We start from the raw sequence: 46828 nt of genomic DNA, 5'->3' as shown, positions 1-46828 counted from the left end.
ATAAAGCCATTTTGATTTATACAGATAGCTTTTTTAGATAAACACATGGCAGCTAATCCATAATCCTGGGTGATAACTATATCACCTTTTTCTATTCTATTTATTATATAAAAATCAGCACTATCACGTGAAATATCTACAGAAACAACAGTTGCGTAAAGGTCGGCAATTTCATGGGCATAGTTTTTTACAACTATTATTTCTAATTTATACTCTTTAGCAACTCCTACCGCTATATCAACTACGGGACATCCATCTGCATCAACATATATTTTCATATTCTCACCTCAATTCATTATATCATGAAAGAAATAAATATATACTAAGAATCTATATCAGGATTATAGAACTATAATAATATATTATCTGACAGAGTAATGTTTGGATATGTTAAAATAATTCTTAGGTATATGGAATATTCATTAGAATTAAATTGTTATATTAGCGATGGAAATATAGAAAAAATATATTGCTTATAGATATGGTGGTGAAAAAATGTCAAGATTAACAGACGAAATATTAATAGATAGAGTAGAACTTTATGACACATATGAAAAAGGAAAACAATATTATGAGTCTGGGAAAGTAAGAGAAGTAAAGACAACTCCAAACCATAATTATTATGTTGCCAGTGTAGTTGGAAGTTCTGTGTATAAATCGATTGTTGAGTTTAATAGCTATGATAATATTGTTGCTACATCTTGTACATGTGGAGCCTATAAAAAATATCATGGAGATTGTAAACATATAGTTGCTTTGTTGATGTTAATTATGGACTACGAGAAAACAAGTCTTACAAGATGTAAGAAATCTGAAGGAGATATAAAAAACATACTTCATTATTATAGCCAAGAATCAAGTGATATAAAAACTCCTGTAAACCTAGAAATAAATTTTAAACTTACAGATGAAGGAGCTTTTCTTGATTTTAGAATTGGAGTAGATAAACTATATGTGGTTAGAGGGGCAGAGAAGTTTATATCAGATTTACAAGAAAATAGGGAAATAGAATTTGGCAAGAAATTTAGATTTAGTCCAGAGATTCATTGTTTTAACTCTAATGATAAGAAATTGATAGATTTTATTAGCTTATTATATGAAAATTATGAAATAAATTTTTATAATTCTTATGGTAATAAATATAGTAGTACATTTAAAGGAAATTCTATATACTTAGGTCCAGAATCTCTTAAGAGGTTTTTTGAATTAATGAAAGATAGAAAATTTAATGCAAATATATATCATAGTTATGTTGAAGACATAATAGTAACTGATGAAGATATGGAATTAAACCTGAAAATAGAGGAGAGTAAAGAAGACCTTCTGTTAAGAGTTGTTGATGGATCACAGTTAATATCCTTGACACCAAATGGAGAATACTTTTTTTATAAGGATAAGATTTATCAATTATCTCAGGAGAAAATAAATAATATAATGCCAATATATAATGAAATAATAAAAAAAGAAACAACGGCAATAAGGATAGAAAAAGATTTAAAAGAGACCTTTATTTCAGAAGTACTTCCTGTTATTAGAAGGCATTCAAAATTAATTATAGATAAAAATGTAGAAGAGTCGATCTATAGTGAGCCATTACATTCTATAATGTATTTTGATAAACAAGATGAGTTAATTCTTGGAAAGGTAATATTTAATTATGGAAATATAAGTATAAATCCTTTTTCTTCACAAAAGACAAATGATTTAAATACAGAAAAAATATTATTAAGGGATATAGAAACTGAGAGGACTATAATGATGCTCCTAGAACAAGGAGATTTTAAGGTGGAAGATGGAGGATTCTATCTAGAGGAAGAAGAGCAAATTTATGATTTTATAACTGATATTATACCTGAATTACAGAAACATTGTGAAGTATATTATTCTGAGAGCTTTAAGAAAGTGGGCCTTATAAGCCCTAAGAGCTTTAAAGGTGGACTCAAGCTTGATGACAAATCAGATATTTTGGAATTTAATTTTGATATAGAAGGTGTAGATGATTTTGAATTTGAAAATATCTTAGGAAGCTTAAGAGAAAAGAAGAAATATTACAAATTGAAAAATGGTTCTTTTTTGTCTCTTGATAATAAGGCCTTTGACCATATAGTAGATATGTTGAATTATTTAGATATTGAAGGAAAAGATTTTCATGATGGAAATGTTAAAATTCCTAAATTTAGGACATTGTATCTTGACAAGTTTATAAGAGATAGAGGAATTGAGTATATCAAGAAAAATGTAAATTTCAAGAGATTAGTACAAGATATAAATGATCCAGATGATATAGAATATGAATTACCTAAAGGATTGATAGCTGATTTGAGGGATTATCAAAAATTTGGTTTCAGATGGCTTAAAACATTATCGAATTATGGATTTGGTGGAGTTCTAGCTGATGAAATGGGTTTAGGAAAGACGATTCAAATGATAAGCTTCTTACTATCTGAAAAAGAGGAAAAAGGTTCCGAAGCAAGTATAGTCATAGTGCCTACATCTCTTGTATATAATTGGGAAGAAGAAGTAAAGAGATTTTCTCCAAGTCTAAAAACCTTAGTAGTAGTTGGAAATAAGGATGAGAGAAATAAACTTATTGGTACTATAAAAGACTATGATTTAATAATCACTTCATATCCGTTAATTAGAAGAGATATAGGAGAGTATAGAGATATATTTTTTAGATACTGTATATTAGATGAAGCACAGTATATTAAAAATCAAGAATCCCTTAGTGCAAAATCTGTAAAAAATATTAAGGCAAAGAATTATTTTGCTTTGACTGGAACACCTATGGAAAATTCATTATCTGAACTTTGGTCAATATTTGATTTCTTAATGCCAGGGTATCTTTTGACAAGTAAGAAATTTATTAAGAAGTATGAATGGCCAATAGTTAAAAAAGAAGATAACGAAAAATTAAAAGAATTAAGTAATCAGATTAAGCCCTTTATATTAAGGCGATCTAAGAAAGAAGTATTAAAGGAATTACCAGATAAGATAGAACAAAAGATAGTAGTAGATATGTTAAAAGATCAGAAAAAATTGTATAAGGCATATTTACAGGCTATAAAAGGTGAAATAGATGATGAGATAAATGCAAAGGGATATAGTAGGTCACATATAAAAATTCTTGCTGGGCTAACAAGATTGAGACAAATATGCTGCCATCCTGGAATATTTGTAGAAGGCTATAATGGTGGAAGCGGTAAACTAGATTCCTTAGAGGAAATAGTAGCTGAAGCTGTTGCTTCTGGACATAGAATATTGATATTCTCACAGTTTACAACTATGCTAGAAAAAATAAAAAAACTTTTAGAATATAATAAGATAAAGACTTTATACCTTGATGGAGGAACCCCTATTATGGAAAGGAGCAATCTGGTAATGGACTTCAACAAAGGAATAGGAGATGTATTTTTAATATCTCTTAAAGCAGGAGGTACTGGATTAAATTTACCTTCTGCAGATATGGTAATCCATTTCGATCCATGGTGGAATCCAGCAGTAGAAGATCAAGCTACAGATAGGGCCCACAGGATAGGACAGGAAAAAACTGTTCAAGTTATAAAACTAGTTGCAAAGGGAACCATAGAGGAAAAAATATTTAAACTGCAAGAAAAGAAAAAAGAAATGATTGATAAAGTGATTACTGATGGAGAAACATTAATATCAAAATTATCAGAAGAAGAAATAATGTCATTATTTGATATGGAGTGAGGAAAATAAATAATATAGTAATAAAATCCGCCTATATCTAGAAATTAACTATAATATTTATCAATTATACAATAAATAACCTATATACTATAATTTATTTAACTAAATTATAGTAGGAGGTCATTTCATGAATCAAAGAAACAGGACTTATGCATTGATTTTTTCAGCTTTGGCTATTGCAGTAAATATTGTACTTGGAACAGTAGTTGACATGTTAAGCATACCCCTATTATTTCTAGATACTGTAGGGACTATATTTACTGCTGCTGTATTTGGACCTTGGTATGGAGCTTTAGCAGGAGGATTAACAAATTTGCTTCAAGGAGTTATTACAAATCCGAAGGTCATACCCTTTGCATTAGTTAATATCGCAATAGGAATTACAGTTGGTTTTATAGCTAAAAAGTGGAAGTTTAATTTTGTAACAGCAGCTATAACTGGAATAATACTTGCAGTGGTGGCACCTTTAATTGGTACACCTATAGCTACTTATGTATATGGAGGCATTACAGGAGACTTTAATGACGTATTATTTACTTGGCTAGCTCAGTCAGGGCAAAAGATTTTTACTGCAGCCTTTATTCCTAGGATTACAAGTAATTTTGTCGATAAAATAGCGAGTTGTTTAATAGTCTCTCTATTAATTCAAAGGCTTCCAAAGAGATATATTGAAGGAGCGAAATAAATGAAATTCATCAGCTCCCCTGTCAAGAGTATAGACATTTAGGATTGAAGCGAAAGCCTATGGATAAACTTGAGTATGATACTGCGGAGTTTAGAACTCTCTGCAAAAACATATCTCAAGATGCTATAAATATTATGAAAGAATACTTAGATAATGAATATGAGATTGTTGGACTTTTGGGCATCAACGAAAGTCCAAGCTGTAGCATAAGAGGTGTAAAGGGAATATTTATGGAAGAGTTAATAACTTTAGCTACAAAAGAACAAATAATATTGAACACTATAGATGTGCCAGGAGAATATTTTGATGGGGGAGATAATGAAGAGTTCATTAAAGAGCTAAGAGAATTTATAAAAAACTAGGTGATATCACCTAGTTTTTTAATTGACTAATATGCAGTCCAACCAGCATCGGCTACAATGGTTGCACCATTGACTAGGCTGGATTCATCTGAAGCTAAGAATAATGCTATATTTGCAATCTCTTCTGGGGAACCAGATCTTATATTATTTCCAGTACCAGACATTATTCGTTCAACTCCAAAAGCATTAGGTTTCTGATTTGAAGTTATTTCTGTATCTACTCCACCGGGACATATAACATTACATCTAATTCCTTTATTGGCATATATGAATCCAATGTTTTTAGTTAGACCTACTAAACCAAATTTAGATGCAGTGTATGCAGCACCACCCCTAGCACCATTTAGCCCACCAATCGATGCAACATTTATTATATTGCCCTTTCCAGATTCAACCATAAAAGGTAAAACCTTTCTAGTTAATTTCATAGGTGCTGTAAGGTTTATATTCAATATATTTTCCCACAGTTCGTCAGACAAATCATGGGCAGGTGTGAAATTATCAAGGTTTCCTGCATTATTGATTAAAATATCAATTTTACCTAAATTCTTTACTGTATAGTCCACTAATTTGTCTATATCTTCTTGTTTAGATACATCTCCTTCAAAGGGGATAATAATCCCTTTATACTCTATAGAAGAATTTACAAGTTCTTCTAACTTATTCATTCTTCTAGCCACAGCAACCACCCTCGCACCTTCCTTGGCAAAGAGTAAAGCCATCTCCTTACCTATACCAGAACTAGCTCCTGTAACTAGAACAATTTTTTCATCTAATTTCATTTTTCACCTCCAAAAGTATTCTATATTTATTTTCTACTATTTAATATAAGAAAGTCAAGAAAAATTTAACCTATATATTATAGGGTATTTTTAATAAATAAAGAAATATTAAATTTAGTGTAACTTTTTGTTTACTCAGACGAATAATATATGAAAGACAATGGAGGCCTCCAATGATAGATGATAAAATTCTTTACAAAAAATTTCTTAAAGGCGATATAACTGCCTTCGAAGACATTGTATTTACTCACAAGGACAACTTAATATACTTTATTTCTCGATATACTGGAGATATTTTTATTGCTGAAGATATTGCTCAGGATGTATTTGCCTATGTCTATGTTTACAAGGAAAAATATAATTTTGACTATTCCTTTAAAACTTATATATATACATTAGGACGAAATAAGGCCATAGATTATGTAAGAAAGCAATCAAAGTTAAAGGTAATTCCCTTTGAAAGAGATAATGAGATATTATTAGATGAAGATAGTCTAGAAGAAAAAGTAATAAAAGATGAAGAAAAAAAACTCCTTCTTGATAGTTTAAAAAAGTTAAAACCTGATTATGAAAAAGCTATTTATTTAGCTAACTTTGAAGAATTATCTTATGAAGAGATATCAAAAATTCTAGGAAAAACCTTAGGACAGACAAGAGTATTGATTCATAGAGCTAGGAAAGCTCTTAGAGATGTATTGGAGAAAGGAGCTGGAGATGATGAAAGATAATAGGGAATTCCTAGAAGGGGTATATAAGAAGGCGGAAATGTTGGAAAGAGAAAGAGTTGAAAAAAGTAGAATATATAAAAGATATGTAAAGATTTCATCTATGGCAGCGGCTATAGTTATAATAGTTCCTTTACTATTATTTAAGGGACAAAATTCAGTTCCAAAAGGCTATACCGAAATTCCGCAAATAGCTAGGATGTTTACCATAGATGATCCTATGATTAGCTTCCATGAAGCAGATTATATAGTTGTAGGAGAAACTAAGAAAATTGATAAAAGTCAATATGTAAAAGAAAATAATTATATATATACAGATATTACTATAGGCATTGAGAAGGTCTTTTTAGGAGATATTCATAAGGATGAAATTATTCTTAGGGTAAGGGGAGGAAAGGTAGAAAAGGAAAAGGTTTTCTCCCAAATGGAAGGTGAATTTAAGAAAGGAAGTAAATCTTTATTATTTCTTCAGAAAGAGGAAGGAGTATATTATTTAGTAAATGATGGTGAAGGTCAATTTTTAGAGGTAGAAAAGGATGTTTTTATAGATAAGCAGGGAAATAAATATAATATAGATGATATAAAAGATAATATAGATAGGAGATAAGTAAAATGAAAAAAATATTTGGATTATTCTTAGCAATGATAATGATGACTTCGTTTTTAGGAGGATGTGTTCCCAAAAAAGAAGTAAAGATAGTGGATTTGAAGGAAGTACATGCTGCAGTTAAGGAAGCACTTGGTGAGGATTATTATGCAAATAGAGAATTAACTGTAGAAGAAATAAAGGATTTGACAGGTATAAAGGAAGAAGATATAGAAGTCTTTATAGCAGAGGTGCCGATGATAAGTGTTAACGTAGATACTTTTATTGCAATCAAGGCAAAAGAAGGTAAAGGAGCTGTGATAGAAGACAGTTTAGAAAAACACAGAAAATTCCTTGTAGAGGAATCTTTACAGTATCCTATGAATATGCCTAAGGTAAACTCTGCTAAGGTAGTTAGACACGGGGATTATGTTTTCTTTTTAATGCTTGGTAAATACGATGATAGACAAGAGGCTACAGAGGAAGAAAGACTTGAGTTTGCAAAGGCAGAAGTAAAGAAGGTAGAAGATATTATCAATAAGTTCTTTGAATAAATTGCAATCTAGTCTGGTTTTTTCATCAGACTAGATATTTTTTAATGGGGGATTATTATGGTTTTTAGTAGCGTATTATTTTTATTTTATTTTTTACCATTTGTTTTAACGATATATTTTATAGCACCTAAAAAATATAGGAATTTCATATTATTAATAGCAAGCCTTTTATTCTATAGCTGGGGAGAACCTAAATATATATGGATTATGATATTTTCAACAGTCCTTGATTATACCTGTGGAAGATTAGTTCATTATTATAAATGTAATGAAAACATAAATAAAGCAAAGCTATGGTTAGGAGTATCTATATTTGTTAATTTAGGATTATTAGGTTTTTTCAAATACTCTGACTTTCTTATATCCAATATAAATAATATATTAGGTTCTAGTATTCCGCTATTAAATCTTACCTTACCTATAGGCATATCCTTTTATACTTTTCAAACTATGTCCTATACAATAGATGTCTACAGAGGGGATACAAAAGTACAAAATAATATTATTTCCTTTGGCACCTATGTAACTCTTTTCCCTCAGCTTATAGCAGGGCCTATAGTTAGATATCAAACTGTAGCAGAAGAAATGGATAATAGAGTGGAATCCTATGATTTATTTAGTGAAGGTATAAAGAGATTTACTTTAGGTCTAGGAAAGAAAGTTTTGTTGGCAAATAATATAGGCATACTCTGGGACAATATATCCCATCTAAATATGTCAAATATTCCAGTGTTAACTGCTTGGCTAGGTATATTGGCCTTTAGCTTTCAAATATACTTTGACTTCTCTGGATATTCAGACATGGCTATTGGTCTTGGAAAGATATTTGGATTTAATTTCTTAGAGAATTTTAATTATCCCTATATGTCTAAAAGCATTACCGAGTTCTGGAGAAGATGGCATATATCTCTAGGTACATGGTTCAAGGAATATCTATATATTCCCTTAGGGGGCAATAGGAAAGGGAGATTTAATCATATTAGAAATATATTAATAGTTTGGATTTTAACTGGAATATGGCATGGTGCCAGCTGGAATTTTGCCCTGTGGGGATTATTCTTTGGAATTATATTGATTGCAGAAAAGCTATTTCTTCTTGATATATTGAAGAAATTACCTCAGTGGCTTACAAGAATTTATACCCTATTTCTAGTCCTTGTATCATGGGCCATATTCGCTTTTGATTCCATAAAGGATGGGCTAAGTTATATTAAAATCTTATTTGGATTTGGAAGTAATGATATTTTTAACCATACATCTTTATATCTATTATATACCAATATATTATTATTTTTAATTCTTATAATAGGGTCAACAGATATACCTAAGAGGTTGTGGAAGCATATGAATAATAGATTTAGCAAGATATCATGGATTGCAGAAAATGTATTTTTATTCTTAGTAGTAGTATTATCAATAGCATATCTAGTAGATCAATCTTATAATCCATTTTTATATTTTCGTTTTTAGGAGGATAGATATGAAAGAAAAAGCAAGAGTTATAATATGTACTGGATTATTATTATCATTATCCATAGGTAATATAGTATCACCCAAAAGGGTGTTTTCCAACAAAGAAAATAGATATCTGCAAGGACTTCCAAAGCTTAATTTGGATACTATAATATCTGGAAAGTTTAGTAAAGATTTTGAAACCTATACAACGGACCAATTTATCTCTAGAGATAATTGGATAGGATTAAAGACAATTGCAGATTTATCTTTATTAAAAAAGGATAATGGCAGAGTTTACTTTGGAAAAGAAGATTATTTATTTGATATAGATAAGGAAATAGATGAAGAACAATTAAAGAAAAATATAGAGAGTATCAGTATATTTTTAGATAAAATGAATAAGCATAATATTCCTGTTACCTCTCTATTGGTACCTAGTAAGTCTACAGTTCTAAATCATAAATTACCCTTATATGCTCCTATAGTTGATGAAAGTTATATTATAGATAAATTGGAATCTTCTTTTAATGGAAAAATGAAACTAATAAACTTAGTAAAAGCCCTAAGTGAAAAATCTAATGAAGATATATACTATAGAACTGACCATCATTGGACTACTAAAGGAGCTTTTTATGCTTATAAATATTATATGGAAGCAATAGGAGAAAATCCATTAAAGGAAGAGGAGTTTATAGTAAAAAAGATATCTCAAGAGTTTTGGGGAACTAATTATAGAAAGGCTAATTTTTATTTAGGAAAACCAGATGATATATATATTTATGAACCAAAGGAGAATGTGAAGTATAATATTAAAATTAATAATAAAGAAGAAGTTTATAGCCTTTATGATGAAACTTATTTAAATAAAACTGATAAGTACTCTTATTTCTTAGGAGGAGATAAATCACTAATGGAAATAGAAACATCAGTGAAAAATAAAAAATCTTTATTGGTAATCAAAGATTCTTTTGCTAATAGCTTTATTCCATTTCTAACAAATCATTATGAAAAAATCATAGTTATAGATCCTAGACATTTTAATATGAGTATAGAAGAGCTTGTTAAAGAGAAGGGAATTGATGAGATATTGCTTTTGTTTAATGTACAAAACTTTGCTAAAGAAAAGGCTTTGTTTGTTTTAGGGAGATAAAATAAATTTCAGACATAAGTGAATTCAAAGAGAAAAGTAGCTATCTTTTTAATGATTATTTTTATCATTATAGGATAGCCACTTTAATTTAGGCTTGTATTTTAGTTGTTAATAATTGTTTCTCAAAAAACCTTCATCTGCCTAATCTGTAAATGAATCGGACGATTAAACCGGTTCTTTACTTTCATCTTCTTTAAATATTGCAAATCCAGTGAAAGCATATATAGCTGCTATTATAGGACATAGAATGCAGAAGAATGCATACGGTGCATATGCGGTGACTTCTATACCCAGAACCCCTGCTATATATACTCCAGATGTAGACCATGGGATCAAATAACAGAATATTGTTCCTCCATCTTCAAGAGTCCGTGATAAAACAGTCTTCTTAACTTTGTACTCAGTATATGAGTTTTTCATTAATTGACCAGTAAGAATAATTGAAATATACTGGCTCGCACACAAAATTGTTACAATCAAACTCGTTAAAAGAGTGAATATAACTAGAGTGCCTTCAGAACGGATAATTTTATTCATTTTATTCAATGCTACATCTAATACTCCTATACTTTGAAGTATTTCACCGAGTCCAACAGCTAAGAATGCTAGTGCTGTTGCTCCCATCATACTTAACATTCCGCCTCGGTTAAGTAGTTTATTAATTTCAGGTATATCTGTATTGATGCTGAATCCGTTGCCAAGAGAATTTATTATTGTCTTTAATTCATAATGGGAGCCTTGGAATAAAAATGCTGCAAAGATTCCCATAAGTGAGCTAATAATTAATGCAACAAGAGGTGGAATCTTTTTTACAGCCAAAAATATCGTGAATATTGGAACTATTAGAAGTATAGGAGTAATGTTAAAATTAGTATCTAAAACTCCCTTTATATTGTTAATCAAAGTCATATCAAGTTCAAGTCCTTGATATTTTAAACTTATTAAGAAATACAATATTGCCGATATAATTACAGCAGGTATTGTTGTAAATAACATAGACCTAACGTGTTCAAAGACATTGCAATCAGATACTGCTGCTGCTAAGTTAGTTGAGTCTGAAAAAGGAGAGAGTTTATCTCCAAAAACAGAACCTGAAACTACCATGCCTGCTGTAATGGCAGAATTAATATTTAGCCCAATTCCAATACCCATAAATGCTACGCCTAGAGTTGAAATAGCAGTATATGAACTTCCTGTAAAAAATGATATTATGCAACATATTAAAAAACCTGCAATAATAAATGTAGCGGGAGTTAATATGCTGAGCCCGTAATATATTATAGTAGGCACTATACCCGATACTATCCATGAACCAATGACAGCACCAACTGCCATTAGTATCATTGCAGCTAATATTACATCTTTACATCCTTTTAGGAAAAAGCTTTCTATATCTTGAAGACTAAAACCATTAATAATACCTATTATTGAACACACAATAATAGCAATCAAAAATACAACTTGTGTAGATATTTTTAGTAGTGCAAATCCACCCACGAATATTAAAGCTAAAGAGACCATGCATAAAAAAGCCATACCGAAACTAACCTGCTTTTTATCTTTATTCAGGATGTTTTTTACATTTTCACTCATGAAAATTCTCCTTTCATAATTTAATTCTAGTATTTAATATTTCTTAAGTGGCTTGATTTTGTGGTCTATTTGATATTTCTTAGACGGTTTGATTCTTCATAATTTATTTCATGTGTTATAGGATTAATTATAACTCCATATTTCAACTTTGCATTTTCTATAGAAACTAAGCCCATTTCAACATCCTCTTTAACTTTTTCCATATCTCTCTCTAATGGATTTCCATATCCTCCACCGCTTGCTGTAATACATGTTATTGTATCACCGTAATTAAGAAAAATCACATCACCCATAGCATAGTCCAATATTTTTTCATCTTCTTTTCCCTCATTTATTATCCATTTACTCGTGTTTCCATGTTTTCCTCCGTGCATCCCTTGTGGGGGTATTTTTGATTTTTGTGATACGTGTGAGAATATGCCATCATGCCCTACTAATTTCCATTTTCTTCTTTGTGCGAATCCACTTCTGAATTTTCCGGCACCCTCAGAATCTGGCAGAATAGATCTCTCAATAAACAGCATAGGGGCTTCTATTTCTTGAGCTTCTAATGGAGGAATAGGACAATTTGTGACGTGACATGACATTATTGTTATACCATCTTTGTCAGATCTCGCACCTAGACCACCAGGTACTATTTCACCCCAATATTGTCGGTGAGTTATTTCACCGCCACGAGGATGAGTTTCCAAATTGGTTCCTGAACAAAAATCATAATTTGTTCCGCAAGAATCAGCCATTACTTTATTTGGTATAGCATTAGCCATTGCACCCATTATCAGATCAACTAATATGTGATCTGTAACCATTCTTTGGAAGCATCCTATTGGCATTTGACAGTTTACAAGAGTTCCCTCTGGAGCGATTACTTTTATTGGCCGTTGACACCCTTGATTTGATGGAATATCTGCATTTGTTATACACCTCATGGCATAATATGTTGCTGAAATAGTTGCTGAAAGAGGTGAATTTATAGGACCTCTTATTTGTTTATCAGTGCCGGTATAATCAAAGGTTATATTATCTCCCTCAACTATTACTGTTAATTTTAAATTATATGGACCTCCTTCAAATCCGTCATCAAGAATCTTTTCCTCATGTGTGTAACTACCGTCTTTTATAAGTCTTATTTCATTTCTTGTCAATCTTTCGGAGTAATTCAAAAGATCCTCCGTAACTTCTTTTACAAGCTCTAAACCATATTTTTTGACAATTTGTTTAAAACCTTTTATTCCAATATTGCATGCAGAAATTTGAGCCATCAAGTCACCTTTCATATCTCTTGGAGTTCTTGTGTTATTTAGAATTACATTCCAAAGTGCTTCATTTCTTATTCCTTTATCATATAATTTTATTGGCTCCAATAAGAACCCTTCTTGCCATATTTCAACAGTCCACGAATCGCCTGTCCAAACTCCGCCAACATCTTTGTGATGTAACATTGTCATAGAAAATGCAATAAGCTCATTATTATCATGAAATACAGGTGCTATCATAATTAAATCCTTAGTATGGTGACTGCCCAAAGATTCTCCACCGGCATATGGATGGTTGGTTAGTATTAAATCTCCGGGATTTAAATCTTCCTTTGAAAAATATTTTGTAAGTACAGTATTTAAACATGGTCCAAGGCAATTTAAATGTATCGGAATATTAGCTCCTTCAGCCAATAATCTCCCGTTGCCATCAAAAATAGCAGAAGAACAGTCCATCATTTCTTTTACAATAGTTGAGTAGCTGCTTCTGACCATAGTAGCTGACATTTGCTCAGCTACAGAACGTAAAGCATTATTGATAACCTCAAGCAAAATAACATTAGCCATTTAATTCACCATCCTTATACATTAATATTTGTGTGCATAATAATGTTTTTCATGTCATCAACCGTAGCCGTATGATTAGGGTATATAACTACGGTGGCACCCATTTCAGCTACTATAGCAGGACCTTCAATGGTCTCGCCGGCGCTTAATGAATCTCTATTTATAATTGGTACATTGTGCTCTTTGCCGTCAAAAATAGCTGTCCCTAATCTTTTTTCTATTTTATTTACCTGTGAACTTTTCTTAATATCAGGTTTTACAATAGTTCCAATTGCACTGACTCTATAATTCACGAATTCAATAGGGTCTTCTTTCATGCAATGGCCATATGCGTGTTCGTGTAGATTATGGAAGTTTTCAATCATATCGTCGATATCTTTTTCAGTTAAAGCTTTGGGTGGAAGTGGAACACTTATTTCAAAAGCTTGACCAAAATATCTCATATCACAAGTTCTTATTAGTAGCTTATTTTCTTCGGATACATTTTGTTTTTCAAGTCCGTCATTCCCCTGCTTGTCCAGTTCTATATATATATCATTTAATATCTCTGGACTTATTTGCTCTTTTGTCATCAACTTAGAATGAACGTAATCGCATTTTATATCAGATAATACTAATCCTACTGCACTGAAAGTTCCTGGTGAATAAGGAACAATAACTTTCGGAATTTCAAGCTCTTCAGCAAGTTTTCCTGCATGAAGCCCACCTGCACCACCGAAGGCTACTAGTGTAAATTCTCTTGGGTCGTATCCCTTTTGAACAGAAACAAATTTTATAGCCCTTATCATGTTAGAATTTACCACATCAATGATACCTTCCGCTGCTTTTATTGTGTCAATGCCCAAAGGAGCTGCAATATATCTGGAAATTGCATTTTCAGTTTTTTCCATTGCATTATCCAAATTTTCTTCAAATATTTCAGGTCTAATTCTTCCAGTAACGAGGTTTGCATCAGTTACGGTGGGTTTTTCTCCGCCCTTTCCATAACATACAGGTCCAGGTTCTGCTCCTGCACTCAAAGGACCAACCTTTAATGCGCCGCCCCCATCAACCCATGCAATGCTTCCTCCTCCGGCTCCAATAAAATTAAGATCAACTGTAGGAATGCTTATGGGATACCCTTCAATATGACTATCTGTAGTAAATTTCATTACATTGTCTTGAATCAATGCAACATCAGTACTCGTTCCACCCATATCAAAAGTGATAATGTTTTTTTCGTTTATCAATTTACTTATATAGTTTGCTGCTATGATACCTGCAATAGGTCCTGAATCTGATACTGAGACAGGTTTTGTCAATGCTGTATCAAATGTCATTATTCCTGCATTACCTTGCATCATATAATACTTTGCATCTATTTGGCTATTATCCATTTGATTTTTAAAATCGACTAAATGTGAAGCCATACTTGGCATCATAAATGCATTTATTACGGTAGTAGATGTTCTTTCGTATTCCCTGAATTGAGGATTGATATCAGCTGAAATCGAAACATAAGCTTCCGGCCATTCTCTATTTATTATTTCTTTTATTTTTATTTCATGAGCAGGGTTTGCGTATGAGTGCATCAAACATACAGCTACAGCACGAATTTTCTTTTCTTTTAATTTACTAATAATCTCTATTACTTCATTTTCATTTAAAGGCTCAAGTTCCTGACCTAAAAAGTTTATTCTTTCAGAAACTTCGAATCTTAAATTTCTTTTTATTAGAGGTTCTGGCTTGTCCATGTTAATATCATAAATATTTTCACTTCTATATGCTCTTCCAATTTCCAGAACATCTCTGAATCCTCTAGTTGTTATTAATGCAGTCGCCTCATTAAGTTTCTGTGCAATCATATTTACGACTATTGTTGTACCATAAATCAATTCTTCGATTTCCTGGGGTTTAACTCCATATTCATCAATGATTTTATTTATGCCTGTGTTGATGCCTTTAAGCAATTCTTTTGGAGTAGAGGGAGTTTTTGTATAGTATATTTTTCCTGTCTCAACATTTGTCAAAACAACGTCTGTATTTGTTCCCCCAGTATCTATTCCTATTCTGAACATTTAATCACCTCATTTTAATTGTTTTTGTTGTTTAAATAATAATCTAATGAAGATCTATAGAGAGATCTTTCATAAATATTTTTACTTTTCTCATTAAGGTTAAGAGGACCTTTGCTTAAGATTACATCCAAGAATGGTGTTATCAATCTGCCATATAGTTTCATACAATCTTTTGCATCGACACCAGGCCAAGCATTGCAGCTTACTACTAATCTTCTGTTTTTACTATTAACTGTTTTGGGTAAATTATTATATAAATCATCGTCAATTTCTATGACGAATTTATCCAATGTCCCTGTTGGAATTCCTTCTATTGCCTTAACTTGTGCAGGCGAAACACTATCATTATATGGGTCAGCAGTCAGATCAAGTATTACAGCATAATCAGGTAAATAATTAATCAGCTCATTTCGTATTATTATTTTGGTAGGATCAGGTCTTTTACTTGCATCTACGAGTATATCAGATTTTTCTATAATTATTTTTAAATTTTCATAATTTTGAGTTATATTTCTTGGAATCATATGGACTATAAGACCTCTACCATTATTTTTCGAAAGGAATTCCTCATCACTAAATTCCTCGAAGGCTTTGGCGCAATTGGCAGAAACAGCACCCATACCTATAATAGTAACATTGATTATTTTGTCTTTTGTATTCTGAAAATTATTGGTTTGTTTTTTTAATTGTTCGAAAGCTATACGAGAGCCAGCTCTTGATGTTCCTCGGTAATTTACCATAATTCTCTGATTTTCGTCATCAAGCATCGAGTCCATCGAATAACAATTTATTTTCTTTTGTCGAAGAATATTATTCCTTGTTTCTCTAGTTTCATAATGAAGCATAGAAATTAGTGTTGAATCTTCATTGATAAGATTAAGCTCATCTATTTCAGGAGCTCGTAAAACGACTATTAAATCTTTTTTATACACCTCATTACGAGGAGTGAATATAATATTTTTGTTCTTTTGGATATAATCTTGTGGAGTATACCCCAAATCTTTTCCATAATCCTCTTCGAGAAAAATTTGAACATCATATTCGTTTAAATTTTCAAATAATTCTGGTAAAAAATCTCTCTTTTCACCTTCTTCCTTATGCATTTTTGGGAAACCAATTGATTTTATAAATTCCATTTACATCACCCCTATTTATAAAATTTAGCTTTCTGCAGTATTATAAGTAGCAAAAATCATGCCAAGTCAATTCAATGTGGTTTATATCAGAATTTCAACATTTATCAGGAATTGTAATTTCAATATTCAGATAATTACTGTTGCTATATTCGAACATGTTGTTATTATGCAACACTAGATTGTCAATTTATACAATAAATACTAATTTATAAATGGTTTCTATATATTATCTCATAATACTAAAAAACAAATGCATCTAATTCAATATTATTGTTGCTTAATTGCAACACTTTTTTGAATTGGTATTGAGAATATATATCTATATGATACAATGAGGACAAGAAAATGTTATTAAAACGGATAGAAAGGATGGATTTATATGGAAAATATTAACTTTTTTGATAGATTGACAGACAGTTCCCTTACATTGAATAAATATGAAACAAGATTAGCTGAATATATAAAAGAAAATTATAAGAAAATATCATTCTTAGATATGATGGACATTTCCAAAATTACATCTGTAGATTTAGAACATATAACATCATATATTAATAAAGTAGGATTTAGTGATTATGAGAGTTTTAGAAATTTTATCAGAGAATTTGCTATGCTAGAATTGAAATCTACAGACAGATTTGAATTTTCTTTGGTCAATGTAAATCCCAAAATTAATAATATAAAAAATTTAATAATTAATAAGGAAATATCAAATCTAAATAAAATGATGGAAAATTTTGATGAATCCGTATTTTATTCAATAATAGAAGAAATTTATAAAGCTCCGGAAATTATTATTATTGGAACTAGAAGTTCGAGTGTGATTGCAATATATGCCGAGCAAATGTTTAATAAATTAGGTAAAAAAGCTACGAAAATAATATCGGACGGAACTGATAGTTTTAATAAATTTTCTTTATTCGACCATGATTCAATTGTCATTTCAATTGCATTTGCCAGATATCCAAAAGAAACTATAAGAGTAACAAATTTCTTTAAAAAGAATAATTTTAAAATTGTATCTATAACTGACAATATAATGTCCCCTCTGACACCTTTGTCCGATATCACTTTTACTATACCTTGCGAATCAATATCAATAACAGATTTTTATGCGACTCCTTTCAGCGTAATAAATATTATTATCGTTCTTTTAAGTCAGTTGGATAAGGAAGGTTCAATTAGTTATCTTAATAAGTTTGAAACAACTGCAAAAGACTATGGATTTTATTTTTAGTATTACTATTTAATAAAAAGCATAGGAGGGAACAATCATGGAAAAATATGACGGTTATGTATTGTATGACGAAGACAATTGTGCAATAATACCCAAGGATTTTAATAAATATAAAACTGAAAATATTATTAGTATAAACGATAAAATGAAAGACATTATAAGTCTATGTTTGAGAGTAGCAAAGTCAGATGCTCCTGTTTTAATTACAGGAGATTCAGGTGTGGGGAAGGAACTGCTGACGGAATTAATACATAATAACAGCAATAGAAAAGAAGAATCATTCATTAAAATAAATTGTGCATCAATAGTGGATGGCTTAAAAGAGTCAGAATTTTTTGGATATGAAGCAGGCTCTTTTACGGGAGCATCAAGATTTGGAAAAAAAGGAATTATTGAACAATCCCAAAAAGGAACTTTATTTTTGGATGAAATTGGGGAAATGTCTTTGAATTTACAATCAGCACTTTTAAGAGTAATTCAAGACGGCAAGTTTTTACGGGTAGGTGGCTATAAGGAAATTAAATCTGATATACGCATTATATGTGCAACAAACAGAGATCTTAAAGATTTAGTCGAGCAAGGGTTGTTTAGAAACGATTTGTATTTTAGGCTTAATGTTATACCAGCTTTTATACCTCCTCTATCAGAGAGAAGAGATGATATACCAATTTTATCTCTATATTATACCGATTATTTTAATAAGAAATACAACACCACAAAAAAATTATCACGTAATGTAATAGAAGCATTGATAGATAAAGAGTGGACCGGAAATGTCAGAGAATTAAAAAACAAAATTGAGAGATTAATTCTAATCACTATTAACGGTATAATAACTATTGAGGATTTGAGGTATGTTGAATCAATTAACCAAAAAGAAGGCTCTGTTTACTATGTAAATCAAGATATAGATTATTTTGAAACAAATCGGTCATTAAAGGAGATTATGGATGAATTTGAATATAATATTCTTACAAAGGCAGTTAAAGAACATGGAAGTATCAGGAAAGCGGCAAAAGCCTTAAGCGTAAATCCATCTACAATATCGAGAAAGCTGAAAAAGTAATGCTTTATACTATTAAAATTCATATGCATATAAAACTATTTAAAATGCAGTAAAATCAGCCTAAAAAAACCTAATTCTATAAATATTCAGGTCATTAGATTAAGCTATACTAGCATTCAGGTATATAAAAATAATCAATTTGATTCATATATAAAGTAATTGTACAATAACTATGGATTTGATATATTAAAAAATTAACAATATATTAGGAGGACTGAAATGAGAAACAAGAAATGGTTAGTACTATTACTTTCACTAGTTATGCTGGTATCAACGGCTTGTGGCAATAAGACAGTAACAGAAGACCCAGCACCAACTGATACACCTACGGATATAGGACAAGAGCCAACAGCTCCACAGAAGGTAGACGGTGGGATTTTCATATTTGCAATTGCCAGTGACCCAAATGTAATGAACCCATTATACGCTGGAGATAGAGTTACTATGACTATTAACAATGCAATATTTGCGCCGCTTTATGTCATTGATGAAGAAGGAACAGAATTCTTCTTGGCTGAAAGTATTACTCCTTCAGAAGATTATCTAACTTATACCTTAAAGCTAAAATCAGGACTTAAATGGCATGATGGAGAGGATTTAAATGCAGATGATGTAATCTTTACGTTAAATTCAATCACAGATGAAAAGCAAAAAGCTAATTCCAGAGGCTCATTTATAATTGCTGGAAAACCAGTAGAAGCTAAAAAGATAGATGATTTAACAGTAGAATTCATATTACCAGAAGTTTCAGTACCATTTATGGGAAGTTTAGGTGGTATCCGTCCAATTCCGCAACATATATTTGAGGGCGAAGAAGATTTAGCAAAGAGTACAAAAAATCTAGAGCCAATAGGTTCAGGGCCATTTAAATTCAAAGAGATGAAGAGTGGTGAAAAGGTAGAATTAGTTAGATTTGATGAATATTTTGACGGAAAACCAAATCTTGAATCAGTAGTATTTAGAGTAATAGCCGATCCAAATGCAGCAAATACAGCATTATTAAATGGTGAATTGTCTGCTAGATATATAACTACTGCAGATGTGGATAAATTTAATACAGATGAAAATTTCAATGTAGTTCTTTACAAAGAGGGTATGTTGAATAATATGGTATTTAGATTAACTAACAAGGGCTTACAAAATAAGGATGTAAGAAAAGCAATAGCCTATGGAATAAATAAAGATGAGATAATAACAGGAGTTTATAAATCATCAGAATATGCGGAGAAAGCATATTCCGTATTTGTACCAAGTACACAATTCCATACTTCAGATGTAGAAAAATACGAATATAATGTGGAAAAAGCAAAAGAACTTCTTAAAAATGCAGGAGTTGAAAACCTAAAGTTAAGATTAGCATATATCAACTCAAGTAAAGAAAATGAAGGCTTTGGGCTTATTATGCAGCAACAATTAAAGGCAATTGGCATTGAATTAGAACTTCTACCAATGGAAAGAGGAGCATTTTATGATAAATTACTTGATGCTTCAAATACAGATTTTGATTTGGCGTTCAATGGTTATGTAATGGGTGTAGAGCCAAACGGATATAAACCATTGTTCAGAACGGGGGATTTTAACAACTTTATGGGATATGCAAACGAAGAATTAGATGCAGCATGGGAAGATGGAGTAGTTGAAACAGATGAAGCTAAAAGAGGGGAAATCTATCAAACTATTCAAAAACAATTAATGGAGGATATGGTAGTATATCCAATAGCTTATCCAAATTCAATAGTTGCAGTAAATAAAAAATATGGTGGAATAGAAGAAGCTAAGCCGGTTCCAATCTTTATGTTTAGAGATTTATCTAAGCTTTATATTATGGAATAATTTAAATAAAGACCACAAAAGTAAACTAAATTTTAGTTTACTTTTGTGATTATATTAGGAGGAATTTATGTGGTAAGAATGATTATAAAGAGAATGATTCAAGCAATACCAATGATGATTGCCATATCTATAGTTTCATTTCTTCTTATAAAATTAGCACCAGGAGATCCGGTACAGGCCTATATCACTCCAGAGATGGGGCCAGCAGAGATAGAAAGTATAAGAGAAAGCATGGGTCTCAATAGTCCCATACATATACAATATATAAGATGGTTAAAGTCTGCACTAAAGGGTGATTTAGGATATTCACTAGTAAATCATAGACCTGTAGCAATGCAAATAATTGAAAGACTTCCAGCAACTTTAGGTCTTATGGGGGCTTCTCTAGTGATTTCTATGATTTTGGGAATTATAATAGGTCTTATTTCAGCTGCAAATCAAAATAAATTCTTTGATAATATAGCTACTTTTACTTCCTATCTTGGCATTTCCATACCAAGTTTTTGGTTTGCAATGATGCTAGTATATGTATTATCTTTAAAATTAAAACTCTTACCAAGTATTGGAATGAGAACCATAGGAGTACATACTACTTGGGATTTAATAAAGCATGGAATAATGCCTACAATTGTTTTAAGTTTACAAAATATAGCTACAGTTACCAGATATATTAGGTCAAGCACCATATCTCAATTAAGAGAAGATTATGTAATGGTTGAATATGCATCAGGAGCTAGCAAGAGAGAAGTGTTGTATAAGTACGTATTAAAGAATGCAATTTTACCTGTAATTACAATACTAGGCATGTCTTTACCGGGACTAGTATCCGGAGCATTTATTACAGAGAGTATTTTTGGATGGCCAGGTATGGGACAACTAGGTATTAAGTCCATATTTAGTTATGATTATCCACTTATTATGGCAATTACCATGTTTTCATCCTTTATATTGATTATAGGAAATTTATTGTCAGATATATTATACGGTATTGCGGATCCAAGGATTAAGGAGTTGAAATAACAATGAATGATAGATTAAAAACAAATCTTAAATATCAGCTAAGACAAAATAAATTAGGGATTATAGCTCTAACGATAATCTTCATATTAGTAATTGCATCTATCTTAGCCTTTCTATCTCCCCATGATCCAAATAAGATTGATGTAATGAATAGTTTGAGTTCCCCTAGCAAAGACCATATATTTGGTACAGATGAGATGGGGAGAGATTATTTCGCTCGTGCACTGTATGGAGGAAGGGTATCTCTGACAGTTGGTTTTCTTTCTATGATAATATCAACGGTAATAGGGACTATAGTAGGAACTATCAGCGGATATTTTGGAGGGAGAGTTGATAGCTTAATTATGAGGACAATAGATATACTTATGAGTATACCTACTTTTTTTCTAATACTTATATTAAATGCTTATTTAAAACCAGGGATTCAAAATATCATCATTATAATAGGATTATTCAGCTGGATGGGGATAGCAAGAATTGTTAGAGCTGAGACACTTTCAGTTAAGGAAAGGGAGTATGTACTATATTCAAAAGTTATAGGAGAAAGGTCTAATATTATTATGCTTAAACATATTATACCAAATATTTTTCCTACAGTTATAGTAGCATCAACCTTAAATATTGCAGGAGCAATTCTAACAGAATCATCTCTATCTTTCTTAGGATTAGGAGTACGTCAACCCGATTCATCTTGGGGCAGTATGCTTAAATATGCCCAAGGATATATTGGAGATGCACCATACTTAGCCTTATTTCCCGGGATATTAATATTGCTTACAGTACTTAGCTTTAATATTTTAGGAGATGTATTTAGAGTTGCATTTGAGCCTAAGGCAAATAATGATTAGGCAAGGAAAAGGAGAGATTTAACATGAAAGAGCCCTTATTAAGTTTGAAGGATTTAAAGGTTTCTTTTTTTAATAATAGTGGTGAGGTTAAAGTAATTCGTGGAGTTTCATTTAACTTAGAAAAAGGAGAAGTCCTTGGGGTAGTTGGAGAATCTGGAAGCGGAAAATCAGTTACTTCCATGTCTATAATTAAATTACTTAAGGGAACAGGAAAGATTACAAATGGCGAGATTGTTTATAAGGGAGAAAACCTAGTAGGTAAAACTGAAAAGGAAATGATGAAAATTCGTGGCAATGATATAGCTATGATATTTCAAGATCCCATGACTTCACTTAATCCAGTATTTACAGTGGGAACACAAATATCTGATGTAATAAGAAGGCATCAGGGATTAAGTAAAATTGAAGCTAAAAATAAAGCCATAGAAATGCTAAGAATGGTAGGTATTCCTTCTCCAGAGGAAAGATATAATAACTATCCTCATGAATTCAGCGGTGGTATGAGGCAAAGGGCTATTATTGCCATGGCATTAAGCTGTGAACCTGAGCTGCTTATAGCAGATGAACCTACTACAGCTCTAGATGTCACAATTCAAGCTCAGATACTTGAATTGCTGATGGAGTTGAAGGAAAAGATGGATACATCAATTATTTTGATAACCCATGATTTAGGAGTAGTAGCCAATACATGCAATAGAGTAATAGTTATGTATGGAGGACTTATTATGGAGGAAGGAACTGTAGATGATATATTCTATAATCCAATGCATCCATATACAAAAGGATTACTTCAATCCTTACCAAAGAAAGATACTAAGGAAAGACAAAGACTTGTGCCAATAAGAGGAAATCCACCAGATTTATCTAAGGCAATAGAAGGATGTCCTTTTGCAGAACGTTGTCCTTATGTAATGGATATCTGCAAAAAACAACAGCCTAAATATTATGGAGAAAATGCTCATAGAGCTATGTGCTGGCTCTTAGATAAGGGAGATGATAATAATGGAAAATAGGAAAAAAGAAAGGTTAATAGAAGTTAATAATCTAAAAAAATATTTTCCAGTGAAAAAATCATCTTTCATGGGTAAATCACAATATTTAAAAGCTGTAGACGATGTGAGTTTTTATATAAATGAAGGAGAAACCCTAGGGTTAGTAGGTGAATCTGGTTGTGGCAAATCTACTACAGGTAGAAGTATTATTAGACTTTTTGATATAACTGGTGGTCAGATTCTCTATAGAGGAAAAGATATAGCTAAATTAAAGGAGTCAGATTTAAGACCTTATAGAAGAAAAATGCAGGTAATATTTCAAGACCCCTATGCATCACTTAATCCAACATTAACTGTAAAAGATCTAATCTCAGAGCCTTTAGATGTTTACCATATAGGCAGTAAAAAGGAACGACAGGAGAGGACTTTGGAATTATTGGAAAAAGTAGGACTAGGAAAGAACCATCTGGATAGATATCCCCATGAGTTCAGCGGGGGACAAAGGCAGAGAATAGGCATAGCAAGGGCATTATCTATTAATCCAGAATTTATACTATGTGATGAACCTATATCAGCCCTTGATGTATCTATTCAAGCACAGGTAGTAAATATGCTGGAGGATCTGCAAAATGAAATGGGATTGACATATTTATTTATAGCCCATGATTTATCTATGGTAAGACATATATCCCATAGAATAGGAGTAATGTATCTAGGAAAATTAATAGAAATAGGGAAGAGTGATGAAATCTATAACAATCCTCTTCACCCTTATACTCAAGCCCTTTTATCATCAGTTCTTGAGCCTGATCCAAGAATGGCTATAGAGAATCCTATTAAGGTATTAGAAGGAGATGTACCTAGCCCTCTTAATCCACCGTCAGGCTGCAAATTTGTTACTAGATGTAAATATGCCATGAATCAATGTCATGAAATAGAGCCAAAGTTAATAGAGAGAGAATCAGGCCATATGGTAGCTTGTCATTTATCCTAAAGGGATAATAAAATAGCGAATAATATCATAAAGTTTAGTAATATAAGAGTATATATTAATAAAAGAAAATATTATAATAATATTTGTAATAAAGAATATTAATTAACTATCATCATAAGTTGGAATAATTTCACAAATTGTTCCAACTTTTTTATTATATAAAATTTTGGTAATAAAACAAAGTTAGGGGTAATAATGGGATTGGCAATATAAAGTACAGTATTTTATATTCACGGCAATCAAAAAGGGTGAGGATATGGCAAAACATAAAAAGCTAGAAATTCAACATATTATTTCTATAACTATTTCAATCATAATTGTTCTCATAGTTATCAGCAATCTTCTAATAATTAATTTTCCAAATCAAGAGAGCAAGTATATAGCAAAAAAAGGAGTTTTGGATATTCGGGATTGGAAAATAGATAGAGAAGGAAATATTAAATTAGATGGAGAATGGGAGTTTTATCCAGGGGTACTGCTTAAGCCCGAAGAAACAAAGTCTGATGGATTTAAAAAATATGAGAAAATTAGAAAATATGTAAAGGTTCCTGGTCCATGGAAGGACTATTTAAATGAGGAGGGCTCTTCTGATGGATCAGGTACATATAGGATTATTGTTAGAGTGCCAGAGGATGAAATATATGGTATCAAAACTAGGACTATACGTACAGCCAGTCGAATTTATTTGAATGGGCAGGAGTTTGCTAGTGTAGGGAACTTATCTATAAATAAGGAGGACTTTCGCAGGGGAAGCAAATATAGGGTAGTAGCAAGTAATAGCTTAAATAAGGAAATTGAATTAATAATTAATGTTTCAAACTATGATTATGCAACAGGAGGCATCATCAAATCCGTTGAATTTGGAACTTTTGAATCGATTATGGAGAGCAACAATAAGAGCCGTGCCTTAGATGCACTGACGATTTCAGTTTGTCTAACCTTATGTATATATTTTCTTATAATATACTCTCAGCGGAGGAAAGAACATTATTTAATATATTTTAGCGGAATGAATTTCTTTATGGCAATATATTTATCAACTATGAATGAACAGCTTTTAGATTTAGTATATAACTACAGTTATGTAACTAGAACTGCAATCCAGGTTCTGACAATGATGATGGTAATCCTTTGTTTTTCACAATTTACCCATTGTTTCTTCAGTAATCATGGCAGCAATAAGATTATAAATAGAATATCTATAATAATTTTTGCTACGCTGGCAATTTTCTTTTATAATCCAAATACCCCTTTATTTATCTATCTGGGTTATTTACATGCGGCTATCTTGGGGCTTCTGATGATGAGATATAGCTACATATTTTATATTTTATTAAAGGAAATATATAATAAAGCAGATTCCTTAGAATATATTTTGATAATTACAACCTCTATGTTTTCCTATTGGTTCATAATGACATTGAAGATATTATTTGAAATTGATTTAGGGAATATTCCTATTTTGTTGATTTTATTATTGATGCTTAGTATAGCTGCATTAATGAGCCGTCGACTTCAATTAGATTATCAAAGGGCAAGCTCTCTCTCAGAGAAGCTTATAAGGTACGATAAGCTAAAGGATGAATTTCTAGCTAAGGCATCCCATGAATTAAGGACACCTTTACATGTAATACTCAATTTAACAAAAAATTTATTAGAGGGGCAAAAGGGGGCACTGAATTCTCAACAACAGGAAGATTTGTTCTTTATAAATCAGGAAGGTCAAAGATTAACTCGTTTAGTAGAAGATTTATTAGATGCTTCTCAAATAAAAAACGGCGAGATAAAGTTGAGATTAAGCTCAATTGAACCATATAAAATTGTAGAAGATATTTTAAAGGAAATGAAAATTTTAATTCCTGAAAATAAGTCCATTGTATTAAAAAATCAAATTCCTAGAGTATTTCCAGCATTAAGGGCAGATTCAGATAAATTTAGGCAGATTATCTATAATCTAGTCCATAATGCTATTAAATATACAAAAGATGGAGAAATAGTAGTTTCTGCGTCTATAGTTGCTGGACAAGTTGAAATCAGGGTATCAGATACTGGAATTGGAATCGAAGAAAAATATTTTAAAGAAGTTTTTGATATTTTTTATCAAAAGAATGAAGAGGGACAGGTGGAACAAGGATTAGGATTGGGATTATCCATAGTAAAATATTTAGTAGAGAGTCAAGGTGGTAGAATAGACGTCGAGTCGATCTATGGAAAAGGTTCTAATTTTAAGTTTACATTACCAGTATATGATGGGGGGATGAAAGAGCAAGATGAAATAGCTTTTATTCAAGAAAAAGTTTTTCAATCTAATATGTCTTTGGAACTATCTCCTAAATTAGAAAAAGAAAAAAGAAGCAATATAGGTAAACCAATGATTTTAATAGTGGATGATGAACCATTGAATCAAAAAATTCTATGGGATATTATGGAACAACTAGAGTTCAATATTATTTTAGCAGATAATGGGAAAGAAGCTTTAGATATTCTTAAAAGAAATAAAATAGATTTAATAATACTAGATTTTATGCTACCAGATATGTCTGGAGATAGAGTATGTAAAGAGGTTCGTAAAGAATACTCTATGGTAGAGCTTCCTATTTTGATTTTGACTGCGTCAGGAAGAACTATTGATTTAATGAGTGCATTTGATTATGGTGCTAATGATTTTCAAAGGAAGCCGGTAGATTCTGAGGAATTAAAATCTAGAATTCAATCTCTATTGCTAATGAAAAAATCAGTAGAGGAAGGGCTAGAAAAAGAATTTCAATATTTTTATTCTCAAATATCTCCACATTTTCTATACAATACAATAAATACTATTATCGGTCTGAGTTACAAGGATCGTGAAAAAGCAAGAAGAGCTCTAAACAATTTGTCTATTTATTTTAGGGGAAAACTAGATCTCCATAGAAAGAAGGGTTTTATTACTTTAGAGTCAGAATTGGAATTGATAATTGCATACCTTGAAATAGAGCAAATGAGGTATGGAGAAAGATTGGAGATTGAATGTGATATTGAAGAGGGAATAAGAGCCATGATTCCTCCTTTAACATTACAGCCTATAGTAGAGAATTCCGTACGACATGGTATTGTAGCTAAAAATAATAGTGGAATAGTAAAGATAGTTGTAAAAAGAAAAACCGAAGGATTTGTAAGTATAAAAATCGAAGACAATGGAATGGGAATGACATTTGAGAAACAACAAGAGATCCTAAAAGGAAATAGCCAAAGAGTAGGATTTACAAATGTGGTGAAGAAAATAAAGATATTAAAAGGAGCAACTTTGACATTAGAAAGTAAACTAGGAGAAGGCACAATAGTAGAGATTGTTATTCCGGAGGTGAAATATAATGAGAATCATTTTAATTGATGATGAACCTATTGCATTAGACTTGTTAAAACTTATGCTTTCCTCATATGAGGATGTGGATGTAGTTGGTAGTTATACAAAACCTCTTGATGCATTAAAGGGTATTAAGAAAATACAACCTGATGTTATATTTTTAGATATTGAAATGGGCGAGATAAATGGGCTAGAGCTTGCTGAGCTTTTTATGAAAGAGCTTGATGCTGTGGAAATAGTGTTTATTACAGCTTACTCAGAATATGCAGTAGATGCCTTTGAAATAAATGCTATTGATTATTTATTAAAGCCCATTCAGGAAAAACGTCTTAATAAAACCATTGAAAGGTTAAAAGATAAATCTATGGAACACTATGGAATAAACATCTTGGATAATAGATTGAAAGTAAATAGTTTTGGTTCCTTTGAGGTGTTGGATAGTATGGAGAATCCTCTAATCTGGCGTACTCAAAAATCCAAGGAGTTATTTGCTTATCTATGGAGCAAAAAGGAAAGAGCTGTTTCCAAAATGTTGATTATGGAAACCATTTTTCCCGATAAAGATTTGGATAAAGCCACTACTCTTTTACACACAACTATTTATCAATTGAGAAAGAATTTAGAGAGATTAGGATATTCAAATGGAATCATTTACTTCAATGACTGTTATCAATTAGATATACCAATTAAATCTGATGTCCAAGAATTAAATAAAATTCTAGGTTCAAAGAAACATAACGATAAGGAGATAGAAGAAATATTAAGAATTTACAAAGGAGATTTTCTAGAAGAAGGATATCATTGGGCCATGGAAACTCAACAAATATATAAAGACGTAGTATTTAATACACTAGAAAAATATGCAAGGACTCAATTAGAATATGAAAAACTAACTCCAATTTTAAAGACTTGTTTGGATAAGATTCACAAAATGGATTCTTTTAATGAAAAGGTGGCAGAAATGATGATTCATTATTATGGTAAACAAAGTAAGAGATCTAGCTTAGAAGCTTTCTTTAATAATTATGTAGAAAATCTTTGGGAAGAAATGAGTCTTAAACCAATGGAAATTACAATAGATCTGTATAGAAAATATATGGAAAATTTTTAGTGGATTTAAAAATAGTAAAAGTATATTACTTCTTTGTTCAGAGTTTGTTCAGAGCTTATATATATAATTAAATATATAAAAAATTGATTATTTTGTACTTAAAGACGTTTTAACAAACTAACAAAATTTATTGAAAAAGATTCGTTCTATAGTCGTGAAAAGTTATAAGAGAGGATGGCTGTAAAAAATGCAAAAAAGGTCGAATACCAATTTGAAATACTTAAGTTTAAATATAAAAATATTATTATCTGTTCTGATGATATTCTTGCTGTTTGTATCGATTTTAGCCTTTATTGGTCTAAAGGGTTATGTCAATATAGCAGTTAGTACAGAGCAAAGAAATTTACAAAATATAAATAATGTTGCAATAGATGCATTAGCTTCCGCTAGCCGTGCAAGTCAATATGTAAAAACCAATATTCTAGGAAAGGACGATATAGATGCCTTGGCTTCTGCCAGTGAAATCCAATATGTAGAATCCACTGCTCAAGGAGTGGATGACGAATTAAATAAAATATTGTCTGCCCAAAATTATATAGAAAGCTTAAATATCGGGAAGGAAGGATTTTTTGTAGCATTTAATGAAAAAGGAGAAATAAAATTACACTCAGATATAGGGCATATGCAAAAATATGGATTCGAAATCAAAGGTGACTATTCTTTAATATACGAAGATATACTCAATTATTCCTTAAAAAATACACCTAAGGAAGTTTCAGATAATAATGAGGATTTCCATCGAATGTTCATAGGAGAAGAACGTTTTATATTAGATGGAAAAGATTATTATGCGAGAATTGAGAGGTGGGAAAGTCTCTATATAGCAAGTATATTAGATGAATATTCAATTGTGGCAGAGGCTAAACAGGAAATAATAAAAATACTTATTTTCTTATCCTTTGGAATTATAATTGCTTCAATGATTTTTGTTTATTTAATTAAGAAGCTAGTAGGAGATAAGATGAAAATCATAAGAGATAATGCACAAAAATTTGGCCAAGGTGATTTTGAAAATTTAAGGGAGCTGCAAGTTAGAGTTAGAGATGAAATCTCTGAGACTAATAAAGTTTTAATAGATTCTTCTAAAAATATGATGGATATAATAAAGACCTTAAGTCAGAATAGTGAAGAATTGTTACTAAAAGGAGAAACTTTACAAGATTTAAGTAGAAGCTATAGTATTGGAAGCAAAGAAATTGTAATTGCAGTAGATGAGATTGCAAGTGGAAGTGAGAAACAAGCACATGAAACTATGAAAGGTTTAGAAGAGTTGAGTTTATTGAAAGAAATAATTGATGAAGAACAGGAAAAGTTAAAAATATTAAATTTAAGAATTGAAGATATAGACAAGCTCAAGGAAGAAGGAAATGAAATAATAGAAACCTTAGTAGAATATACAAATAGAAGCAATGAAGCAGCTATACAAGTGAAACATGTTATAGATCAATCTAATTTTAATGCTAATAAGATAGAAGAGGCAAGTGCAAAAATAAAAGGAATAGCTAATCAAACCAATCTTTTAGCACTTAATGCAAGCATAGAGGCCGCTAGGGTAGGGGAATATGGAAAAGGTTTTGCAGTTGTGGCAGATGAAATAAGGAAATTGTCAGAAGAATCTAGTGTATTTGCTTTAGAGATTGAAGATATTATAAAAGATCTATTGTTGGGATCTGAAAAGGCAGTAGATCTAATGAATGGAGTTAGGGAAGAAGCAGAATATCAAACCAATAGTGTAGAAAGAACAGGAGAAAAATTCCATAGAATAAGAGAAAAAATAGAAGAAATAAAGAATGTAATAGATGAACTTAATGAAAGTGGTAGTATCCTTGAAGCAAGGAAAGAGGAAATAGCAGAAGTAATAGAGCATTTAAGTGCTATTGCACAGGAAAACAATGCGAATACAGAAGAAGTCAGCGCAAAGGTAGAAGAACAAAATAACAGTACTTTGAAATTAGAAGACTTGAGTAATAACTTAAGAATGGTGTCTGAAAGCTTAATGAGTAAGCTAGAGATACTGTATAGCACTAAGTGAGTATGATTATTTTAATAAATATTCACAGTGATATTTTATTTTTTTAAATAAATTAACTATAATATATCTTTCAAAAAAGATTTAGCTTCACAAAGTAAGAGGAGTTGTTGATATGGATGTTTTCAGAGTATATGATTTAAATGGCTATTTAGAAGGGCTTAACAGATTATTTGATGTTGTTAGGATAGTAAATCCTATATCGAAGAAAGTTATTTATCAAAATGGAGAGGGAGAGACCATAATTCATGGAGATGATTGCTATGAATTTTGGGAGAAAGGAAAGGTGTGTGATAATTGTATATCTGCCAGAGCATTTACAGAAAGAAAGAGTTTTACAAAAATTGAATACAAAGGTGATGGAGTATATATGGTTATGGCATCTCCAATTATATTTGGAGATGATATGTATATATTAGAGATACTGAAAGATCTTACTGAAACAGGGATCGTGACAGGGTTAAGTGGATTAAGTCTCAAAGAATCTACAGATATTATAGCTAAGCTCAATGAAAAAGTTATGAAAGATGATTTAACGGGAGCATATAATAGGCGATATATAAATGAAAAGTTGCCATCTGATATTTTTTATGCAGCAAGAAGCAATGAAAAAATTTCTGTTATTATGCTAGATATCGATTATTTCAAGGAAATAAATGATATCTATGGACATCTTGCTGGAGACTTAGTGCTAAAAGAAGTAACTAGTATAATAAAATCTAAAATTAGAAGAAATTATGACTGGGTTGCAAGATATGGAGGAGATGAATTTCTTATAGTTTTAAAAAATTCCGATAAAAAGGCATCTGATATGATTATAAAAGAAATTCAAATGGCATTAAGGAATAAGGTGATTAAATTTGATAATTATACAATTGGTTTAACCCTTAGCTTTGGGACTTATATAGTAGAACCAGGAACTAAGGATTTTGATGAAGTTCTCTATATAGTTGATAATAATTTAAATATGGCAAAAGAGTATGGGAAGGACAAAGTGATATCATCTTAGTACTGGGTGTAATGGAAGGTGGATTGAATATGGAATATTCATATGAATTGGTGAGATCTAAAAAAGGAGTGCCATTTAAAATATTTATTCATAGTGTAAATAGACTGAAAATGCACTGGCATAGCCAAATGGAAATTATACTAGTATTAAAGGGTTCTATTAATATCAGAATTGGGAGTGAATCTTATCTACTTAAAGAAAATGATTTAATTCTAGTAAATAGTAATGAAATTCATAATACGAGTAAAACTGCGGAGGATAATATTTTAATAGTGCTTCAAGTTAATTTAGATCATAATGTCCATTATTATCCTAAATTTAATGAAATGATATTTGACTGTAAATCCTTTACCTGTAATGAAGAGGAACAAGTAAAATTCGATGTAATTAGAAGACATTTGGCTAAGATATTCTGGGAGATTAATAAAAAGAGAGAAGGATATCAGTTTATAGTAGGCAGTGAAATGAATTTATTGGGCTCCCATTTAATAAATAACTTCGAATACTCCTTTCTGGAAGATGAAAAGGTAGAGGCTATTCACAAAAATATAGATAGACTCAGCAGTATTATAAAATATATAGATGAAAATTTTGAAGAGGGAGTAACACTTCAAGAAGTAGCTGATAATGAGAATCTCAATGTTTATTATGTTTCTCATTTTATTAAGAAAAACTTAGGAATATCATTTCAAGAGTATATAAATAATAAAAGGTTGGATAAAGCTGTAGAATTACTAGTAAATACGAATAAGACAGTAACTGAGATAGCCTTTGAAAGTGGATTTTCTAGCACAAAATCCCTGAATACTCTTTTCAACAAGACATATAATTCTTCACCTTCAGCATATAGAAAAGAAAAAACTAATTTAGATGATATAAGTCATACTGATATAGAAGGAGAAAAGATAAAAAGTAAAACCTATCTAGATGTTGATAGGACTGCAGCTTTTACAAAACTATTTAAATATTTAGAAATGGACTTAGAAATGAAAGAAAAGAAAACTCTAACACTAAAGGATTTCATCAGCATAGACACAAATCAGGATGGAATATACCATAATTTCTATTGGAAGAAACTTACGACATTTGGCAGGGCTGCAGAAGGATTAAGAAAAAATTGGCAAGACCAATTAAAGGAGCTTCAATCTGAAATAGGATTTGAATATATTAGATTTCACGGTATTTTCTCAGATGAAATGATGGTATACAACATAAATGATGATGGAAGTATAGCATATAATTGGTCCTATATAGATGAACTATTTGACTTTTTTAAGGATGTCAATATCAAACCTTTTATTGAATTAGGTTTTATGCCTTCTGAAATAGCAAAATCTGATGAAACTATGTTTTGGTGGAGAGCAAATATATCTGGACCAAGGGACATAAAGCTATGGACGGATTTAATTAGAGAATTCATCAGACATTGTATAAATAGATATGGTTTAAAGGAAGTTGAAACTTGGTATTTTGAGGTCTGGAATGAGCCGGACTTGGAACATGTTTTTTGGATTGGAGGAGAAGAAGAATATTTTAAGTTCTATAAAGAAACTGTATTAGCTATTAAATCTATTTCTAGGGAAATGAAGGTAGGAGGACCTTCTGTTACTTATCAAGTTATAAAGGATGGCAGATGGTTTGAAGACTTCTTAACATATTGTGATAGAAATAAAGTACCTCTGGATTTTGTTTCCTTGCATATTTATCCTGAAGATTTTTCATCTAAGCAAATGGTACAGGATATAATGGTTAGAGCTAAGGCAGGAGAAGATATATTAAAATTAACATCATCATGGAAAGATATGAAAAGAATTTATTTTGATGAAAATCACACCTATGATACATTGAAATCTGTTCATAGCAAAATAAATCAATATTTGCCCTATAAACCTGAGATTCATATAACTGAGTGGAATTCTTCATCCTATGGAAGAAATTTTATTCATGACACATGCTTCGAATCTGTTTTTATTATTAGAAATATTTTGAAATCTATAGACGAAGTAAATTCAATTGGATATTGGACGTTTACAGATATTATGGAGGAAACAAAAGCTGGTATTTCCCAGTTTCATGGCGGTTTTGGCTTGATAAACAAAGATGGACTGAAAAAACCATCCTATTTTGCTTATTATCTATTATCTAAATTAGGAGAAAAGATTATAGGGCAGGGTGAAGAATATATCGTAACTAAAAATGATGATGATGTTCAGATTTTAGCCTATAATTTTGCATATTTTGATGAACTTTTTATGAATGGAGATACATCGGCACTAACTAATACTGAAAGATATCTGGTATATGAGGATAAGCCACCCAAGGAGGTAGGTTTCAATATTATAGGGGTCTCAGGACATTATAAGGTTACGAGATATAAGTTAAATAGAGAACATGGATCTCCATTTGACGAATGGGTAAAGATGGGAGCTCCTGAAAATCTGACAAAAGAAGAAATACAATATCTTAAGGGGAGAGCTAATCCCAAAATATCTGTAGAGTATATGGAGATAGGGGGAGAATACTCTGATAATTTATATATTCCAGTACATGGAGTGGAGCTTATAATACTAGAGAAGCAAACATAGTTGGAGGTGAACATTACTGTTATGGATGTGTTCTTAGCTCGACAACCTATTTTTGATTCTGAACAAAAGGTTAGTGCTTATGAAATTTTATATAGAAGTGGACTCGTAAACAATTTTGATGGAATTGACGGAGATGAGGCTTCTAGGGAAGTAATCTTTAATACATTTCAGACCTTTGGTATTGAAAACTTAACAAATGCAAAGCCAGTATTTATCAATTTTACAGAGAGTTTAATAAATGACGAAACAGCCACACTTTTTTCTAAGGACCTTCTTGTGGTAGAAATACTAGAGGATGTACTACCCAGTGAGCAGGTCATAGAAAATAGTAAATCCCTAAAAGAAATGGGATATAAAATTGCATTAGATGATTTTATATATAAACCAGAATATGAAGAGTTAATAGAATTAGCAGATATAGTAAAAATTGATTTTTTGCTATCAGATAAAGAAGAAATCAAGAGACTTAGTAGAGATTTAAAGAAGCGAAATATAGAACTATTAGCAGAAAAGGTTGAAACCCGAGAAGATTTTGAATATGCAAAAAAACTTGGATTCTCTTTATTCCAAGGATTTTTCTTTAGTAAACCAGAAATAGTGATATCAAAAAAGATACAGCCAATTAAAGCTACTTGCTTGCAATTGGTTAGCAAAGTAAATGAAAAAGAAATAGATTTTGGTAAAATTGCCAATATAGTATCCATGGATTTGTCATTGACCTACAATCTACTAAAATTAGTGAATTCTGCAGCATTTGGATTTAGATATAGGATTAAATCAGTTAAACATGCTGTAGTAGCACTTGGAGAAAGAGAAATAAAAAAGTGGATATATCTTGTCGTAGTAAATACTATAGGAGAAGATGAGCCAGACGAACTAACTAGATTATCACTCATCAGAGCTAGATTTGCTGAATTAATAGCAATCAATACTAGATACAAGAAACAATCAGAGGAGATGTTCTTACTAGGATTATTCTCGTTGCTAGATGTTATTTTAAGAAGACCTATTAGTGAAGTGCTAGATGAAGTAAAAGCATCAAATGTGATAAAAGCGGCTTTAATAGATGGAAATGGGGAAATTGGGATCATATATAAAATGATAATAGCTTATGAAAAAGCAGAATGGGATGAGGTTCTTTTATATGCAGAAAGTTTAGATATTGACTGCTATTTAATTGTTAAGGCATATATGGATGCATTGCTATGGTACAACAAATTGGTAGGATAAAGTATTTATATTTTAGAACAGCAAAAAAAGGTATAAATTTCAACAAAATTGACATATATATGAAATTTATAATGACATATCATAAGAATGATATGTTGAAAAATAAAGAAAGGGGGAAGATATATGAAGAAAAGTAAAACAAGAGTGGTACTCATGGTTGCGTTAGCTATGTTGTTACAGATAATCGGGCCTGCAGCACAATCAGTCTATGCTGAGATAGCAAAAGGACCTTTTTCAATGACAGAGAGACCAATAGGTGAAGATGGCATAGCAAGATTAGACTGGGAATTTGCTCTGGATTCTAATAATAGAGTAGTAGAATATACCTATATTGGTAGCTTTACTTTGGAAAACAAAGTGCCAGAAACTGACTTAATAGCAGAAGATGATGAAGAAACAGTAATAGGAAGTTACAGTATATCTACAGATGGAGAAGTGACTGTAAAAATCAACCGAGATCTATATGAAGGTTTAGAAGATAAGGAAGAAGAAACATCTACAGTTCCAGAAGATGAAACAGAAGAAACAGATGATACAGAAGTAGAAGATACACTTACAGAGAAAGAGAATGAAGAATTACAAGAAGAAAAAGTAGAAGGTGAAGAAGCCTCAGATGGAGAAGAAACACCTAGTGAGGGACGAGAGCCTACTATATTAGAAAATGAAGAAATTAGCTTCATAGGAAAGACATCCGCTATGCTAGCATCTGCAACAGATAATCTAGGAGATTTATTTGTAGGGGATGAAGAAGCAAAGGTAGTAAAATTTACTGGAACTATGGAAGTTGGAGGTGCTAGTGAGAAGGTTAAACCTACTATAATGGCTAGACTTGGGGTGACTAGTGAGGGTAATGATCTAGGAGAGATATTTGAGTTTGAATTCTTCAGACTTGGTGGAAAAGATGGTACTAATATTAATGAGGGTGAAATAATAGAGATAGGGCCTGATACCATAGTAACACTTGGATACAAATGGGATACACAAGGACTTGATGCAAAAAATGGAGATACGGCAACTATACAGTTACCAGATGTGTTTAAAGCCATGGATATAACAACTCCTCAAAATATAATAGTTGAGGGAACTATTGTTGGAACGTATACTATCATTGGTAGTGAACTAAGGTTTATATTCAACGAAAACATTGAAATAGCAGAGACTAAAAATGGTTTCGTAAACCTTGGATTAGAGTTTAACCTAGAAAAATTTGAAGAAAATATAGAGCAAGAGATTGAATTCAATGATAAGAAAAATACAACTCTAAAGGTAATAGCAAAACCAAGCGGAGATATAAGGGGCATAGATAAAGAAGGTCATCCAGATAAAAAACATGATGCAAAGGAGATCACATGGACTATAGATATTATCAATACTAGTGATAAGGAGATAACAAATGCAACGGTAAAAGACATAATTCCAGATGGATTAGGTTCACCAAGAGATTTCAAAGTAAATGAACTAATTATAGGGCTTGAAGGAGATAAATCTCTTGGCAGTTCAGTCACAGTAGCACCAAATATGATTGATAATGAATTTAGTATTGGATTTAACAATATAGCACCATATAAAGGCTATAGGATTGTGTATACCACTACAATTGAAGATTATTCCAAAGACACCTTTACAAATGATGCAACTTTTAGTTATGATGATAAAGAACTATCAGCAGATGCTACAGTGGGTGGATTTACAAGAAGTAATCCTATAGAAAAAGATGGCTGGCGAGTTGGCAATACTGATGAAATTGAATGGCGTATATATGTAAATAAATCTGGCAATGAAATAAAAGATGCTAAAGTTGAGGATAATTTGCCAGAAGGATTGAAGATTGTAGAAGGTACTATAGAAGTTTATAGAAATGGTACTAAAATAAATGATGGAAGTATTGAGACAACAGGATTTCCAATAGAATTAGGGGATTTAGCATCAACTGATGAGTATGAAATAAGATTTAAAACAAGTATTGATTATTCAGATGTAAATGGTGGAGATTATCAAAAAAATAATGAATTTACTAATAAAACTGAACTATATAGTGGAGAAGCCAAAGTAGGAAATGCAGAGAAACAGGTTGATATAGTAAGAGATCCTATTCTTAAAAAAGTAGGTAAATCCAATGTAGATTATGATAATAAAACTCTTACTTGGACTGTTCATGTAAATGAAGCTGGACACCCACTAAGTAATGTAGTCTTAACAGACTATATACCAAAAGGATTGAGTATCAAAGCAGAGGATATCACTATCGCTGGTATGACTGCCGAAAATATAACAATAACTCCTATCACTGATGGAGTGCACAAGGATAAAACAGAGGTTAAGATAGAATTAGGTGATATAGGTACAGAAAAGATTACAGTAACCTATACAACCAAAATTGAAGATTTTACAATAAATGGGTTTAGCAATATTGCAGGATTGACAGGGATTGGTGTTGGGGAAGGTGGAACGATAAATCCTGTACCAATCAATCCACCGGCTAATAGCTTTGGTAAAAGCTTTAAATCTGTAGACTATAATGCTAAGACCATGAATTGGGAACTTAGGGTTAATCCAATAAGAGAAGCGATAAATGAACTAGAAATAGAGGATACCTTCCCAAGTAGAGGGTTAATATTGTTGCCTGATTCGGTAATAGTTAAAGTTGAGGGAACAGGAGGAAGAACTTTTGCTAAAGGTACAGATTATACTCTTGAACCTCGAGAAGATGGCTATCACAAGGGCTTTATTATTAAGCTTAAGGAATCCGCATTACCATTAAATAATATTTTGTCGATAACTTATACAACTTCCTATGACCCAGAAGCAGAAATTGAAGGTAATACACCAGAGCCTAATGATAACATCGATGAAACTTATAGAAACAAAGCTAAATTCACATGGGAAACAATAAATGGTAATTCCGGCTCAATAGAAAGGGATGCATCTCATAAGGTTAGACAAGATTCTTGGAATAGTGGTAAGAAGGAAGGTCAATTAATACATTTTGATAGTGGAGTAAAGAAAAATGGCTGGATTAGTGGTACTGAGAGAAAGACAGCTTGGCAGCTATATATTAACTATCAAAAACAAAATCTTGGAACCGGTGTTAAAGTTATCGATACTTTAGCTTATGATGGAACCATTGATGAGGATAGTATAGAAGTATTCGTTTATGACGTAAATTCTGGTGGAACCACTACGAACACAGGAACAAAGTTGGATGCTAGTAATTATACAGTTGTCGTTGATGATAAGACATTTATCTTAACCTTCAATAATGATTTCGAAGTAAAAGAAAGATATGTAATAGAATTTACAACCACAGTACCTGATGTATCAGAAGCGAAATATATTAACAACGCTACAGTCAAAGTTGGAGGAAAGGACTATGATTATTCTGCAACAATTGACTATAGTAAGCACAACGATTTCCTAGAAAAAGGAGCAGTTGGTGTAAAGGATAAGAAGGTGTTTACAGGAGATGAAGTTAACTGGGAAGTTAATGTTAATGAAAGTCTATCAATAATCAAAGATGCAAAGATAGTTGACACCATGAGTCCAGGACTTGTATATGTAGGAGATAGCCTTGAAATCTTTAGATTAGAAGGTTCAACTGAGGTTAAATTAATCAAGGGTACAGATTATAACCTTGATGTAAATACAGATGCTGACGAAACAGTTCTAACCATAGACTTTGTCAAAGACGTTGAAAATATCTTGATACTAAGATACAAAACTATTGTAACAAAAACAGATGGAGAAGTATTCAATAATGTAGAATTTGCTGGAACAGGTATTGAGAAAAAGACCATACCAGTTGAAAAACTAAAAGTAAGACAATTCTCTGATGCAGGTGGAGAGTGGGATCCAAATAGAGGAGCATTAAGGATCACTAAAGTAGATTCAGAGGAAAACGAAGTTATAACTAGCAGTGAAGCTACATTTACACTATGGTACGATTTAAATGGCAAAAGAATTCAATTTGGTGATGCAGAGTATACTACTGAAAGTGGTATATTAACTATAGGAAACCTACCTTTTAGAACCTACTATTTAAGAGAAGAAGTAGCACCAAATGGATATGTTAGATCAGAAGAAGAAATGGAAATAGTAGTAAATAAGGCATATGATAAAAACGAAGAGAATATTGCAGTAGGAAGCTTTGAAAATACCAAAGAAAAAATAGAAGTAAAAGGAACCAAAGTATGGAACGGCGGAGCAGATCCAAGACCAACAACATGGTTTAAACTATACAGACAAATAGGTACTGAAGAAGCAGTAGAAGTACTAGGTGCAGGAATCAAAGAACTTTCAAATGGTATAACAGAGGTGACTTGGGAAAACTTAGACAAAACCAATATTGACGGTACACAATATATTTACTCTGTTAAAGAAGTGAATGAACAAGGTGAAGATTCTTCCCCTGAAAACTATGTAAAAGCAGAGAATGGTCTAGAGGTAACCAATCATTATGTTAGTCCTACAGATGCAAGTGCTAGAGCAATTAAGAAATGGGACGGCGGAGAAAACCCAAGACCAACAATATGGTTCAAGCTATATAGACAAATAGGTAGTGAAGAAGCTGCAGAAGTGCCAGGTTCTGAAATCAAAGAATTGCTAGATGGCACAACAGAAGTAGTTTGGACTGGTCTTACAAAGACGGATGAAAAGGGAAATAAATATATCTTTAGTGTAAAAGAAGTAGATAAAGATGGTAATGACTTTGAACCAGAAGATTATAAAAAGGCAGAATCTGGTCTGAAGGTAATGAACATCTATACTAAGACTTCAGTTACAGGCAAAAAGGTGTGGATTGGCGGACCAAGGATAAAGCCGACTATAGAATTGCAGCTATACAAAGATGGTGAACCGTTTGGTGTACCAGTGAAATTAGAAGACGGAAAAACAGAATATACTTGGGATGAATTAGACAGGATGGATATTGATGGAAATGAATACGAGTATACCATAGACGAGGTTAAAGTACCAAGTGGATATAGAAAATCAATATCAGAAGATGGTCTAACAATAACTAACAGATATATACCACCAGTAGACCCAGACCCAGAAAAACCAATAGATCCAAAACCGCCGGTGGATCCGGACCCAGAAAAACCAACAGATCCAGAACCACCAACAAAACCACCAGTGGATCCAGAGAAACCTGTTGAACCTGAGAAACCAGTAGATCCAGAAAAACCAACAGAACCAACAGAACCTACTGAACCAACAGAGCCTACAGATCCAACGGAGCCAACAGAACCAGAGGAGCCTGAAATACCAATAGTTATTACACCTCCTAAAGGTGGAATTGTTGAGTTTGATAAAGATGGCAAATGGAAATATACTCCAAATCCAGGTTTTACGGGTAAAGATAGCTTTGTCATAAAACATCCAGATGGAACAGAGGAATTGATAGAAATAGACGTAGAAGCTCCATTAGGTGGGATAGAAAAAGAAACCTTACCAAAGACAGGGCAAGCTAATTCAATATTAATGTATCTTGCAGGATTATTCTTCATAGTAGTAGGAATAATTCTAAGAAAAAAGATAGCATAACAAACTAAGGCAGAGAATATTCATATTCTCTGCTTTTTGTACGTAATAAACATTAGTTTTAAACAATGGAATTTGGGTATATAATGGATATAAAATTATATAAAAATTTCAAATAAGTAGGACAAAATTCCTATTCACTTAAATAAAATAATATGGTAAACTATAGAAAATAAATATAATTTATTGGTGCTTTCCACCGATAAAGGCAAATCTAGTGAAAGCTAGAGACGCAAAGCTAAAGGGCCTTCCTTAGAAATAAGATGGCAGCCAGTTACCGAAAGGAGAGTTTTTTATGTTCAAAAAACATAGGATTATACTCTTACTAGTTATCACTTTATTACTATTCTCAGCAGTAGCTCAAGCAGCTGATGATTATATTGATAAATCCCAAATAAATAGTGGAGTAATAAAAATCAACAATAATAATGGCAAGGTTGGAGCAGTAAGAGTTAGCAAAGGCAGTACAAGCTATGATTATATATTAAAAGGAAACGATACTATACCTTTACAACTTGGAAATGGTGAATACACTATATTGGTATTAGAAAGTGTAGGGGGAAATAAGTTCAAGCAAATTGCAAAGGAAACTATTGCACTAAAATCAGTAGATTCAAATGAAATATATTTACAATCTATTCAAATGATCAATTGGAATAACGATATGGATGCCATAAAAAAGGCAAAGGAACTAACTAAAAACGCTAAAAATGATAAGGAAAAGGTAGAAGTTATTTACAACTATATCATAACTAATATAAGCTATGATAATGATAAGGCAAGTAATTTAAGTTCCAATTATATACCAAAAATAGATGAAACATTGAAATCACAAACAGGAATATGTTATGATTATGCATCTTTATTGGCAGGAATGCTTAGATCTGTAGGAGTGCCTACTAAATTAGTTATGGGACGTAAGAATGATATTAAAGAATATCATGCATGGAACCAAGTATATTTGGCAGATAACAATGAATGGGTTAATATAGATACAACGTATGATGCTGGACTTAAAAAAGGGAATGCAGCTACTACTATGATAAAAGATGAAAAAGATTATAAAATAGAAAAAGAATATTAAAATAAAAAGGGAACTTATCATTGATAAGATCCCTTTTTTAGATATTATATTATTTATCCTTTAACATCTTAATAGCCTTTGTAATTTTTATAGGATTACCGTATATTAAAGTACCCAATCTATATATCTTAGCCCCAAATATTCCAGTAATGATAGTTGATACAGCTAATATCAATAGAGAAGTTACTATTTGTAAACTTGATACATTTCCCATAGATACCCTTACAAACATTGCCATAAAGGATGTAAATGGAATAAATGAAGCTACTTTTAATGCATACATATCTGGGTTTGTAAGACCCATCATAGAGATAAAGAAAGCAACAATAAATACTATAGTAAGCGGTGTTGAGCTTGTACCTACATCTTCAGTTCTAGATACTAAGGCACCAATGACACCATAGATAAATAGATAGAAAAGATATCCTAATATTCCAAAGATAGAAAATGTAGCCAATACATTTCCGGGAATGTTAAAGATAAAGTCTAAATTATTATCCCAAGCTTGGATATTTAATTTATAAGTTATACTAGCTACCAAAATCAAAGCACCGAACTGTATTATTCCAGCCAAAGCGCCAGCTATTACCTTACCGAATATAAGATTTTTTGTACTGGTGCTAGTTACTAAGATTTCCATAGTACGATTGCTCTTTTCACTAGCTACTGAAGTAGCTGTCAACTGACCATAGAATAGTACAACAAAATATAATCCAAAGATTAATATATAAGTATATAAATAATTTTTCATACCATCCTTACCTAAGACAGTAGTTTCATATTCCATAGGTATATTATAAACTTCCATGACTTCATTATAATCTATACCTTTTTCTGAAAAAGTTTTATTTCTAAATAGATTTAATAAAGCGCTTTCAAATGTAAACCTATTCCCATCATCCATACTAGTATTTTTTACTAGATATTCATAATTTGTAGGGCTGTTAACTATAAATCCTGCAGTTATATTATCTGATATAACTAAATTACTTAACTCATCTTCATTTTTTACGTTGATTAATTCATTATCTGGCAATTGAGATTGTAACTCATCTAATTTAATTGTATCTTTCTTAATTAAAACCCCATATTTAATTTTAGAATCAGTATAAGATATTTCTTCTTTCTTTTTATCACCGAAAATTGGTTTACCAAAAGCATCCATTATAGTTGGTATAGTAAGCCCGATTATTACTAATAAACATAGGATAATAGTAGAAACCTTAAATACCTTATTTTTTAGGAAATTAAATAATTCAAATTTAAGCACTGTCAAAAGACCTCTCATTACTTATCACCTACCTTTTGTACAAATATATCTGTGAGAGTTGGCTCATATACTGAAAACTTTTCAATATCAATATTAAGTCCTATTAAGTTATTTAACAGCTCATTTTTTGTTTTACCATTGATTAATTCAATAATCAAATAATCATTTTTAGATTCAAGTATTTCTATATCTTTTACTTTATTAAATAAAACATTTTGTAATTCATCAATATTAAGATTAACAGCACTTAAAGTTATCCTATTAGCACCATACTCTTTTTTTATAGATTTTAGATTTCCTGTCAAAACTATATCACCTTTGTTTATAAGAGCAATTTCTTCACAAAATTCCTCTACATAGGTCATTTGATGGCTAGAGAAGATAACCAATTTTTGCTCATCTATTAATTCATTAATTACATCTTTAAGTATCTGAGAGTTAACAGGATCTAGACCACTAAAGGGTTCGTCTAGTACAATTATATCTGGATTACATAGTAGTGTCTCTGCTATCTGTACCTTTTGTTGATTACCCTTAGAAAGAGTTTCTAGCTTTTTATCTTTATATTCTAATACACCTAGTTTTTCTAGCCAATACAAAGTATTTTCCTTAGCCTCTTTTCTAGATAATCCTCTTAATTCTCCAAAATAAATAAGTTGGTCTAATATCTTTTGCTTAGGATATAAGCCTCTTTCTTCGGGAAGATATCCAATTGAATGTTCAGTAGGATTAAAAGTTTTTCCATCTAAAAGGATCTCTCCTTCATTTGCATCAAATAATCCCATAAGTATTCTAATAGTTGTAGTTTTACCAGCACCATTTCTACCAAGGAATCCCAATGCTTTGCCACTTGTTATTGAAAAAGATACGCCATGTAATACTTCAGTGCCTGAAAAACTTTTACGTATATTCTTTATCTCAAGTATCATAAAATCATCCCCTTTATGAAATATATATTTTAAATTATAGGGTATAGGAATTAGTAAAACAAGGGAAAATCTTGTAAAAAGGAATGAAGTAAGCAATATAATTACTTTAGTCATTATTTTAATATATCTTACTTTTTTATCTTTCATAAATCTAAATGTCATAAGATAAAAGCTAGATAATTAAATCTGTTGGACAATAGTGGGATAATTTGGTAAAGTAATATATAGATATTATGTAAGTAAACAATAGAGAACGGTGGTATATTATGGATTATAAAAATATCATTGAGCTGATAATCAATAATTTAGAAGAAGGCATAATAGTTGTAGATTCAAATCTAAATATTAGATACTTCAATGAATCATCTAGAAACATTACAGGATTTGATCCTAAAGAAGCAATAGGAAAAAATATTCTTCAAGTATTTCCAAACATTAAAAAAGAAAACAGCACTTTTCATAAAGTAATTAATAGTAAAATGCCTATAATTGAGCATGTTCAAAACTATATTAATTATGTGGGAAAAAGTGTTTCAATAGTTACATCTACAATTCCAATAATTAATGATGGTAAAATTGAGGGAGCAATTGAAATCTTTAAGGATTTGACCAATGTAGTTGAATTATCAGAGAAGATACTTATGCTTCAAAGCACATTACATGGCAAAGATGCAGGGTTTAATAAGTTTTTTCAAAATGGAACACAATACCATTTATCTGATATGATTGGTCAAAGTAAATTGATAAATGAACTAAAGTTAAAAGTACAAAAAGTTGCTAATAGCAATTCACCAGTATTTGTGTTCGGAGAGACAGGTACAGGGAAAGAATTAGTAGTACAAGGATTACATAATTTAAGCCATAGGAGAAACAAGCCTTTTATTGCACAAAACTGTGGAGCGTTACCTGAAAACTTACTTGAAAGTATACTTTTTGGCACAGTACAGGGAAGTTTCACTGGTGCCAAGGATAAGCAGGGACTATTTGAGCTAGCTGATGGAGGTACATTGTTCTTAGACGAATTAAACTCTATGGAATTAGGACTGCAGTCAAAGCTGCTACGTGTGATTGAGGATGGTATGATAAGGAGAGTAGGAAGTACAAAAACTACTGTTGTAGATGTTAGATTAGTTGTGGCTTCTAATGAAGAGGCTAAAAAACTTGTAAAGGAAAATAAACTTAGAGAGGATTTGTACTATAGATTAAATGTAATAAATTTAAATATACCACCTCTTAGGGATAGAAAAGAAGATATTCCGATTTTAGTTGAACACTTTATTAAGATTTGTAATGATAAAATGAATAAATCCGTTAAATCAGTGGATAAGCATGTAATGGAATATTTTTCAAATAATGATTGGCCAGGAAATGTAAGAGAGTTACAGAATACCATTGAGAGTTCTATGAATTTTGCCGAGGGTGAGTATATTAGATTAGAAGATCTCCAAACTTATAATGGACCTTATATAAAAAATGTGGAAGTAGAACATTTTGAACATAAAATATCGAAGGATATAGGACTTAAAATGGCAGTAGAAGAATATGAGAAAAGTATTATTAAATTAGCGCTTGACGAAGCAGGTAATAACTATGCTCAGGCAGCAAGAAATCTTAAGATACCAAAACAAACACTTTACAGCAAATTAAAAAAATATGAAATAGATCCAAAGAATTAAATTCTATTATAATGTCGAATTTAGTCTGAAATTTCATACTAATTTTAAAACAACTAAGAGAAAGTATTAAATTTAATACTTTCTCTTAGTTGTTTTTTATTTGGATTTATAAATACATTGATATCACTACACTTTATTAAAGTGAAAAAATGGCATGAAGATTGCTATATAAATAAGATAGATGGAGGTGAATAAAAGGTATTATAATAACCAATTTAATTTTCATTATTAAAAATTATGAGAGAGGTAGATTTATTTATGTTCAAATTCATTATTAAAAGAATAGCGTATTCTGATGTGACCCCAATAAGTTAGACTTTGTAGCGTAGTAGTTTTGTGAACTGCTACGCTATTTTTTATGCAGCCGAAAGGCTAAGTCTGTATTCTACAGGACTCATCCATCCAAGCTTCT

General features: G+C 31.3%; 32 protein-coding genes and 1 riboswitch. Of the genes, 24 read left to right on the top strand and 8 right to left on the bottom strand.

Features of this window, described 5'->3' with window-relative positions:
• Positions 1-278 (bottom strand): DUF188 domain-containing protein (locus tag KQI38_RS18840; protein ID WP_216562209.1); only part of this gene is annotated, 278 nt, incomplete at its 3' end.
• A gap of 217 nt (positions 279-495) precedes the next feature.
• On the opposite strand from KQI38_RS18840, the gene KQI38_RS18835 reads away from it, so the two are divergent.
• The 3 genes from KQI38_RS18835 (at position 496) to KQI38_RS18825 (ending at position 4761) form a co-directional block, all read left to right on the top strand.
• On the top strand, positions 496-3714 hold the full coding sequence (locus tag KQI38_RS18835) for an SNF2 helicase associated domain-containing protein (protein ID WP_216562206.1): 3219 nt from the start codon (positions 496-498) through the stop codon (positions 3712-3714).
• Positions 3715-3841: 127 nt separating this feature from the next.
• Positions 3842-4399, top strand: coding sequence for a CD3073 family putative ECF transporter S component (locus tag KQI38_RS18830; RefSeq protein ID WP_216562204.1), 558 nt, complete (start codon positions 3842-3844; stop codon positions 4397-4399).
• 59 nt (positions 4400-4458) lie between these two features.
• On the top strand, positions 4459-4761 hold the full coding sequence (locus KQI38_RS18825; RefSeq protein ID WP_216562201.1) for a hypothetical protein: 303 nt from the start codon (positions 4459-4461) through the stop codon (positions 4759-4761).
• A 26-nt stretch (positions 4762-4787) separates the two neighbouring features.
• On the opposite strand, the gene KQI38_RS18820 is transcribed toward KQI38_RS18825, so the two are convergent.
• On the bottom strand, positions 4788-5543 hold the full coding sequence (locus KQI38_RS18820; protein ID WP_216562198.1) for an SDR family NAD(P)-dependent oxidoreductase: 756 nt from the start codon (positions 5541-5543) through the stop codon (positions 4788-4790).
• Positions 5544-5716: 173 nt separating this feature from the next.
• Here KQI38_RS18820 and KQI38_RS18815 point away from each other — a divergent pair, with 173 nt between their 5' ends.
• From KQI38_RS18815 to KQI38_RS18795, 5 genes are read left to right on the top strand one after another with little or no spacing between them, the layout of a single operon-like run.
• Positions 5717-6271: an RNA polymerase sigma factor gene (locus KQI38_RS18815; protein WP_216562195.1), complete on the top strand. Its 555-nt coding sequence runs from the start codon at positions 5717-5719 to the stop codon at positions 6269-6271.
• Entirely contained in the window at positions 6261-6875 is a 615-nt protein-coding gene (locus KQI38_RS18810) for a hypothetical protein (RefSeq protein ID WP_216562191.1), read from the top strand. Before KQI38_RS18815 ends, KQI38_RS18810 begins: the two co-directional genes overlap by 11 nt.
• Before the next feature lie 5 nt (positions 6876-6880).
• Positions 6881-7408 carry a DUF4358 domain-containing protein gene (locus tag KQI38_RS18805; protein WP_216562188.1) on the top strand — a complete coding sequence of 176 codons (528 nt, stop codon included), beginning with the start codon at positions 6881-6883 and terminating at the stop codon, positions 7406-7408.
• Positions 7409-7465: 57 nt separating this feature from the next.
• Positions 7466-8878, top strand: a complete 1413-nt coding sequence (locus KQI38_RS18800) for an MBOAT family O-acyltransferase (protein ID WP_216562185.1) — start codon at positions 7466-7468, stop codon at positions 8876-8878.
• Between the two features lie 10 nt (positions 8879-8888).
• A complete protein-coding gene (locus KQI38_RS18795; protein ID WP_216562182.1) occupies positions 8889-10013 on the top strand; it encodes a DHHW family protein in 1125 nt (374 codons plus the stop codon).
• A gap of 165 nt (positions 10014-10178) precedes the next feature.
• Here KQI38_RS18795 and nhaC read toward each other — a convergent pair whose 3' ends face one another.
• From nhaC to KQI38_RS18775, 4 genes are all read right to left on the bottom strand, one after another.
• Positions 10179-11606, bottom strand: coding sequence for a Na+/H+ antiporter NhaC (nhaC, locus tag KQI38_RS18790; protein WP_216562180.1), 1428 nt, complete (start codon positions 11604-11606; stop codon positions 10179-10181).
• 65 nt (positions 11607-11671) lie between these two features.
• The gene (locus tag KQI38_RS18785) at positions 11672-13429 is read right to left on the bottom strand and encodes a hydantoinase B/oxoprolinase family protein (protein WP_216562178.1); all 1758 of its coding nucleotides are present in this window, start codon (positions 13427-13429) and stop codon (positions 11672-11674) included.
• A gap of 14 nt (positions 13430-13443) precedes the next feature.
• A complete protein-coding gene (locus KQI38_RS18780) occupies positions 13444-15486 on the bottom strand; it encodes a hydantoinase/oxoprolinase family protein (protein ID WP_216562177.1) in 2043 nt (680 codons plus the stop codon).
• Between the two features lie 14 nt (positions 15487-15500).
• Entirely contained in the window at positions 15501-16622 is a 1122-nt protein-coding gene (locus KQI38_RS18775; protein ID WP_216562174.1) for a Rossmann-fold NAD(P)-binding domain-containing protein, read from the bottom strand.
• A 379-nt stretch (positions 16623-17001) separates the two neighbouring features.
• Here KQI38_RS18775 and KQI38_RS18770 point away from each other — a divergent pair, with 379 nt between their 5' ends.
• The 15 genes from KQI38_RS18770 (at position 17002) to KQI38_RS18700 (ending at position 42541) form a co-directional block, all read left to right on the top strand.
• Positions 17002-17859 (top strand): MurR/RpiR family transcriptional regulator, encoded by an 858-nt coding sequence (locus KQI38_RS18770; RefSeq protein ID WP_094902389.1) that lies wholly within the window; start codon positions 17002-17004, stop codon positions 17857-17859.
• Positions 17860-17896: 37 nt separating this feature from the next.
• Positions 17897-18925 (top strand): sigma-54 interaction domain-containing protein, encoded by a 1029-nt coding sequence (locus KQI38_RS18765; protein WP_216562171.1) that lies wholly within the window; start codon positions 17897-17899, stop codon positions 18923-18925.
• Positions 18926-19144: 219 nt separating this feature from the next.
• Complete coding sequence (locus KQI38_RS18760) at positions 19145-20758, top strand: ABC transporter substrate-binding protein (protein ID WP_216562169.1); 1614 nt, start codon at positions 19145-19147, stop codon at positions 20756-20758.
• A 78-nt stretch (positions 20759-20836) separates the two neighbouring features.
• Positions 20837-21778, top strand: coding sequence for an ABC transporter permease (locus tag KQI38_RS18755; protein WP_246565925.1), 942 nt, complete (start codon positions 20837-20839; stop codon positions 21776-21778).
• Positions 21779-21780: 2 nt separating this feature from the next.
• Complete coding sequence (locus KQI38_RS18750; protein WP_216562163.1) at positions 21781-22626, top strand: ABC transporter permease; 846 nt, start codon at positions 21781-21783, stop codon at positions 22624-22626.
• A gap of 23 nt (positions 22627-22649) precedes the next feature.
• The gene (locus tag KQI38_RS18745; protein WP_216562160.1) at positions 22650-23639 is read left to right on the top strand and encodes an ABC transporter ATP-binding protein; all 990 of its coding nucleotides are present in this window, start codon (positions 22650-22652) and stop codon (positions 23637-23639) included.
• Positions 23629-24612, top strand: coding sequence for an ABC transporter ATP-binding protein (locus tag KQI38_RS18740; protein WP_094902401.1), 984 nt, complete (start codon positions 23629-23631; stop codon positions 24610-24612). Before KQI38_RS18745 ends, KQI38_RS18740 begins: the two co-directional genes overlap by 11 nt.
• Before the next feature lie 256 nt (positions 24613-24868).
• Complete coding sequence (locus tag KQI38_RS18735) at positions 24869-27982, top strand: ATP-binding protein (protein WP_216562157.1); 3114 nt, start codon at positions 24869-24871, stop codon at positions 27980-27982.
• Positions 27963-29066 (top strand): response regulator, encoded by a 1104-nt coding sequence (locus KQI38_RS18730; RefSeq protein ID WP_216562154.1) that lies wholly within the window; start codon positions 27963-27965, stop codon positions 29064-29066. The genes KQI38_RS18735 and KQI38_RS18730 overlap by 20 nt, the downstream gene beginning before the upstream one ends.
• A 187-nt stretch (positions 29067-29253) precedes the next feature.
• The gene (locus tag KQI38_RS18725; RefSeq protein ID WP_216562151.1) at positions 29254-31098 is read left to right on the top strand and encodes a methyl-accepting chemotaxis protein; all 1845 of its coding nucleotides are present in this window, start codon (positions 29254-29256) and stop codon (positions 31096-31098) included.
• Between the two features lie 112 nt (positions 31099-31210).
• Positions 31211-32104, top strand: a complete 894-nt coding sequence (locus KQI38_RS18720) for a GGDEF domain-containing protein (protein ID WP_094902411.1) — start codon at positions 31211-31213, stop codon at positions 32102-32104.
• Between the two features lie 29 nt (positions 32105-32133).
• Positions 32134-34689: a GH39 family glycosyl hydrolase gene (locus KQI38_RS18715; RefSeq protein WP_216562148.1), complete on the top strand. Its 2556-nt coding sequence runs from the start codon at positions 32134-32136 to the stop codon at positions 34687-34689.
• 21 nt (positions 34690-34710) lie between these two features.
• Positions 34711-35919: an EAL and HDOD domain-containing protein gene (locus KQI38_RS18710; RefSeq protein WP_216562145.1), complete on the top strand. Its 1209-nt coding sequence runs from the start codon at positions 34711-34713 to the stop codon at positions 35917-35919.
• Positions 35920-36042: 123 nt separating this feature from the next.
• On the top strand, positions 36043-41460 hold the full coding sequence (locus KQI38_RS18705) for a collagen binding domain-containing protein (protein WP_216562142.1): 5418 nt from the start codon (positions 36043-36045) through the stop codon (positions 41458-41460).
• A gap of 194 nt (positions 41461-41654) precedes the next feature.
• A riboswitch (cyclic di-GMP riboswitch) is annotated at positions 41655-41739 on the top strand.
• 13 nt (positions 41740-41752) lie between these two features.
• Positions 41753-42541, top strand: a complete 789-nt coding sequence (locus tag KQI38_RS18700; protein ID WP_094902421.1) for a transglutaminase-like domain-containing protein — start codon at positions 41753-41755, stop codon at positions 42539-42541.
• A gap of 49 nt (positions 42542-42590) precedes the next feature.
• Here KQI38_RS18700 and KQI38_RS18695 read toward each other — a convergent pair whose 3' ends face one another.
• Both KQI38_RS18695 and KQI38_RS18690 read right to left on the bottom strand, forming a co-directional pair.
• A complete protein-coding gene (locus tag KQI38_RS18695; protein ID WP_216562139.1) occupies positions 42591-43811 on the bottom strand; it encodes an ABC transporter permease in 1221 nt (406 codons plus the stop codon).
• Between the two features lie 17 nt (positions 43812-43828).
• Positions 43829-44740, bottom strand: coding sequence for an ABC transporter ATP-binding protein (locus tag KQI38_RS18690; RefSeq protein WP_094902425.1), 912 nt, complete (start codon positions 44738-44740; stop codon positions 43829-43831).
• Between the two features lie 266 nt (positions 44741-45006).
• Between KQI38_RS18690 and KQI38_RS18685 the strand changes: the two genes are divergently transcribed.
• Positions 45007-46416: a sigma-54 interaction domain-containing protein gene (locus tag KQI38_RS18685; RefSeq protein ID WP_094902427.1), complete on the top strand. Its 1410-nt coding sequence runs from the start codon at positions 45007-45009 to the stop codon at positions 46414-46416.
• Positions 46417-46828 lie beyond the last annotated feature (412 nt).

The sequence above is a fragment of the Tissierella carlieri genome (genome assembly GCF_018917285.1).
GTDB lineage: Bacteria > Bacillota > Clostridia > Tissierellales > Tissierellaceae > Tissierella > Tissierella carlieri.
Note: the sequence above shows the minus strand (reverse complement) of the source record. Positions and strands in the feature narration are given on the sequence as shown.

What these genes read in the sequence shown, in the direction of transcription:
- KQI38_RS18820 (WP_216562198.1), bottom strand. Translation starts at nt 5,543, where the DNA reads ATGAAATTAGATGAAAAAATTGTTCTAGTTACAGGAGCTAGTTCTGGT.
- KQI38_RS18725 (WP_216562151.1), top strand. Translation starts at nt 29,254, where the DNA reads ATGCAAAAAAGGTCGAATACCAATTTGAAATACTTAAGTTTAAATATA.
- KQI38_RS18805 (WP_216562188.1), top strand. Translation starts at nt 6,881, where the DNA reads ATGAAAAAAATATTTGGATTATTCTTAGCAATGATAATGATGACTTCG.
- KQI38_RS18730 (WP_216562154.1), top strand. Translation starts at nt 27,963, where the DNA reads ATGAGAATCATTTTAATTGATGATGAACCTATTGCATTAGACTTGTTA.
- KQI38_RS18795 (WP_216562182.1), top strand. Translation starts at nt 8,889, where the DNA reads ATGAAAGAAAAAGCAAGAGTTATAATATGTACTGGATTATTATTATCA.
- KQI38_RS18690 (WP_094902425.1), bottom strand. Translation starts at nt 44,740, where the DNA reads ATGATACTTGAGATAAAGAATATACGTAAAAGTTTTTCAGGCACTGAA.
- KQI38_RS18825 (WP_216562201.1), top strand. Translation starts at nt 4,459, where the DNA reads ATGGATAAACTTGAGTATGATACTGCGGAGTTTAGAACTCTCTGCAAA.
- KQI38_RS18770 (WP_094902389.1), top strand. Translation starts at nt 17,002, where the DNA reads ATGGAAAATATTAACTTTTTTGATAGATTGACAGACAGTTCCCTTACA.
- KQI38_RS18755 (WP_246565925.1), top strand. Translation starts at nt 20,837, where the DNA reads ATGATTATAAAGAGAATGATTCAAGCAATACCAATGATGATTGCCATA.
- KQI38_RS18760 (WP_216562169.1), top strand. Translation starts at nt 19,145, where the DNA reads ATGAGAAACAAGAAATGGTTAGTACTATTACTTTCACTAGTTATGCTG.
- KQI38_RS18685 (WP_094902427.1), top strand. Translation starts at nt 45,007, where the DNA reads ATGGATTATAAAAATATCATTGAGCTGATAATCAATAATTTAGAAGAA.
- KQI38_RS18715 (WP_216562148.1), top strand. Translation starts at nt 32,134, where the DNA reads ATGGAATATTCATATGAATTGGTGAGATCTAAAAAAGGAGTGCCATTT.
- KQI38_RS18700 (WP_094902421.1), top strand. Translation starts at nt 41,753, where the DNA reads ATGTTCAAAAAACATAGGATTATACTCTTACTAGTTATCACTTTATTA.
- KQI38_RS18800 (WP_216562185.1), top strand. Translation starts at nt 7,466, where the DNA reads ATGGTTTTTAGTAGCGTATTATTTTTATTTTATTTTTTACCATTTGTT.
- KQI38_RS18830 (WP_216562204.1), top strand. Translation starts at nt 3,842, where the DNA reads ATGAATCAAAGAAACAGGACTTATGCATTGATTTTTTCAGCTTTGGCT.
- KQI38_RS18780 (WP_216562177.1), bottom strand. Translation starts at nt 15,486, where the DNA reads ATGTTCAGAATAGGAATAGATACTGGGGGAACAAATACAGACGTTGTT.
- KQI38_RS18750 (WP_216562163.1), top strand. Translation starts at nt 21,781, where the DNA reads ATGAATGATAGATTAAAAACAAATCTTAAATATCAGCTAAGACAAAAT.
- KQI38_RS18720 (WP_094902411.1), top strand. Translation starts at nt 31,211, where the DNA reads ATGGATGTTTTCAGAGTATATGATTTAAATGGCTATTTAGAAGGGCTT.
- KQI38_RS18710 (WP_216562145.1), top strand. Translation starts at nt 34,711, where the DNA reads ATGGATGTGTTCTTAGCTCGACAACCTATTTTTGATTCTGAACAAAAG.
- KQI38_RS18835 (WP_216562206.1), top strand. Translation starts at nt 496, where the DNA reads ATGTCAAGATTAACAGACGAAATATTAATAGATAGAGTAGAACTTTAT.
- KQI38_RS18785 (WP_216562178.1), bottom strand. Translation starts at nt 13,429, where the DNA reads ATGGCTAATGTTATTTTGCTTGAGGTTATCAATAATGCTTTACGTTCT.
- KQI38_RS18765 (WP_216562171.1), top strand. Translation starts at nt 17,897, where the DNA reads ATGGAAAAATATGACGGTTATGTATTGTATGACGAAGACAATTGTGCA.
- KQI38_RS18810 (WP_216562191.1), top strand. Translation starts at nt 6,261, where the DNA reads ATGAAAGATAATAGGGAATTCCTAGAAGGGGTATATAAGAAGGCGGAA.
- KQI38_RS18735 (WP_216562157.1), top strand. Translation starts at nt 24,869, where the DNA reads ATGGCAAAACATAAAAAGCTAGAAATTCAACATATTATTTCTATAACT.
- KQI38_RS18745 (WP_216562160.1), top strand. Translation starts at nt 22,650, where the DNA reads ATGAAAGAGCCCTTATTAAGTTTGAAGGATTTAAAGGTTTCTTTTTTT.
- KQI38_RS18775 (WP_216562174.1), bottom strand. Translation starts at nt 16,622, where the DNA reads ATGGAATTTATAAAATCAATTGGTTTCCCAAAAATGCATAAGGAAGAA.
- KQI38_RS18740 (WP_094902401.1), top strand. Translation starts at nt 23,629, where the DNA reads ATGGAAAATAGGAAAAAAGAAAGGTTAATAGAAGTTAATAATCTAAAA.
- nhaC (WP_216562180.1), bottom strand. Translation starts at nt 11,606, where the DNA reads ATGAGTGAAAATGTAAAAAACATCCTGAATAAAGATAAAAAGCAGGTT.
- KQI38_RS18815 (WP_216562195.1), top strand. Translation starts at nt 5,717, where the DNA reads ATGATAGATGATAAAATTCTTTACAAAAAATTTCTTAAAGGCGATATA.
- KQI38_RS18705 (WP_216562142.1), top strand. Translation starts at nt 36,043, where the DNA reads ATGAAGAAAAGTAAAACAAGAGTGGTACTCATGGTTGCGTTAGCTATG.